54 protein-coding genes, 1 tRNA gene and 1 pseudogene are annotated in these 56,071 nt (G+C 75.4%); 41 read left to right on the top strand and 15 right to left on the bottom strand.

Annotation, left to right across the window (positions count from 1 at the left end):
- Positions 1-537 precede the first annotated feature (537 nt).
- The 3 genes from AC069X_RS13790 to AC069X_RS13780 form a co-directional block, all read right to left on the bottom strand.
- Positions 538-1,053, bottom strand: coding sequence for a universal stress protein (locus tag AC069X_RS13790; RefSeq protein WP_478728299.1), 516 nt, complete (start codon positions 1,051-1,053; stop codon positions 538-540).
- Positions 1,054-1,161: 108 nt separating this feature from the next.
- Positions 1,162-2,538, bottom strand: a complete 1,377-nt coding sequence (locus tag AC069X_RS13785; RefSeq protein ID WP_478728768.1) for a sensor histidine kinase — start codon at positions 2,536-2,538, stop codon at positions 1,162-1,164.
- 55 nt (positions 2,539-2,593) lie between these two features.
- Positions 2,594-3,271, bottom strand: a complete 678-nt coding sequence (locus AC069X_RS13780; protein ID WP_478728297.1) for a response regulator transcription factor — start codon at positions 3,269-3,271, stop codon at positions 2,594-2,596.
- Positions 3,272-3,406: 135 nt separating this feature from the next.
- Between AC069X_RS13780 and AC069X_RS13775 the strand changes: the two genes are divergently transcribed.
- The 4 genes from AC069X_RS13775 (at position 3,407) to AC069X_RS13760 (ending at position 7,540) form a co-directional block, all read left to right on the top strand.
- On the top strand, positions 3,407-3,997 hold the full coding sequence (locus tag AC069X_RS13775) for a hypothetical protein (protein ID WP_478728295.1): 591 nt from the start codon (positions 3,407-3,409) through the stop codon (positions 3,995-3,997).
- A gap of 424 nt (positions 3,998-4,421) precedes the next feature.
- Entirely contained in the window at positions 4,422-4,970 is a 549-nt protein-coding gene (locus tag AC069X_RS13770; protein WP_478728766.1) for a hypothetical protein, read from the top strand.
- Positions 4,967-5,431, top strand: a complete 465-nt coding sequence (locus AC069X_RS13765) for a hypothetical protein (RefSeq protein ID WP_478728293.1) — start codon at positions 4,967-4,969, stop codon at positions 5,429-5,431. Before AC069X_RS13770 ends, AC069X_RS13765 begins: the two co-directional genes overlap by 4 nt.
- Positions 5,432-5,467: 36 nt before the next feature.
- On the top strand, positions 5,468-7,540 hold the full coding sequence (locus tag AC069X_RS13760; protein WP_478728291.1) for a SpoIIE family protein phosphatase: 2,073 nt from the start codon (positions 5,468-5,470) through the stop codon (positions 7,538-7,540).
- A 30-nt stretch (positions 7,541-7,570) separates the two neighbouring features.
- Here the strand turns inward: AC069X_RS13760 and AC069X_RS13755 are convergent, their stop codons facing one another.
- Positions 7,571-9,211: an AMP-binding protein gene (locus AC069X_RS13755; protein ID WP_478728289.1), complete on the bottom strand. Its 1,641-nt coding sequence runs from the start codon at positions 9,209-9,211 to the stop codon at positions 7,571-7,573.
- A gap of 124 nt (positions 9,212-9,335) precedes the next feature.
- Between AC069X_RS13755 and AC069X_RS13750 the strand changes: the two genes are divergently transcribed.
- From AC069X_RS13750 to AC069X_RS13730, 5 genes are all read left to right on the top strand, one after another.
- Positions 9,336-9,962 carry an alpha-ketoglutarate-dependent dioxygenase AlkB gene (locus AC069X_RS13750; protein WP_478728287.1) on the top strand — a complete coding sequence of 209 codons (627 nt, stop codon included), beginning with the start codon at positions 9,336-9,338 and terminating at the stop codon, positions 9,960-9,962.
- A 4-nt stretch (positions 9,963-9,966) separates the two neighbouring features.
- Positions 9,967-10,920, top strand: coding sequence for a tellurite resistance/C4-dicarboxylate transporter family protein (locus AC069X_RS13745; RefSeq protein ID WP_478728285.1), 954 nt, complete (start codon positions 9,967-9,969; stop codon positions 10,918-10,920).
- Positions 10,921-10,968: 48 nt separating this feature from the next.
- Positions 10,969-11,403: a VOC family protein gene (locus tag AC069X_RS13740; RefSeq protein WP_478728283.1), complete on the top strand. Its 435-nt coding sequence runs from the start codon at positions 10,969-10,971 to the stop codon at positions 11,401-11,403.
- Positions 11,404-11,545: 142 nt separating this feature from the next.
- Entirely contained in the window at positions 11,546-12,763 is a 1,218-nt protein-coding gene (locus tag AC069X_RS13735) for an RNA ligase (protein ID WP_478728281.1), read from the top strand.
- A gap of 2 nt (positions 12,764-12,765) precedes the next feature.
- Complete coding sequence (locus AC069X_RS13730; RefSeq protein ID WP_478728279.1) at positions 12,766-13,698, top strand: phosphatase domain-containing protein; 933 nt, start codon at positions 12,766-12,768, stop codon at positions 13,696-13,698.
- A 58-nt stretch (positions 13,699-13,756) separates the two neighbouring features.
- Here AC069X_RS13730 and AC069X_RS13725 read toward each other — a convergent pair whose 3' ends face one another.
- Positions 13,757-14,269 (bottom strand): SH3 domain-containing protein, encoded by a 513-nt coding sequence (locus tag AC069X_RS13725; protein WP_478728277.1) that lies wholly within the window; start codon positions 14,267-14,269, stop codon positions 13,757-13,759.
- A gap of 268 nt (positions 14,270-14,537) precedes the next feature.
- On the opposite strand from AC069X_RS13725, the gene AC069X_RS13720 reads away from it, so the two are divergent.
- The 5 genes from AC069X_RS13720 to AC069X_RS13700 all read left to right on the top strand — a co-directional run bounded on the left by AC069X_RS13720 (position 14,538) and on the right by AC069X_RS13700 (position 18,321).
- A complete protein-coding gene (locus AC069X_RS13720) occupies positions 14,538-14,912 on the top strand; it encodes a YbjQ family protein (RefSeq protein WP_478728275.1) in 375 nt (124 codons plus the stop codon).
- Between the two features lie 583 nt (positions 14,913-15,495).
- Positions 15,496-16,407: a nitroreductase/quinone reductase family protein gene (locus tag AC069X_RS13715; RefSeq protein ID WP_478728273.1), complete on the top strand. Its 912-nt coding sequence runs from the start codon at positions 15,496-15,498 to the stop codon at positions 16,405-16,407.
- 122 nt (positions 16,408-16,529) lie between these two features.
- Positions 16,530-17,015 (top strand): LAETG motif-containing sortase-dependent surface protein, encoded by a 486-nt coding sequence (locus tag AC069X_RS13710; RefSeq protein WP_478728271.1) that lies wholly within the window; start codon positions 16,530-16,532, stop codon positions 17,013-17,015.
- A gap of 8 nt (positions 17,016-17,023) precedes the next feature.
- Positions 17,024-17,767, top strand: a complete 744-nt coding sequence (locus AC069X_RS13705; RefSeq protein WP_478728269.1) for an RNA polymerase sigma factor — start codon at positions 17,024-17,026, stop codon at positions 17,765-17,767.
- On the top strand, positions 17,764-18,321 hold the full coding sequence (locus AC069X_RS13700) for a hypothetical protein (RefSeq protein ID WP_478728268.1): 558 nt from the start codon (positions 17,764-17,766) through the stop codon (positions 18,319-18,321). Before AC069X_RS13705 ends, AC069X_RS13700 begins: the two co-directional genes overlap by 4 nt.
- Before the next feature lie 30 nt (positions 18,322-18,351).
- Here the strand turns inward: AC069X_RS13700 and AC069X_RS13695 are convergent, their stop codons facing one another.
- The gene (locus AC069X_RS13695) at positions 18,352-18,804 is read right to left on the bottom strand and encodes a MarR family winged helix-turn-helix transcriptional regulator (RefSeq protein WP_478728266.1); all 453 of its coding nucleotides are present in this window, start codon (positions 18,802-18,804) and stop codon (positions 18,352-18,354) included.
- Positions 18,805-19,046: 242 nt separating this feature from the next.
- Here AC069X_RS13695 and AC069X_RS13690 point away from each other — a divergent pair, with 242 nt between their 5' ends.
- The 3 genes from AC069X_RS13690 (at position 19,047) to AC069X_RS13680 (ending at position 22,518) form a co-directional block, all read left to right on the top strand.
- Positions 19,047-20,270 carry an MFS transporter gene (locus AC069X_RS13690; RefSeq protein ID WP_478728264.1) on the top strand — a complete coding sequence of 408 codons (1,224 nt, stop codon included), beginning with the start codon at positions 19,047-19,049 and terminating at the stop codon, positions 20,268-20,270.
- 57 nt (positions 20,271-20,327) lie between these two features.
- Positions 20,328-20,804: a GlcG/HbpS family heme-binding protein gene (locus tag AC069X_RS13685; protein WP_478728262.1), complete on the top strand. Its 477-nt coding sequence runs from the start codon at positions 20,328-20,330 to the stop codon at positions 20,802-20,804.
- A gap of 76 nt (positions 20,805-20,880) precedes the next feature.
- The gene (locus tag AC069X_RS13680) at positions 20,881-22,518 is read left to right on the top strand and encodes a beta-N-acetylhexosaminidase (RefSeq protein WP_478728260.1); all 1,638 of its coding nucleotides are present in this window, start codon (positions 20,881-20,883) and stop codon (positions 22,516-22,518) included.
- Between the two features lie 61 nt (positions 22,519-22,579).
- Here AC069X_RS13680 and AC069X_RS13675 read toward each other — a convergent pair whose 3' ends face one another.
- Entirely contained in the window at positions 22,580-23,404 is an 825-nt protein-coding gene (locus AC069X_RS13675) for an endonuclease I family protein (RefSeq protein ID WP_478728259.1), read from the bottom strand.
- Between the two features lie 215 nt (positions 23,405-23,619).
- Here AC069X_RS13675 and AC069X_RS13670 point away from each other — a divergent pair, with 215 nt between their 5' ends.
- Entirely contained in the window at positions 23,620-24,186 is a 567-nt protein-coding gene (locus AC069X_RS13670) for a DJ-1/PfpI family protein (RefSeq protein WP_478728257.1), read from the top strand.
- A gap of 43 nt (positions 24,187-24,229) precedes the next feature.
- On the opposite strand, the gene AC069X_RS13665 is transcribed toward AC069X_RS13670, so the two are convergent.
- Positions 24,230-25,042, bottom strand: a complete 813-nt coding sequence (locus AC069X_RS13665) for a glutamate ABC transporter substrate-binding protein (protein WP_478728255.1) — start codon at positions 25,040-25,042, stop codon at positions 24,230-24,232.
- A gap of 237 nt (positions 25,043-25,279) precedes the next feature.
- Here AC069X_RS13665 and AC069X_RS13660 point away from each other — a divergent pair, with 237 nt between their 5' ends.
- From AC069X_RS13660 to AC069X_RS13630, 7 genes and pseudogenes are all read left to right on the top strand, one after another.
- Complete coding sequence (locus AC069X_RS13660; RefSeq protein ID WP_478728765.1) at positions 25,280-26,368, top strand: hypothetical protein; 1,089 nt, start codon at positions 25,280-25,282, stop codon at positions 26,366-26,368.
- A gap of 70 nt (positions 26,369-26,438) precedes the next feature.
- Positions 26,439-26,511, top strand: a tRNA-Arg gene (locus AC069X_RS13655).
- 117 nt (positions 26,512-26,628) lie between these two features.
- Positions 26,629-27,780, top strand: coding sequence for a leucine-rich repeat domain-containing protein (locus AC069X_RS13650; RefSeq protein ID WP_478728763.1), 1,152 nt, complete (start codon positions 26,629-26,631; stop codon positions 27,778-27,780).
- Complete coding sequence (locus tag AC069X_RS13645; RefSeq protein ID WP_478728253.1) at positions 27,777-29,657, top strand: ankyrin repeat domain-containing protein; 1,881 nt, start codon at positions 27,777-27,779, stop codon at positions 29,655-29,657. Before AC069X_RS13650 ends, AC069X_RS13645 begins: the two co-directional genes overlap by 4 nt.
- Positions 29,654-30,844: pseudogene (locus AC069X_RS13640) on the top strand (AAA family ATPase). Before AC069X_RS13645 ends, AC069X_RS13640 begins: the two are co-directional and overlap by 4 nt.
- 16 nt (positions 30,845-30,860) lie before the next feature.
- Positions 30,861-32,072, top strand: a complete 1,212-nt coding sequence (locus AC069X_RS13635; protein ID WP_478728251.1) for a vWA domain-containing protein — start codon at positions 30,861-30,863, stop codon at positions 32,070-32,072.
- A 116-nt stretch (positions 32,073-32,188) separates the two neighbouring features.
- Positions 32,189-32,734, top strand: coding sequence for a TerD family protein (locus AC069X_RS13630; protein ID WP_478728249.1), 546 nt, complete (start codon positions 32,189-32,191; stop codon positions 32,732-32,734).
- A gap of 274 nt (positions 32,735-33,008) precedes the next feature.
- On the opposite strand, the gene AC069X_RS13625 is transcribed toward AC069X_RS13630, so the two are convergent.
- Entirely contained in the window at positions 33,009-33,629 is a 621-nt protein-coding gene (locus AC069X_RS13625) for a TetR/AcrR family transcriptional regulator (RefSeq protein ID WP_478728247.1), read from the bottom strand.
- 151 nt (positions 33,630-33,780) lie between these two features.
- Between AC069X_RS13625 and AC069X_RS13620 the strand changes: the two genes are divergently transcribed.
- From AC069X_RS13620 to AC069X_RS13590, 7 genes are all read left to right on the top strand, one after another.
- Positions 33,781-34,734, top strand: a complete 954-nt coding sequence (locus tag AC069X_RS13620; protein ID WP_478728245.1) for a phosphatase PAP2 family protein — start codon at positions 33,781-33,783, stop codon at positions 34,732-34,734.
- Complete coding sequence (locus AC069X_RS13615; RefSeq protein WP_478728243.1) at positions 34,731-35,600, top strand: hypothetical protein; 870 nt, start codon at positions 34,731-34,733, stop codon at positions 35,598-35,600. The genes AC069X_RS13620 and AC069X_RS13615 overlap by 4 nt, the downstream gene beginning before the upstream one ends.
- Positions 35,601-35,688: 88 nt before the next feature.
- A complete protein-coding gene (locus tag AC069X_RS13610) occupies positions 35,689-35,955 on the top strand; it encodes a GlsB/YeaQ/YmgE family stress response membrane protein (RefSeq protein ID WP_478728241.1) in 267 nt (88 codons plus the stop codon).
- A gap of 101 nt (positions 35,956-36,056) precedes the next feature.
- Positions 36,057-36,542 (top strand): ribonuclease E activity regulator RraA, encoded by a 486-nt coding sequence (rraA, locus tag AC069X_RS13605; protein ID WP_478728240.1) that lies wholly within the window; start codon positions 36,057-36,059, stop codon positions 36,540-36,542.
- Between the two features lie 75 nt (positions 36,543-36,617).
- Entirely contained in the window at positions 36,618-38,336 is a 1,719-nt protein-coding gene (locus AC069X_RS13600) for a peptide-N4-asparagine amidase (protein WP_478728238.1), read from the top strand.
- Positions 38,337-38,363: 27 nt separating this feature from the next.
- Positions 38,364-40,073, top strand: coding sequence for a serine/threonine-protein kinase (locus AC069X_RS13595; protein WP_478728237.1), 1,710 nt, complete (start codon positions 38,364-38,366; stop codon positions 40,071-40,073).
- Positions 40,074-40,172: 99 nt separating this feature from the next.
- Positions 40,173-41,096, top strand: a complete 924-nt coding sequence (locus AC069X_RS13590; protein WP_478728235.1) for a squalene/phytoene synthase family protein — start codon at positions 40,173-40,175, stop codon at positions 41,094-41,096.
- Here AC069X_RS13590 and AC069X_RS13585 read toward each other — a convergent pair.
- Entirely contained in the window at positions 41,080-41,841 is a 762-nt protein-coding gene (locus AC069X_RS13585; protein ID WP_478728233.1) for a transglycosylase SLT domain-containing protein, read from the bottom strand. The two genes, AC069X_RS13590 and AC069X_RS13585, sit on opposite strands and share 17 nt — an antisense overlap.
- Positions 41,842-42,243: 402 nt before the next feature.
- Positions 42,244-43,164 carry a dihydrodipicolinate synthase family protein gene (locus AC069X_RS13580; RefSeq protein WP_478728231.1) on the bottom strand — a complete coding sequence of 307 codons (921 nt, stop codon included), beginning with the start codon at positions 43,162-43,164 and terminating at the stop codon, positions 42,244-42,246.
- 71 nt (positions 43,165-43,235) lie between these two features.
- Here AC069X_RS13580 and AC069X_RS13575 point away from each other — a divergent pair, with 71 nt between their 5' ends.
- From AC069X_RS13575 to AC069X_RS13550, 6 genes are all read left to right on the top strand, one after another.
- Positions 43,236-44,213, top strand: a complete 978-nt coding sequence (locus AC069X_RS13575; protein ID WP_478728229.1) for a LysR substrate-binding domain-containing protein — start codon at positions 43,236-43,238, stop codon at positions 44,211-44,213.
- Positions 44,214-44,298: 85 nt separating this feature from the next.
- Positions 44,299-45,384, top strand: coding sequence for an S-(hydroxymethyl)mycothiol dehydrogenase (locus AC069X_RS13570; protein WP_478728228.1), 1,086 nt, complete (start codon positions 44,299-44,301; stop codon positions 45,382-45,384).
- Between the two features lie 180 nt (positions 45,385-45,564).
- Entirely contained in the window at positions 45,565-46,875 is a 1,311-nt protein-coding gene (locus tag AC069X_RS13565; RefSeq protein WP_478728226.1) for an alpha/beta fold hydrolase, read from the top strand.
- Positions 46,876-47,014: 139 nt separating this feature from the next.
- The gene (locus AC069X_RS13560) at positions 47,015-47,482 is read left to right on the top strand and encodes a MarR family transcriptional regulator (RefSeq protein WP_478728224.1); all 468 of its coding nucleotides are present in this window, start codon (positions 47,015-47,017) and stop codon (positions 47,480-47,482) included.
- 41 nt (positions 47,483-47,523) lie between these two features.
- Positions 47,524-48,288 carry a PIG-L deacetylase family protein gene (locus AC069X_RS13555; protein ID WP_478728223.1) on the top strand — a complete coding sequence of 255 codons (765 nt, stop codon included), beginning with the start codon at positions 47,524-47,526 and terminating at the stop codon, positions 48,286-48,288.
- 51 nt (positions 48,289-48,339) lie between these two features.
- Positions 48,340-49,173, top strand: a complete 834-nt coding sequence (locus AC069X_RS13550; RefSeq protein ID WP_478728221.1) for an enoyl-CoA hydratase/isomerase family protein — start codon at positions 48,340-48,342, stop codon at positions 49,171-49,173.
- Here the strand turns inward: AC069X_RS13550 and AC069X_RS13545 are convergent.
- From AC069X_RS13545 to AC069X_RS13530, 4 genes are read right to left on the bottom strand one after another with little or no spacing between them, the layout of a single operon-like run.
- Positions 49,160-49,957, bottom strand: coding sequence for a hypothetical protein (locus AC069X_RS13545; protein WP_478728219.1), 798 nt, complete (start codon positions 49,955-49,957; stop codon positions 49,160-49,162). The genes AC069X_RS13550 and AC069X_RS13545 overlap by 14 nt on opposite strands.
- The gene (locus tag AC069X_RS13540) at positions 49,954-50,256 is read right to left on the bottom strand and encodes a hypothetical protein (protein WP_478728217.1); all 303 of its coding nucleotides are present in this window, start codon (positions 50,254-50,256) and stop codon (positions 49,954-49,956) included. The genes AC069X_RS13545 and AC069X_RS13540 overlap by 4 nt, the downstream gene beginning before the upstream one ends.
- 31 nt (positions 50,257-50,287) lie before the next feature.
- Positions 50,288-51,187: an SDR family oxidoreductase gene (locus tag AC069X_RS13535; protein WP_478728215.1), complete on the bottom strand. Its 900-nt coding sequence runs from the start codon at positions 51,185-51,187 to the stop codon at positions 50,288-50,290.
- Positions 51,188-51,240: 53 nt separating this feature from the next.
- Positions 51,241-52,362 carry a hypothetical protein gene (locus AC069X_RS13530; protein WP_478728213.1) on the bottom strand — a complete coding sequence of 374 codons (1,122 nt, stop codon included), beginning with the start codon at positions 52,360-52,362 and terminating at the stop codon, positions 51,241-51,243.
- Between the two features lie 301 nt (positions 52,363-52,663).
- Between AC069X_RS13530 and AC069X_RS13525 the strand changes: the two genes are divergently transcribed.
- The 3 genes from AC069X_RS13525 to AC069X_RS13515 are packed head-to-tail and all read left to right on the top strand — an operon-like array spanning position 52,664 to position 55,982.
- On the top strand, positions 52,664-53,641 hold the full coding sequence (locus AC069X_RS13525) for an NADPH:quinone oxidoreductase family protein (RefSeq protein WP_478728211.1): 978 nt from the start codon (positions 52,664-52,666) through the stop codon (positions 53,639-53,641).
- A complete protein-coding gene (locus AC069X_RS13520; RefSeq protein ID WP_478728209.1) occupies positions 53,638-54,828 on the top strand; it encodes an acyl-CoA dehydrogenase family protein in 1,191 nt (396 codons plus the stop codon). The genes AC069X_RS13525 and AC069X_RS13520 overlap by 4 nt, the downstream gene beginning before the upstream one ends.
- Positions 54,825-55,982 carry an acyl-CoA dehydrogenase family protein gene (locus AC069X_RS13515; RefSeq protein WP_478728207.1) on the top strand — a complete coding sequence of 386 codons (1,158 nt, stop codon included), beginning with the start codon at positions 54,825-54,827 and terminating at the stop codon, positions 55,980-55,982. The genes AC069X_RS13520 and AC069X_RS13515 overlap by 4 nt, the downstream gene beginning before the upstream one ends.
- The last annotated feature ends 89 nt before the right edge of the window (positions 55,983-56,071 follow it).

Below are 56,071 nucleotides of genomic sequence, written 5' to 3'. Positions count from 1 at the left end.
CCGTGTCCGGGTGGGCGGCACGGGCGGGGCGGGAGAGGGCGGCCGCCGGAGGGGCCGGTACGTCCGCCGGGGTGCCTGCCCGCGGGGGCAGGGGTGCGCAGTCGTGGACCGGGTGGGACGGGTCGTGGCGGTCGGCGGGGGCCGCCGAGGCCGGGGCCGCGATGGCGGGGGCGGCCGTCGGGGAGGCCGCCGCCGGGGTGGCGGCGTGGGCGGCGCCGTGCGAACCGGCGCCGTGCGCGCAGAGCAGGCCGAGCAGCAGCAGGGTCAGCCCGAGCAGGTGCAGCAGGCCCGCTGAGGAGCGGGCCCGCGGCATGCGGGAGGACCTGGCTGTGACCACGCCGTGATCGTAACTTGTCCCCTGCGTGATGTACGGCCGTGAACCGGACAATCACCGCCCGCGTCGTGGCCGAGCCCATGCCCTCCGGCCACCACCGCCCCGCGCCGGAAGGCGGGGACCGGGCCCGCGCGCAGCCGGCTCACGGCGCGAAGGCGCCGGTCCGGCGGGCCCGGCCGTGACCCCGCCGGCACGCGGGCGGGTCACCCCGCCAGCTCCCGCGCGTCCAGCCGCAGGTGCCACGCGTTGCGGCGCCGGACGGCGTGCAGCTGGGCCTCCAGCGGGTTCGGCGGGACGGTGAGCACGGGGCACGGGGCGTGCGCCAGGCAGTGGCGGGCCACCGAGGGCCGCAGCGCCCCCAGCAGCCGGCCGCGCCGGCCGGCGCCGACCACCAGGAGGTCGTCGGCCTCCCGCGCGGCGTCGACCAGGGCGGCCCCGGGCGCCCCCCGTACGATCCGTGCCGTCAGGGGGACCCCCGGGCCGGCCGGCCCGAATGCGGCGTCGAGGGCCTCCAGCAGCCTCCTGGCCGCCGCCGCCCGGTGCTCGGGGTAGGGCGCGCAGGCGCAGGGGCCGCGCCGGCCCCGGCCGCCGCCCGGCACCTGCCAGGCCAGCACGGCCCACAGCCCCGCCCCGCGCAACCGTGCCTCGTCGGCGGCCCGGTGCAGGGTCGCCGCACTCCCGGCACCGCCACTCACGCCCGCCACCACCCGTAGCCCCACCGCCGGCCCCTCCCGCCGCTCCGTGCTCCGGCTTCCATTGAACGCCCGCCGGGGCTGCCCGTACGTCAGCGGTCCGTATGGACCCGGTCGGCCGGCGTCAAGTTCCCGTCAGGCGGGGGTGGGGTCGGGTGCCGTCGGGAGGACGGCCCGGAGGCGGGCGCCCCGGGGGGCGGGTTCGGCGGTCAGGGTGCCTCCGTGACGGGCGGTCAGGTCACGGGCTATGGCCAGGCCCAGCCCGGCGCCGCCGTGGTCGCGGCTGCGGGAGTCGTCGAGCCGGGTGAACCGTTCGAAGACCCGTTCCCGGTCGGCCGGCGGGATGCCCGGACCGTCGTCGAGGACCTCCAGTACGGCGTTGCGCGCGCCGGGGCCGCCGGTGGTGCGCAGGACCAGCTCCACCCGGCCGTCGGCGAACCGCTGGGCGTTGTCGAGGAGGTTGGTCACCACCCGGGTCAGCCACAGCTCGCTGCCCTCCACCTCGACACCGGCCTCCAGTTCGGCGCGTACGGGGACCCGGTCGCCGAGCCGCGACTCCACGGCCGCCCGGGCCACGGCGCCCAGGTCCAGCCGGACCGCCGCGAGGGGCTGGGAGGCGTCGATCCGGGCCAGCAGGAGCAGGTCGGAGGCGAGCCGCTGGAGCCGCTCGGTGTCCTCCAGTGCCCCGCCGATCAGTTCCGGCCACAGCTCCGGGTCCCGTACGGCCAGCGCCACCTCCAGCTGGGTGCGCAGCACGGTGATCGGGCTGCGCAGCTCGTGCGAGGCGTCGGCGATGAACTGGCGCTGGCGGTTGCCGGAGGACTCCAGCCGGTCCAGCGTGGAGTTCATCGTCTCGGCCAGCCGGGCCACCTCGTCGCGGGTGGGCGGTACCGGGACCCGGCGGTGGAGGTCCCGGTCGGTGATCTCGGCGACCTCCGCGCGGATCGCCTCGACGGGCCGCAGGGCGCGGCCGGTCACCCGCCAGGTGACCAGGGCCACCGTGCCGAGGAGCAGCGGGCCGCCCACGGCGAGCGCGGCCGTGGTGGTGTCGTCGGCGGCGTCGACGTCGCGGAGCGAGGTGCCCACGTACACCGTGACCAGCCCCTGCGGGGTGTCCGTGGTGACCTGTACGACCCGCACCCGGTGCGCGCCGCCGAGCGGCCGGAGGCGCCAGGTGTGGAAGGCGGTCCCGGGGCCCGACGGCCTCCCGGGGTCCAGGGCCGGCGCGCCGGCCAGGTTCGGGGTGGCCCGCAGCACCCGGCCGCGCGCGTTGACCACCTGGACGAAGTCGGCGCCGGGCAGCGGGGCGCGCATCCGGTCCAGGCCGCCGGTGGCGGCGAGCCGCGCGATGGTCACGGCCTGCTGCTCGGCGTCCCGTTCGGCGTTGCGCAGCAGGTTGGCCTCCAGCAGCCCGAGCAGGGCGAACGAAGCCAGGGAGAGGGCGGCCGCCACCACGAGGACGGCGCCGGCGGTGGCCCGCCCGCGGACGGTGGTGGGGGTGATCCGCCGCAGCGCGCGGCGTGCGCGGCGGAGCGGGCGGCGTGCCGCGCGGGGTGCGGCTCCGTTCTCAGCCACCGTCTGCCGCCAGCCGGTACCCGGCGCCGCGCACGGTCTCCACGGCGGACCGCCCGAACGGGGCGTCGATCTTCCGGCGCAGGGCGCTGACGTGTACCTCGACCACGTTCGGATCGCCGTCGAAGGCGGTGTCCCACACCTGTTCCAGGATCTCCCGCTTGGGCACCACCTCGCCGGCCCGCCGGGCCAGGTACTCCAGCACGGCGAACTCCCGCGCGGTCAGCCGTATCTCCGTCCCGCCCCGGGAGCACGAGTGGCGCGCCGGGTCCACCAGCAGGTCGCCGAACTCCAGCGTCAGCGGGCCCCGGCGGCCGGTGCGCCGGGCCAGCGCGCGGAGGCGGGCGACGAGGACGAGGTAGGAGAAGGGCTTGGAGAGGAAGTCGTCGGCGCCGGTGTCGAGGGCCTCCGCCTCGTCGTGCTCGCCGTCCTTCGCCGTGAGCATCAGGATCCCCGCCTCGTTGCCGGCGGCGCGCAGCCGGGAGCAGACCCGGTAGCCGTTGAGGCCGGGCAGCATGATGTCGAGCACGATCAGGTCGTAGTCGTGCTCGCAGGCCATCCACAGGCCCTGCTGCCCGTCGTGGGCCACGTCCACGGAGAAGCCCTCGGACTGGAGCCCCCGCTGGAGGGCCAGGGCCAGCCGTCGTTCGTCCTCCACCACCAGTACGCGCATCCGCACAGGGTCTCAGGTGCGGTCACGGCTTTGCTGAAGGGGTCTTCAGGCGGCTTCAGGTGGGCTTCAGCATCGCCTCGGCATGCTCGGCCGCGAGCCGGGTGCGGTGCCCGGTTGTGCATGAGGAGTGCCCGTATGTCTGAGTCTTTCCCGCAGCCCGAACAGCCCGAACAGCCCGAACAGCCCCGGCAGGCCGAGCAGGCCACGCCGTCCGAACGTGCCGCCGGGCAGGCGCGGCAGCCGGAGCAGCCGGCGAAGGCCCTGGGCAAGGGCCGCGGTATGGCCGTCCGCTGGGCGGTGGCCGCCGGCGCGGCCGCGGTCATCGTGGGCGGCGGGGTGGCCGCCGTGGCCGTGGCCGGGCACGGCCACGGCCACGACCGTGCGGACCGGGCCCGGCACTTCCTCCCGCCGGAGCCCGGCCGCGAGCACGCCGCCAAGGGCGGGCCGAAGGTACGGGACGGCGCCGGCCCGGCACGCGGGGGCTTCGCACAGCACGCCCCGGCGGCGCCCGTGCCCCTGCCCGCCCTGCCCATCGGGCAGGCGGCGGAGAAGGCGGCCGCGGCGGTGGAGGGAGGCAAGGTCGAGAGCCTGCGCGCGGTCGCCCAGCAGGGCGGCGGCAGCGCCTGGCTGGCGGTGGTCCTCGGCCCGGACGGCGTCCGCCACGCGGTGACGGTATCCGGCTCGGACGGCACGATCACCTCGAACGTCCCCCGCATCCGCCGCTAGGCGGTGTCCGGCCCGGCTGCCGCGCGGGTCGGCCGGGGGAGCCCGGCCCGGAACCCGGGCCCGGCCCCGCTTGCGGGGTGCGTGTGGGCCCGGTGGTGGTCGGGGCCCGTTCCTGCCCGGGTGGTGCGTGGGGCGGCCCGGGGGAGGCGGGCCCGTCCTCGGGCCGGGGGGCCGGCCCCCGGCGGGCCGGCCGGTGTGCTGCCCCGCGCCCCGTCGGCGGCCCCGCCGGTCCGGCTGCGGGGCGGGGCGTCCCCGCCGCGCCGACGGGCCCGTGCCGGTCGGTTGGGCCGCTGAGCGGCGCGCGGGTCCCGCCGGCCCGCTCCCGGCGCCCGTCGTGCGCCCCCCGGGTGGTGCGGGCGCCCCCGGGGGCGGGGTGTCGCCCGGGGTGGGCGCGGGGTTTGCTGGGCGGGTGGATTCCGACGACATGCCCTGCGAGGTGCTGCTCATCGGCGGCCGGTCCGGCGTCGGCAAGACGACCGTCGGCTGGGAGGTCTCCGTACGGCTGCGCACCGCCCGGGTCGCCCACTGCCTCGTCGAGGGCGACAACCTCGACCAGGCGCACCCCGCCCCGCCCGGCGATCCCGACCGCGCGAAGCTGACCGAGGCCAACCTGGCCGCCCTCTGGCGCAACTACGCGGCGCTCGGCCAGCGCAGGCTGATCTACACCAACACCGTCTCCGTCCTCGACCCCGGCCTCATCACCCGTGCCATGGGCGGTGCGCCCCGCGTCATCGGGGTCCTGCTCACCGCCGGTGACGCCACCGCCCGCGCCCGCCTGGCCGTCCGCGAGACCGGGAGCCAGTTCGAGGCCCACGTGGCGCGCAGCGGCGTCATGGCCCGCCGGCTGGAGGCCGCCGCACCGCCCTGGGTGCACCGCGTCCCCACCGACGGCCGCTCCGTCGCCGACATCGCCCTCGACGTCGTCGCCACGACGGGCTGGGCGGCGTCCCCCGCACGAGAGGACGGGGCATGACCGTCTTCCGGTGCGCCGACTGCGGCACGGCGGTGTCCGCCGAGGTCGACGAGGTGCCCCTGCCGGAGCGGGACGGCCCGCTGCCCTACGAGGGCGCCGACGGCGCATGGCCCCCACGCCTCCCGCCCGGGAGCTTCGCCCGCGATCCCCGGCCCTCCGCCTTCTCCTGGGTGCCCCACCCCTCCCAGCAGTCGCAGCGCGCGCCGGCGGGCCCGCGCGGCGCCATCGTTCTCAGCCCCGGCGACGGCCGCGGCATGTCCCCGACCACCGACGCGGGGACCCGGGGCGGCTGTTGCGGCCCCGACGGCCTGGCCGGCGCCAACCTGCTGTGCGGCGGTTGCTCGGCCCCGCTGGCGATCGAGAGCGCCGACTGCTGGACCGTCCAGCAGATCGTCCTGGACCCGCGCCGCGTGACGGCCGCCGCCCCGGAGGCAGGCCGGCCCGGGGGGCGCGCAGAATGAAGGGGAGCGGCCGCCCCCAGGCAGAGGAGGCTTCCGGTGCCGTCGGAGCAGGCGGGGGGCGCGGGGGGCGCGGGGGCTGCCGGTCCGATCCGGTCGGAGCCCGGGTCGCTGCTGGAGCACGTGGCGGTGGCCGTCTTCGGCATGGACGCGGACGGCCGGATCCGCTTCTGGGGTCCCGGAGCGCAGGGCCTCTTCGGGCACGAGGCCGCCGGGGCGCTGTCCCGGCCCGCCGCCGTCCTGTTCCCCGAGCCGCCCGAAGGCACCGCCCCCTCGGCCGAGCGGCTGGCGGAACGCGCCCTGACCCTGGGCTACTGGCGGGTCCGGCTGCCCGCCCTGCACCGGGACGGCTCCGTCTTCGACTGCGGCTTCCGGGTCTTCCCGGTGGCCGGAAGCGCCGGCGAGTCCGTGATCATGGGGCTGGCCAGCCGGGGCGACGAACTCGACCGGGTGAAGACGAACCTCGCCTTCCTCGACGCCCTCTTCGAGACCTGCCCGATCGGCCTGGTCATGCTCGACCAGGACCTGCGCTACATCCACCTCAACCAGGCGCTCGCCGACATGGACGGGCTCCCGGTCGCCGAGCACCTCGGCCGCTCCGTCCACGAGATCATGCTCGCCTCCGACGGCGGCGAGTTCCAGCGGATGCTCCGCGCCGTCGCCGACGAGGGCCGCCCCCTCGTCGGGGCCCTCGTGGGGCTGCGCACACCGGGCCGCCCGGACCGCGACCAGGTCCGCTCGGTCAGCCTGTTCCCGCTCAGCCGGGCCGGTGAGACCCGCCCCGGGGTGGGCGGCCTGCTGGTGGACGTGACCGACCGGGAACAGGCTCTGCTGGAGGCCACCGAGGCCCGCCAGCGCCTGGCCCTGCTGGACCGGGCCGCCGCCCGCGTCGGCACCACCCTCGACGTGGGCACCACCGCCGGGGAACTGGTGGGCGTGGCCGTACCGGACTTCTGCGACGGCTGCGTCGTCGAGCTCGTGGAATGGAAGAACCCCGCCGAGGCATTCGACCCGGACCTGCCCCTGTCCACCCGCCGCATCGCCTCCGGAACGGTCCTGCCGCCGCCCGCGCCCGAGCTCGTGACCGGCCGGGAGCGGGTGACGTACCCGCCCGGCTCCGCCATCCACCGGATGCTCGCCACCGGCCGCCCGCTCTGCTTCGCGGTCGACGAGGGGTTCGCGGCCCGGATCGCCTCCAGCCAGGAGAGGGCCCGGCTGCTCCTCGACAGCGGCCTGGCCCGGATCGTCATCGCCCCGCTCGTCGCCCGGGGCACCGTCCAGGGCATCGCCATGTTCGGCCGCTCGTCCGCCCGTCCCGACTTCACCGCGCAGGACCTCAGCCTCGCCGGGGAACTCGCCTCCCGCGCCGCCCTGTGCCTGGACAACGCCCGCCTCTACAGCCGGGTCCAGGACATCGCCCTCACCCTCCAGCGCGCCCTGCTGCCCAGCGCCCTGGCCCGCAGCGAGCACGTCGCCATCGCCCACCGCTACCTGCCGGGCAGCCGGGCCACCGAGGTCGGCGGCGACTGGTACGACGTGATCGACCTGCCCGGGGACCGCGTCGCCCTCGTCGTCGGGGACGTCATGGGCCACGGGGTGCCCGCCGCCGCCTCCATGGGCCGGCTGCGCATCACCGCCAAGGCCCTCGCCCGCCACGGCCCGGAGCCCGAGCGGCTGCTCGGCGAACTCGACGCGTGCGCCCGCGAGTCCGGCATCGAGCTGGCCACCTGCCTCTACGTGGAGTACGACCCCCGCACCGGCCTCGCCCGCATCGCGAACGCCGGCCACCCCCCGCCCCTCCTGCGCCACCCCGACGGCACCGTCGAGACCCTCGGCGGCGGCCTCGGGGTCCCGCTCGGGGTCGGCGGCGTCCCCTTTCGCTCGGCGGGGGCCCACCTCCCCGACCGGGCCGTCCTGGCCCTGTACACGGACGGCCTCGTCGAGGCGCGCGGCCAGGACATCGAGACGGGCCTGGACGCGCTGCGCGGGCAGCTCGCCCGCGTCGAGGGCCCGTTGGAGGCCGAGGTGGACCGCGTCCTGTCGGCCCTGCTCCCCGACGCGGCGACCGACGACACGGTCCTCGTCCTCGCCCGGCTCCGGCACGCCCGGTGACGTCGGAGGGAGGCCGCACGCGTCCCGCGCCTACTCCAGCAGCCGGGCCGCCATCTCGCGCATCTCGACCTTGCGGATCTTCCCGGTGACCGTCATCGGGAACTCGTCCACCACGTGCACGTAGCGCGGGATCTTGAAGTGGGCCAGGCGGCCCGCGCAGTACGTGCGGACGGCGTCCGCCGTCAGCGGCTCCGCGCCCTCCCGCATCCGCACCCAGGCCATCAGCTCCTCCCCGTACTTGGCGTCGGGGACGCCGATGACCTGGACGTCCAGCACGTCCGGGTGGCCGTGCAGGAACTCCTCGATCTCGCGCGGGTAGAGGTTCTCGCCGCCCCGGATCACCATGTCCTTGATCCGGCCCGTGATGCTCAGGTAGCCGTCCGCGTCCATGACCGCCAGGTCGCCGGTGTGCATCCAGCCCTCCGGGTCCACGGCCTCGGCGGTCTTCTCCGGCTCGCCCCAGTAGCCGAGCATCACCGAGTACCCCCGGGTGCACAGCTCGCCCGGGGTGCCGCGCGGGACCGTGCCGCCGGTCTCCGGGTCGGTCACCTTCACCTCCAGGTGCGGGCCGACGCGGCCCACCGTGGAGACCCGCCGCTCGACCGTGTCGTCCACCCGGGTCTGCGTCGACACCGGGGAGGTCTCGGTCATGCCGTAGCAGATGGAGACCTCGGTCATCCCCATCCGCTCGATCACCTCGTTCATCACCTCCACCGGGCAGGGAGAGCCCGCCATGATCCCGGTCCGCAGGCTCGACAGGTCGTACCCGTCGAAGCCGGGGGCGGCCAGTTCCGCGATGAACATGGTCGGGACCCCGTACAGGGAGGTGCACGCCTCCGCCTCCACCGCCGCCAGGGTGGCCGCCGGGTCGAAGGCCGGCGCCGGGATCACCATCGCGGCGCCGTGGCTGGTGCAGGCGAGGGCGCCCATGACCATCCCGAAGCAGTGGTAGAACGGCACCGGCACGCACACCCGGTCCCGCTCGGTGTAGCCGCACAGCTCCCCGACGAAGAAGCCGTTGTTGAGGATGTTGCGGTGCGAGAGGGTGGCCCCCTTGGGGAAGCCGGTGGTGCCGGAGGTGTACTGGATGTTGATCGGGTCGCCCGGGTCCAGCGCGGCCCCCGCCCGCTCCAGGTCCGCCGGGTCGCCCTGGGCGCCGCGCTCCAGCAGGGAACGCCACAGCGGCCCGCCGAGCAGGGCGGTGAACTCCAGGTCCGGGCAGCGTGGCCGGACCTCCTCGATCATCCCCGCGTAGTCGGAGGTCCTGAAGCTCTCCGCCGCGACCAGCAGCCTGATCCCGGACTGGTTCAGGACGTACTCCAGCTCGTGCGAGCGGTACGCCGGGTTGACGGTGACCAGCACCGCGCCGATCTTCGCGGTGGCGTACTGCACCAGGGTCCACTCGGCGCGGTTGGGTGCCCAGATGCCGACCCGGTCGCCCTTCGCGATGCCGAGGTCCAGCAGCCCCAGAGCGAGGACGTCGACGTCGGCGGTCAGCTCCGCGTACGTCCACCGGCGCCCGGCGGCCACGTCGACGAGGGCGTCCCGGCCGGGGAAGCGGGAGGCGGTGCGGTCGAGGTTGGCCCCGATCGTCTCCTCCAGCAGCGGGACCGCCCGGCTTCCTGACGCGTGACTGGACGGGACGGGCGCGACGGACACGTGTACCTCCACGACTCTGTGGCCCGGCGGGTGTGCCGGCGTGCGGCCATGATCCTCTTCCGCCCGCCGCCGGGCCACCCCCCGGAGCACCCCACTCCATCGAGCAGGCGTTCGAATATGGGGTTAGGCTGACCGTATGCACGCGCTCCAGGGCTCCCTCTTCGACCAGACCGACGAGATCCGTCTCGGCCCGCTCTCACCGGTACGGAGGACCGTGCTCGGAGCCGGAGCCTGGGCCGACCACCTGCCCGGGTGGCTCACCGGGGCCGACGCCCTGTTCGAACGGCTCGCCGCCGAGGTCCCCTGGCACGCCGAGCGGCGCCGGATGTACGACCGCGAGGTGGAGGTGCCCCGGCTGCTGGCCTCCTACCGGGAGGGCGACGAGCTCCCGCACCCCGTGCTCACCGAGGCCCGCGACGCCCTCGGCCGGCACTACGCCGCCGAACTGGGCGAACCCTTCGCCACCGCCGGACTCTGCCTCTACCGCGACGGCCGCGACAGCGTCGCCTGGCACGGCGACCGCACCGGCCGCTCCGCCACCGAGGACACCATGGTCGCGATCCTCTCGGTCGGCGACCCCCGGGACCTCGTCCTGCGCCCCCGCGACGGCGGCCCCACCCTGCTGCGGCTGCCGCTGGGCCACGGCGACCTCGTGGTCATGGGCGGCTCCTGCCAGCGCACCATGGAACACGCCGTGCCCAAGACGACGCGGGCCGTCGGACCCCGGATCAGCATCCAGTTCCGCACCCGCGGCGTAATGTGAGGCCATGCGCAGCGGGAGCCGCCTCCGCGCCTGGTGCTCCGCCCTGCCGCCCGCCGCGGGCGGCGCGGTCATGGCCGCCGGCATCCTGTCCATCGGCCTGGGGCTGACCGGCCACGCCCCGCTCTCCCTCGCCGCGCTTGCCCTCGCCGGCGGGCTCTGGCTCGTGCTCGCCGCGGACTTCACCGCCCGCCTCGTCGGCGACCGGCGCCGCTTCCGCGCCGAGGCGGACACCCCCGCCGCCCTGACCGCCGTCGCCGCCACCACCGTGCTCGGTACCCGCCTCGCCCAGCTCGGCCGGCCGCGCGAGGCCGCCGCCCTGCTGGTCCTGGCCGCCCTGCTGTGGCCCGGGCTCCTCGTCGCCGTCCTGCGGCACTGGCGGCGCCGCATGCCCGGCGCCGCCTTCCTCGTCTGCGTCGCCACCCAGGGCCTCGCCGTCCTCGCCGCCTCCCTGGCCGCCGCCCGCGGCCCCGGCCCGCTCGCCCCCGCCGCCCTCGCCTGGTTCTGCCTGGGCCTGCTGCTGTACGGCGTCGCCCTGGCCCGGTTCGACTTCCGCGAGGTCCTCAGCGGGGCGGGCGACCACTGGATCGCGGGTGGGGCGCTGTCCATCACCGCCCTCGCCGGAGCCAAGCTCACCGCCCTGCCGCAGTGGACCGGCCCGGGTCACACGGCCCTGCGCACCGTCACCCTCGCGGCCCTCGGAGCCTCCCTGGTCTGGTACGCCGTCCTCCTCGCCGCCGAACTCCGCAGCCCGCGCCCGGGCTACGACATCCGCCGCTGGTCCACGGTCTTCCCGCTCGGCATGACCGCCACGGCCTGTCTCACCGCCGCCCCCGCCACCGGTACCCCGTGGCTGCGCCCCCTCGGCGAGGTCCTGCTGTGGATCGCGGCGGCCGCCTGGCTCCTCACCTTCCTCGCGTTCACCGTCAGCTGCTGCCGCACGGACCGGCGGCCGGCCTGACGGCGTTTCCACCGGGGGCGGGCCGGGGCGGCTCGCTACAGTCCCGCCATGGCCTACACGTTCCAGGTGACCGTCGACTCCGCCGATCCCCACCCGCTCGCCGACTGGTGGGCCGACGCGCTCGGCTGGGAAGTGGAGCCCACGGACGAGAAGTTCATCCGCGGCATGATCGAGGCGGGCCACGCCACCGAGGCGGACACCACCACCCACCGGGGCACGCTCGTCTGGAAGGCCGGAGCCGCGGTCCGCCACCCCGGCGGCCTCGAACGGGCGCCCCGCCTGCTCTTCCAGTTCGTCCTGGAGCCCAAGACGGTCAAGAACCGCGTCCACCTGGACATCCGCACCGGCGAGGACGACCCCCGGGCCCTGGTCGACCGCCTCCTCGCCAGGGGCGCCACCCATCTCCACGACGGCCGCCAGGGCCCCCACACCTGGACCACCCTCACCGACCCCGAGGGCAACGAACTCTGCGTCTCCCACTGACGGACACGGCGGCGCGGCGCACGAACGCCCGCGCCCCGCCCCCCCCGGACGTCCGCCGCCCCGGCCGGTGACCAGTAGTAATTGATTACCGGGCCGCTCCTCCCGCACGCGAGAATGAGCCATCTCGAACCGGGAGGAACCCATGAGCCAGGCCCACCTGACTCTGCACGGCCTGCTGCCCGCGCAGGAACTGGCGGACGCCATCGAAGCCGGGCACGTGACCCGCAAACAGCACCCCGAACTGCCGCTGTCCATCTACACGTACACGCGGACGGCCCAGTACGAGCAGGTCTGGAACCAGGTCACCATCCGCTGCCGCGGTCTCGTCGCCGACGACGAGACCGGAGCCGTCGTCGCCCTGCCCCTGCCGAAGTTCTTCAACGTCGGCGAGCACACCTCCGGCCGCCCCTACGCGCCGGCCCTGCCCGACGAGGCCTTCGAGGTGTACGACAAGGTCGACGGCAGCCTCGCCGTGGTCTTCCACTACGCGGACCACTGGCGGGTCGCCTCCAAGGGTTCCTTCATCAGCGGCCAGGCCACCTGGGCACAGCGGCACCTCGACACCCGCGACACCTCGGCCCTCGTGCCCGGTACGACCTACCTCGCGGAGATCCTCTACCCGCAGAACCGGATCGTCGTGAACTACGGCGACCGCCGGGACCTCGTCCTGCTCGCCGCCTTCGGCCGGGACGGCACCGAGGTGCCGCTCGCCGAGGCCGCCGGCCACTGGCAGGGCATCGGCTCCGTCGTCAAGGTGTGGCCCGCCATGCCGCTCGCCGACATCCTCGCGCTCGCCGAGTCCAACACCCTGCCCGGCGGCGGGTCCGCGACCGGCACGGACGCCGAGGGCTTCGTCCTGCGCTTCGCCTCCGGTGTGCGCGCCAAGGCCAAGCTCTCGGAGTACGTACGCCTGCACAAGCTGCTGACCGGCGTGACCGAGCGGGACATCTGGCGCGCCCACGGCATCCAGCGCTTCGCCGGGACGTCCGTCAAGATCCTGGCGCAGGGCCTGGGCTGCTCGGTCGCCGAGCTCGGGGGCGTGCGCTCCAAGGGCGGGCGCCCGCTGGACGAACTGCTGGAACACGTGCCGGACGAGTTCGACGCCTGGGTGCGCAAGGTGACCGAGGGCCTGGAGGAGGCGTTCGCGCAGCACGAGCGGGCCATCGACGAGGCCTTCGACTCGCTCGCGCACCTGGCGGACGACCGGGCCGCCTTCGCCCGGGCCGCGCGGCAGATGCCCGCCGGCCAGGTCCGCTCCGCCATGTTCACCCGCCTGGACGGCCGCTCGACCGAGCTGGTCAGCTGGCGGGCCGTACGGCCGGAGGCGGCCGACCCCTACACCACCGACGAGGAGAACTGAACGTGTCCGAAGAGCCCGAACTCCCCGTGGTCCACGTCATGACGGGGTTGCCGGCCTCGGGCAAGACCACCGCCGCGCGCGCCCTCCAGGCCGAGGCCGGGGGCAGGATGCGCCGGGTCAACCTCGACGACCTGCGGGCCATGCTCGACGTGCCCGACCCCGAGCGGGGCCGCTCGTACCGGCACGAGCAGACCGTGCTCGCCGTCCAGGACGCCGCGGTCCGCGCGGCCGTCGAGGGCGGCTTCGACGTGGTCGTCGACAACACCCACCTGACCTCGAACATCCCCAAGAGGCTCAAGGCCGCGGTGGGCGGCCGCGCGACCTTCGTCGTGCACGACTTCACCGACGTGCCCGTCGAGGAGTGCCTGCGCCGCGACGCCGCCCGGGAGCGGCCGGTCGGCGAGGAGATCATCCGGATACTCGCCGACAAGCACGCCAAGGCGAAGAAGGGCGGCTGGCGGCTCACCGCGGAGTGGCTGAACGACCAGCCGGCCGTGCGGCCCTACGTCGCGGACCCGGCCCTGCCGCCCGCCGTGATGTGCGACATCGACGGCACTCTCGCCCTCACCGGCGACCGGGGTCCGTACGACTTCTCGCGCTGCGAACTCGACCTGCTGAACGAACCGGTGCGGTACGCGCTGAACGCCTTCCGGCGCGCGGACGGCGACACGATCGTGCTGCTGTCGGGGCGGAGCGAGGAGCACCGGCAGCAGACGGAGTCCTGGCTGCGGCGCCACGAGGTGCCGTACGACGAGCTGTGGATGCGGGCGGCGGGGGACACCCGGCGCGACGACGTCGTCAAGGCCGAGCTCTTCGACGCGCACGTGCGCGACCGCTACGCCGTGCGGGTGTCGCTCGACGACCGGGACCGGGTGGTCGCGGTCTGGCGCCGGATGGGCCTGCCGACCTGGCAGGTCAACTACGGGGACTTCTGACACGCCGGCGGGCGTACGGGGCGAGGGCTCCGTACGCCCGCCGGCGGGACCCGCAGGGTCAGCGGCACCACTTGACCGGGGTGATGTCCTTGACCCAGCGGGCGGAGACCCAGGCGCGCTCGTGGTCGTACATCCGGCCGGCCGCGCGGTCGTCGCCGTTCTTGCGCTGCACCAGGTACCAGACGCTGTTGCCGTCGACCCGCTCACCGCGCTTCTTGCACACGATCGACAGCTTCTGGCGCGGGTGCACCTTGCCCAGGACCTCGGAGTGGGTGTTGGGCTTGGCGCGGAGCTTCAGGGGGCCCTGGGAGACGACCCGGCCCCAGGCGTAGTCGGGCTTGGGGTAGGTGACGGGCTCGTCCCGGCCCTGGTCCCCGTCGTTGTCGTCGTACTCGGACCCGTCGTCGTACTCGGAGTACTCGTCGTACCCGTCGTCGTCGCCGCGGACCTGCGCCGCGCCGGGTCCCTTGTCCACCGGACCGTCGGCCGCGACGGCGACGCCCGAACCGAACAGGCCGAGCACCATGCTGCCGGCGGCAAGAGCGAGGATGGTCCGGGTGGGCTTCAGCATGAGCCGCTCCTCCACGAAGGCTTCCGCCCGGCCGCGGGGCGCGGCGGGGGGTGGCGGCCCCGGGGGCTGCCACCGACGACTATGACGAGGAGTCCCGGGCAGCGGCCGCCGACGCTCCGCCGATTAGCCCGATATGCGCAATATCTTCAATGCCGCCCGGTCGCCCCGGAAGCCCGCCGGCCGGAAGCCCGCCGGCCGGGATCCCGCGAGCCCGCGGGCAGCGGCCCCTGCGGATGCGCGCGGCCGCCCCCGGCAGCAGAGTGGGCCCATGGGTATCGAAGACTACGGCGGCGGCCCCGGCGCCCATCAGACCGGCGTCCTGGTCGTGACCACCAACGACGTCCCCGGCTACCGGGTCGAGCAGGTCATCGGGGAGGTCTTCGGCCTCACCGTGCGCTCCCGCCACCTCGGCAGCCAGATCGGGGCCGGCCTGAAGTCCATGATCGGAGGCGAGCTCAAGGGGCTCACCAAGACCCTCGTGGAGACCCGCAACCAGGCCATGGAACGGCTGATCGAGCAGGCCAAGGCGCGCGGCGCGAACGCCGTGCTGATGATGCGCTTCGACGTCACCGACGCCGCGGACGTCGGCACCGAGGTGTGCGCCTACGGCACGGCCGTGGTGCTGGTGCCCGCCGGCACCTGATCGGCAGGCCCGGGCCGGCGCGGGCGTCCGTCCACGGCCCTGACGCCCCCCGGGACCGGCGTCGACCACGCGCCGGCCTTCTCCGGAGTGACCGTCAGGTCCCGGACCTCCCTGTCCCGCCACGGGTCCGAGGCCGGGGCCGCCGGGCCTGGTCCTCGGGTACGCGGCCGGGCCGGCGGGCGAGATCGAGGAGGGCGTGGCCGTCCTGGGCCGGGCCCTGCGGAAGTGCGCGCGAGATCAACGGCGTTGACAACCCCCGGGCATCCCGCGTCTAATGGCGGACGGTGTCGCGTGACTCCGGCCAAAGAGCAGTGGGCCGGCCGGTGATCGGGCGAACACCCTTCACTCAGGGACACGCCATGAGTCAGTACTCCGCGACCCGCAGCTGACGCGCAGCAGCCGTACCTACGGCTCCCGCGTCGCGGGCCGGCCTCCGAGCCGCGCCCGCCCCCCTTTTCCTTCACCACGCGCGTACGTCCGTACGCCCGGTTCCGCATGCCCCGCCCCGGCCGGCCCCGCTCCACGGCGGCCCGCCGGGGGACCGGCGGCGTGCGGGACCGGCCTGCGCAGAGAGAGAACACACGTGCCCACGCCCGCCCAGGATTTCAACCGTTCCGTCATCGAGGAGTTCCGCGCCAACCGAGGCAAGGTCGGCGGCTACTTCGAGGGCGAGGACCTGCTCCTGCTCACCACCACCGGCGCCAGGTCGGGAGCCGAGCTCACCACCCCGCTCGGCTTCGTCCGCCACGACGGAGTCCTCCTCGTCGTCGGCTCCAACCTCGGCGCCCCCCGCCACCCGGCCTGGTACCACAACCTCCTGGCCCACCCGCAGGTCCGGGTGGAGCTCGGGGCCGACACCTTCGAGGCCCTCGCCATCCCGGCGGACGGCGCCCTGCGCGACGAACTCTTCGAGGCCGTCGTGCGCACCGCCCCCGGCTACGCCGACTACCAGGCCCGCACCACCCGCCGGCTCCCCGTCGTCCGCCTGGAGTCCGCCGACCCCGACGGCCGGGAACCCGCCGAGGTCCGCACCCTCGCCGGGAAGCTCCTGGAGGTCCACACCTGGCTACGGGCCCAACTGCGCCACGTCCACGCCGAGACGGAGGCCCACTTCGCCGCCCGTGCCGCCCACACCGGTCCGGGCGCTCCGCCGGCACCCGGCCTCGGACTCCAGATCCGCCAGCGCTGCCTGGCCTTCTGCCAGGGCCTGGAGTTCCACCACACCAGCGAGGACGCCCACCTGTTCCCCGGGATCGCCCTGCACCACCCGCACCTGGCGCCCGTCTTCGCGCGGCTTCGCGAGGAACACCGCACCCTCGCCCGCGTCCAGGGCGAACTCGTGACCCTGCTGGGCGACGTGGCCATCGCCGAACCCGACCGGTTCCGCACCGAACTGGCGCGGATGACCGAGGAGCTGACGGCCCACCTCGACCACGAGGAGGAGGTGCTGCTGCCGCTGCTGGAGGAGGTCCCCTGGCCGCCGCCGCGCCCGTGAACCGGGGAGGCCGCAAACCCGCGGAAAGTTTTTCGGGAACGGCGGCAACCGATCGGGGACTCGCGCGTCGTGCGGGGGTGAAGGGCGGAGTTCCCGCCCCCGACCGACCGTGGAGAGCCACTGTGAAGAACCTGAAGCGCGTCGCCCCCGTCACCGCCCGCAAGGCGGCCGTCGCCGCTGCCGCCGCCGGGGCGGTCCTCGCCCTCGCCGGGCCGGTGTCGGCGGCGCCGGGAGCGGCCGCCGCTCCGGTCCCCACCAGCAGCGCGGCGCCGAGCCCCGTCCCGACGGTGCCGGCGAGCGCCACGCCGAGCCCGGCCCCGACCTCCCCGGCCGGCGGCCTGCCGAGCGCGGTGCCGTCGGCTCCGGGCACGGCGAAGCCCACCCCGGTCCCCTCCGTGCCGGCCGGCGCCAAGCCCAGCCCGACCTCGCCGGCCGGCAGTGCCCAGCCCTCCGCCGTGCCCGCCCCGGCCGCCGGTTCCGGTGACGGGTCCGAGCTGGCGCATACTGGCTCCTCGGCGACCACCGTCGCCCTCGGAGCCGGAGCGGCCGCGCTCGTCGCCGCCGGCGGCGGCGCCCTGTTCGCCGTGCGGCGCCGCGCCGGCAACTGAGGACACCCGTGCTCGAACTCGCACCGACCGCCAGCCCCCTCACGCCCGGCCTCGCCCGGGCGTGGCGGGGCTTGTGGTGGTGGCTCTCGCGCCGCGAGCGCCCCGCGCCGGCGGCGGCCCGCCCCGGCGGACCCGCGGCGGGCGCGCACGCGCACCCATACCCGTACCCGTACACCTACGCGTCCTCGTCCTCGTCCTCGTACGACGGCGTGTACGGCGACGGGCACGGCACCGGCGGCCGCGGACCGGGGGGATCCCCCGCGCGCCCGCCGACCGTCAGCGAGCTGTACCACGCCCACCGGCTGGGCATGGTCCGTCTCGCCGTGCTCCTCGTCGACGACCTGGGCACCGCCGAGGACGTGGTGCAGGACGCCTTCACCGCCCTCTACCGCCGGTACGGGGAGGAGATCGCGGAGGTGGACAACGCCCTGGGCTACCTGCGCACCGCCGTGGTGAACACCGCGCGGTCCGTGCTGCGCCGCCGGCGCACCGCCCGCGCCTGGATCCCGCCCGTCACCGCCGACGTCCCCTCCGCCGAGGCGTCCGTGGTCCTGGGCGAGGCGCACCGCGAGGTGCTGGCCGCGCTGGGCGGGCTGACCCCGCGCCGCCGCCAGGTGCTCGTGCTGCGCTACTGGGCCGACATGAGCGAGGCGGAGATCGCCGAGACCCTGGGCATCAGCCGGGGCGCGGTGAAGTCGAACGCCAGCCGCGCCCTGGACGCGCTGGAGAGGATTCTGGAGGGACGGGTATGACCGGTTCTACGGGTCACGCGCCCGACGGCGAACGCCCCGTGGAGCGGCGGCTGCGCCAGGCCCTGGAAGCCCGGGCCGAGGAGGTGACGGTCCGCTCGCTGCGGCCCGCCGATCCGCCCGGGCCGCACCTGCGGCGGCTCTCGCCGCGCTCGCTGTGGCTGCGGCGCGGGGCGTGGACCCTCGCGGGTCTGTCCGGCCTGGCCGCGGCGGTCCTGGCCGGCCACCTCGTACTCGGCGGGCCCGCTCAGCGGCCGGTCCGCCCGGAGCCGCCCGCCGCGCCGCCGGAGCTCGGTCCGGCGTCCCCGGCGTCCCCGACGGGCGCGCCACGGCCGAGCGTGTCGCCGTCGGCCTCCTCCGCGACGCCGCCGCCGGCGACGGCTCCGGCGGGGGCCGGCACCGGGCAGGCGACGCCCACCCCGGTTCCGTCGGGGCCGGGGAGGCCGTCCCGGACCACGCCGCCGGTCTCGCAGCTGCCGCCTTCGGCGACCCCGGTCCCGGGGACCGGCGCGGGCCTGCCGGAGAGCTCTCCGACCCCCTCGAAGCCGCGGGGCTGACCCCGCCGGCCCCGGCCGGCGGGGGTGTTCTCAGCGCGGGGTGTTCTCCACCGCCGCCACCAGCGGGGCCAGCTCCGGGTCGAGCGCGGCCTCGTCGAGGGCCTCGCGCAGCGCGGCGGCGTTCGTCGGGCGGGCCCGGGCCAGGAGGTCCAGGCCCGCTTCGCTGACGTCGGTGTAGATGCCCCGGCGGTCGGTGTCGCAGATGTAGCGGCTCAGCAGCCCGCGGTCCTCCAGCCGGCTGACCAGCCGGGTCGTCGCGCTCTGGCTGAGCACCACGGAGTCCGCCACCTGGTGCATCCGCAGGTGTCCGCCCGGGCCGTCGTGCTGGCGGCTGAGGACGTCCAGCAGCGAGTACTCGCGCACGCTCAGCCCGTGGCCCGCCTGGAGGGCGCGCTCGATGTGGGCCTCGATGCGGCCGTGAAGGAGGGAGAGGGCGCACCAGCCCTGGGCGAGGCGGGTCAGTGCGCTGTCCGTGGCCGTCATGGGGCTCCTCCGTCGTCGTTCCGTACGGGTGTCGTGGGCACCGGGGTCCCCGGGTGGCGCGGGCGGCGGGGGAGTACGGGGTCCCGCCGCGTGTACCGCCAAGGATAGGCCACGGCGCAAAAGCCCGCGCTTGCAAATATCCCGCGTCTGCAATTAATGTGGACGAGCGTAATCGGCGAGCGCAAAAACTCGTCGGACGCTCCTCCACCCCACCCCCTCGACCCCTGAAGGGCAGCTTCGTCATGCCTCTCGCGCTCCTCGCCCTCGCCATCGGAGCCTTCGGGATCGGCACCACCGAGTTCGTGATCATGGGCCTCCTCCCCGAGGTCGCGGCCGGCTACGGCGTCTCGATCCCGACCGCCGGCCTGCTCGTCACCGGCTACGCCCTCGGCGTGGTCCTCGGTGCCCCGGTGATGACCGTCCTCGGCACCCGCGTCCCCCGCAAACGCATGCTGATGCTGCTCATGGGCCTCTTCATCGCGGGCAACCTGCTCTCCGCGCTCGCCCCCGCCTTCGGCGTGATGCTCGCCGGGCGCGTCGTCGCCTCCCTCGCCCACGGCGCCTTCTTCGGCATCGGCTCGGTGGTCGCCGCCGGACTCGTGGCACCCGAGAAGAAGGCCGGCGCCATCGCCATGATGTTCACCGGCCTGACCGTGGCCAACGTGGTCGGCGTCCCGCTCGGGACCCTCGTCGGCCAGCACCTCGGCTGGCGCGTCACCTTCCTGATCGTCGCCGCCCTCGGCGTCCTCGGCCTGCTCGGCATCGCCCGGCTGGTCCCCGACCTGCCCCGCCCCGAGGGCGTGCGGGTCCGCCACGAGCTGGCCGCGTTCCGCAACGTCCAGGTGCTGCTCGCCATGGCGATGACCGTCCTCGGCTTCGGCGGGGTCTTCGCCGCGATCACCTACATCACCCCGATGCTGACCAACGCCGCCGGCTTCGCCGACACCTCCGTCACCTGGCTGCTCGTCCTCTTCGGGCTCGGCATGGTCAGCGGCAACCTCGTCGGGGGCCGCTACGCCGACCGCGCCCTCATGCCGATGCTCTACGTGTCCCTGGGCGCGCTGGCCGTCGTCCTGGCCGCCTTCACCCTGACCGCCCACGACAAGGCGGGCGCGGCCGTCACCGTCTTCCTCATCGGCGCCCTCGGCTTCGCGACCGTGCCGCCGCTGCAGAAGCGGGTCCTCGACCAGGCCGCCGGAGCCCCGACGCTGGCCTCCGCCGTCAACATCGGCGCCTTCAACCTCGGCAACGCCCTCGCGGCCTGGCTCGGCGGGCTCGTCATCTCCGCCGGTCTCGGCTGGACCGCCCCGAACTGGGTCGGTGCCGCCCTCGCCGCCTCCGCCCTCGTCCTCGCCCTCGTCTCCGGCGCGCTGGAGCGCCGTACGGGCCGCCGCGCGGCGGACGGCGCGAGCCGGGTCGTCGCCGCCGGAACCCCGGCGTCCGGGCCCGCCCCGGTGCACCACTGATCCCCTCGCCCGATCCCCCTCGCCACCCGAACACCCCCCCCGCAACAGGAGCACCCCATGTCCCGCACCGCCCCCGCCACCCGCACCGCCCTCTCCCCGCTGACCACCGAGGACGCCGAGCTGCTGGTCACGGCCGCCCGTACCGCCGCCGAGGCGGCCGGGGTCGCGGTCAGCGTCACGGTCCTCGACGCGGGCGGCCACCCGCTGGCCTTCCGCCGCGACGACCGGGCCGTCCTGATCTCCGGCGAGACCAGCACCCGCAAGGCCTTCACCGCCCTCCAGCTGAACGCCCCCACGGCCGGCCTCACCGAGGCCGTCCTGCCCGGCGGCCCCTTCCACACCCTGCCCACCGCCCTCGACCGGCCGCTGCTGTTCATCGCGGGCGGGCTACCCGTCCACCGCGACGGCCACCTGATCGGTGCCCTCGGCATCGGCGGCGGGGCCCCCGCGCAGGACCACGGCTTCGGCACGGCCGCCCTGGAGGCCCTGGCGGCCCTGGACCACGCGGAGTCAGCCGCGCGGGAAGCCGCGTAGCACCGGGCGGGCCGGCGCCCCGGGTCGCGCGAACGGGTCCCCCGTGCCAGGTTGGTACGGGGGACACGGGAGCATCATGAGGCAGACGACCGGGCGGTTCCGCAGGGTCCGGACCATCGCGGCGGCAGCGGCCGCCACGCTGGCCGTCCTCGCCGTACCCGCCTGCTCCGCAGGGGCCGAGGACGGCCGTGCCGCCCCGGGCGCGGCGCCCCCCACCCCCGTGCCGGCGCCCGGCACCTCCGAGGCGCCCGCCCCGCAGCCGCCCCCCTCCTCGTACCCCCTCTCCAGCGCCCCGCGCACCGTGCCGGCCGTGCGCGAGCACGTGCCCGCCCGGGGCCCCGGCTGGAAACCCGCCCCCGGCGCGCGGGTCCTCGTCGCCCCCGCGGACAGCGCGGCCCTCGCCGACGAGGGGAAGCTCCTGGCCGGCGAACTGCGCCTCGGGTACGCAGAGTCCGACCAGCCGCGGGCGGGCGACGTCCAGCTCGCCCTGGCCGCGAAGGGCTCCGGCCCGGCCGAGTCGTACACCCTCACCGTCCAGGGCGGCCGGGCCCACATCACGGGGCCCGACGAGGCGGGCGTCTTCTACGGCACCCGCACCCTCAAACAGGCGATACGCGGGGCCGGCACGGCCCCCGAGGGCACGGTGAAGGACGCCCCGGCCAAGCCGCAGCGCGGCCTCAACCTCGACATCGCCCGCAAGAACTTCACCCCGGAGTGGATAGAGGGCCGGCTCCGCGAGATGGCCGACCTCAAGCTCAACCAGCTCGGCCTGCACTTCTCCGACGACCAGGCCTTCCGGATCGAGTCCGACACCCACCCCGAGATCGTCTCGACCCCGCACCTCACCAAGGCCGAGGTGCGCCGGATCAACGCCCTGGCCGCCCGGCTGCACATCGCGGTCGTCCCCGAGATCGACTCGCCCGGCCACCTCGGCGCCGTGCTCCGCGTCCACCCCGAGCTGCAACTGCGCGACGCGGCGGGCCGGGCCGTGAAGGGCGCCGTGGACATAGCCAACCCGGCCTCGGCCCGGCTCGTGGACGAGCTGCTGCGCGAGTACCTGCCCCTCTTCCCCGCGGGCGCCTGGCACCTGGGCGCCGACGAGTACCAGGCCCTGGTGGTCCGCGACCCCGAGGCCTCCTTCCCCGGCCTCGCGAGCGCCGCGCGGGCCCGCTACGGGCCCACCGCCCGGGTGCAGGACCTGGCGACGGGCTGGCTGAACGACCGGGCGGCCGTGGTCCGGCCGTCGGGCAAGGCCCTCAAGGCATGGAACGACGGCTTCTTCCGGGGCGGAACGGCCAAGGCCGCCCCGGACATCCAGGCCGAGTACTGGACGGGCAAGGAGATCGGCGCCCGGCCGCCGCTGGAGTACCTGGACGAGGGCCGCAAGGTGGTCAACCTCAACGACGAGTACCTGTACTACGTGCTCGGCGAGCCCAACCAGTTCACCTACCCCACCGGCAGGCGGATCTACGAGGAGTGGACCCCGCGGGTCCTGCGCGGCAGCACCGCCGTCCCGGCCCGCTACGACGCGCAGATCCTCGGGGCCCGCCTCGCCGTCTGGTGCGACCTGGCCGGCGCCCAGACCCAGGACCAGGTCGCCGCGGGCATCCGGCTGCCACTGGCCGCACTGTCCCAGAAGGTCTGGGACCCGCGTCCGCCGCAGGCCCCCTGGACCGACTTCCAGGCCCTGGCCGGCCGGCTCGGCGGGCCCTGACCTTCCGGGACACCCCCGGCGGGGCCCGCACCGCGCGGGACCTCCGGGGTGAAGCCGGCTGCTACCAGATGGAGTTGACCCACTCCGGGTGGTCGATGAACGGGTTGCGGTTGCGCTGGTAGGTGTCGTAGATGACCTGGTTGCGGCGCTTCTCGAAGGCGTCCGGCGGGTCCATCTGGTTCCACTGCTTCAGCAGGCTGATCCGGCCGAAGAGCGGGGCGCTGCCGTTGTTGACCCGGTCGTTCATCTCCAGGTCGGCGAAGCCGTCACCGCCGTCGTAGCGCACCGCCATGTACAGCAGCATGCGCGCGACATCGCCCTTGACCGCGTCCCGCGGCTCGAAGGAGTCGGCGTCGGTGAAGCTGCCGGGGGCCTCGGACACCGGGCTGCCGCCCTTGTCGAAGTCCTTGTTGCCGCGCGTGCTGTTGACCGTGACGTCCTCGGGGCGCAGGTGGTGCAGGTCGGTGCCCGGGCCGGTGGCGGTGCCGAAGTCGCCGTGGCTCTTGGCCCAGACGTGCTCCCGGTTCCAGTCGTTGACGCCGCCGCCGTTGGTGGACTTGGACTGGGAGCGGCCCGAGTAGAGCAGGATGACGTTGTTGGGGTTGGCGGGGTCCTGGTCGGTGACCTTCAGCGCGTTCCACACGCCGTCGTAGCTCACCTTGGACTGGTTCCTGACGATGCCGTGCAGCGCGGTCTTCAGCGCGGCGCCGGTCTTGCCCTCGGCGGCCGCGTAGTACGCGTCCACGCCCGTCGCGGCGGCCTGGGGAGCGGCCTGCGCGGCTTCGGGTGCGGTGCGCTGCTGGCCGGCGGTGGCGCTGGCCGGTATGAGGAACAGCGCGGCCGCGGCGAGGCCGGCGGCCCAGGGGGCGGTTCGGGAGATTCTCATGACGTGGGGGATCCCTCTCACAAACACCGTCCCCGCCATGGCAGTTGGCGAGGTGTCAGGTGGCAGGGCGAGAATCGTATTGTCATGTGCCCTACAGGTGAAAACCACATGTCGGCGGTGTGCACCTTGGTGTTTGTCCGCCCGCGCGCGCGGGCACGGTAGCCGGTGCCCAAGACGGTCCGAGCGGCCGTCGACAGCTCACGGCGGAGTGGCCCATGGCAGTGAAGATCCTCATCGTGACCGGTGACGCGGCGGAGTCCCTGGAGGTGCTCTACCCCTACCAGCGCCTGCGGGAGGAGGGGTACGAGGTGCACATCGCGGCGCCCGCGCGCAAGAAACTGCGCTTCGTGGTCCACGACTTCGAGGAGGGCTTCGACACCTACACGGAGAAGCCCGGCTACACCTGGCCCGCCGACATCGCCTTCGCGGACGTGGACCCCGCCGAGTACGCGGCCGTCGTCGTCCCGGGCGGGCGCGCGCCGGAGTACCTGCGCAACGACCCGGAGGTGCGGCGGATCCTGGCCGCCTTCGCCGGGGACGACAAGCCGATCGCGCAGATCTGCCACGGCCCGCTGATCACCGCGGCGAGCGGCGCCCTGGACGGGCGGCAGGTCACGGCCTATCCGGCGCTGGAGCCGGACATGAAGGCGGCCGGGGCCGGCTTCCGGGACTCCGAGGCGGTGGTCGACGGCACGCTCGTCTCGGCCCGGGCCTGGCCCGACCACCCCGCCTGGATGCGCGAATTCCTGACCGTGCTGCGCGGCAAGGCGCCCCTCGCGTAGGGGCCGGGGCGGGGGCCGGACGGGGCCCCCGCCCCGGGGTCCGTCAGTGGCCGGTCGTGACCTGGGGCGCCGGCTCGTACTTGTAGTTGGCAGGGCCGAAGTGCTTCTTCACGGCGGCTTCCCAGGAGCCGTCCGAGACCATCTTGGTGATCGCGGTGTTGATCTTCCGCTGAAGGTCGTTGTCGCCCTTCTTGAGGCCGATACCGTAGTTCTCGTTGCTCAGGTTCAGCCCGAGCAGCTTGAACTTGCCCGTGTTGCCCTTCCGCGCCGCGTACCCGGCGAGGATGGAGTTGTCGGTGGTCATCGCGTCGGCGGTGCCCTCCTTGAGGGCGACGAGGCACTCCGAGTAGCCGCCGAGCTCCAGGACGCTCGTCTTCGGCGCCAGGTTCTTGCGGATGTTCTCGGCGGAGGTGGAGCCGCTCACGGTGCACAGCCGCTTGTTGTTCAGGTCCTCCGGCTTGGTGATCGAGTTGTCGTCGGCCCGGATCATCACGTCCTGGTGGGCGACGAAGTAGGGACCGGCGAACTCGACCTTCTCGCGGCGCTTGTCGTTGATCGTGTAGCTCGCGGCGACGAACTTGACCTCGTTGTACTGGATCAGCAGTTCCCGGTCGGAGCTGTAGACCTGCTTGAACTCGATCTCGTCCGCCTTGTAGCCGAGCTCCTTGGCGATGTACGTGGCCACGTCGACGTCGAAACCGGTGAAGGTGCCGTCGCTCTCGCGCATCCCGATGCCGGGCTGGTCGAACTTGATGCCGATGGAGATGGGCTCCTTGGGGGCTTCACCACCACAGCCGGAGGCGGTGGCGGCGAGGGCGATCACCGTGGCGACCGCGCCGGCCTTGGGAACCTTCATGCTGAACTCTTTTCCTCGGGAACGCGGAATCCCGGGGGACGTCGCGGGAACGGGGGCAGGCGTGCGGAACCGCGGGGGCGCGGGGGCACGTGTATGAGGAAGCTAGGAAGGTGACGGCCGCACCGTCACTACATCTGAGGAAAACTTGAGGATAACAATCCGGTTCTGCCGTGGATCTTGCGGCGGGTTCCGGCGGACGGCGCAAGAAGGGGGCTTTCCGCGGTGGCGAACGAGGCGATGGGCGCGGCGAGGGTCGAGGGCAACACGCTCCTGTTGGGGGAAAGCGTACGGATCCGGTTCATCCGGACATTGCGCCTGCCCGAGTCGGGTACGCACGCACTCCCCCCGGGCCTGGGGGAGTTCCCGCTGCGGCGGGTCGAGGACTACCCGGACACCGTGCCGCCGGAATGGCGGGTAAAGGGCGGCGTGATGCTGCCGGTGTACCTGCGCGAGGCCATGTGGCTCAGCTTCGGCGGGACGCGCGAGCCCGCCGCGCTCCAGGTCGGCGTCGGCAAGGTGTGCGCCGTCTCGGGCAAGCGGTGGACCGGCCGGCTGGAGCGCGGGCCGCAGAACTACGTGGTGCTGCCCCGTCAGCCCTGGCTCGACGGGATCAACTCCGGCGACGGGACGGTGCGCCAGTTCGTCGCCGTACCGCTCGGCCTCGGTGCCACGGTCGAGGGGCAGGTCACCGGTGAGGAGGTCACCGGCGGGGTGCAGCTCCAGGCCTTCCCGCTCGGCCCGGAGGCCCTCGCGGCCTGGCGGGAGGAGGAGCGCGAGCGCCTGGCGCGGGCCCGTCCGGCCGGCGGCTACGGCGCCCCGCCGGCGATGCCCGCCCCGCCGGGAATGCCCGCCATGCCGATGGCCGCCGCCGCCCCGGGCTCCGTGCCCGCCGCCCCGGGCTCCGTCCCCGCGCCCCCGGCCGCTCGCCGGGCGCCCGCCCCGGCCATGGGGCTCGGCGTGGGCGGCGCGATGCGCCAGGAGGTCTACCGCGACGACCGTGAGCCCTCCGCCTGGGCCGGCCGGCCGGCCGCGCGGGTCTTCGTCCACCTGGTGACCCCGCCCGAGTGGCGGCGCATCACCGGGGAGGAGGCACCGCCCTCGCCCGTGGACCGCGCCGCCTACACCCGGGCCGGGCTGCCCTGGTACGACTACTACGACGAGACCGGCACCGACCTCCCGGCGGCCGGCCCCCTCGGCGGGGTCAAGCCCGTCGGCGACTGGCTCGGCGACGACCACACCCCCTGGACGCCCCCGGCACCCGGCCAGGTCCTGCCGCTCGGCAACGCCCCGCGCCCGGGCAAGCCGGTGGACGACGGGAACTGGTAGGCCCGGCATCCACAACGAGTCAAACTGGTGATCGAATTCCGGCCGCCGGGCCGCTATGATCACCGTCGGCAAGGCCGTAGCGCAGAGGTCGTCGCGCCCAAGCATCGAGCTGGAGGACGTCGGTTCGAATCCGACCGGTCTTGCCTTCTCTTCCGTCATGCCGGAAACGCGGCATCGCGGCGCGAAGACGTGCCCGCACACCGCGTTTCCGTCAACTCGCAGGGTCGCCGGGCGCCGGCGAAGGAACCGGTGGAATGGTGATGACACGGCCGACGCCCGTACGGTGCCCCGCAATCGAGCACCCGGACCTGCCGCTCGCCGACCCGGCGGGCCTCGCCCCGCTGCTCGCCCGCCTCGCGCAGGACCGCCCCGTCGAGACGGACGAGACCTTCCCCCTCGGCACCCTGCGCGCGGACGGCCGCGTCGACCTCTGCAAGCAGGGCCTCGGCCCGGCCGGAGCCGCCCGCCTGCTGCCCGTCGCCCTCGGCTCCCCGCACGCCGCGCACCTGCTCCTCGGCACCAACTCCCTGGCCGACGAGGGCGCCCGCACCCTCGCGGCGGCCCTCACCGCCGCCGGCGGCCACCACGGAATCCGCACCCTCTACCTCGGCTGCAACCGGATCGGCCCCGACGGCACGCTCGCCCTCGCCGACGCCCTCGCCGGGGACACCGCCGTCCGCGCCCTCTGGCTCAAGCGCAACCCCCTCCACGAGGACGGCGCCCGCACCGTCGCCGCACTGCTGCGCCGCAACACCGCCCTGCGCACCCTCGACCTCGTCAACACCGGCATCGGCGCCGGGGGCGTACGCCTCCTCCTGGACGCCCTGCGCACCCGCGAGGCACCCCTGGAGCGGATCCACCTCGGCGGCAACGGCCTCACCGCCGAAGACGCCCCCCTGCTGGCCGCCCTCATCCGGGAGGCCGGGGTCCGCGAACTGTACGTACCCGCCAACCACCTCGGCGACGAGGGCGCCGCCGTCATCGCCGCCGCCGCGGCCGACGCCGGCCCCGACCGCCCCGTCCGCCTCGGCCTCGGCGGCAACGGCATCGGCGTACCCGGAGCACGCGCCCTCGCCGACGCCCTCGGCGGCATCGAGGCCCTGGACCTCGGCCGGACCATGTCCGAGCGCAGCCTCGGATCCGCGGGCAACACGACCGGCGACGAAGGCGCGTACGCACTGGCCGCCGCCCTCCCCGGCAGCCCGCTCCGACGCCTGGAACTGCGCCACACCGGCATCACCGGACGCGGAGCCAAGAGCCTGCTCGCCGCCCTCCCCGACGACGCCCCGCTGGAACACGTCGGCCTCGGCCCCGGCACCCCCCGCCGCATCAAGCGCTCCTTCGCCGAACGGCTGCGCCCCGCCCGCGCCTCCCACCCGGACCTGAGGGCCATCGGGAGCGTGTACCGGTGAGCGCGCGCACCGCCCTGCCCGGCGGGATCCCGCCCGAGGACGCGGCGGCCTGGCAGCGGGCCCGCCGCTACGCCGTGCCCGCCGCCATGATCGAGCGGGCCACCACGCACCGCCTGGCCGGGAACTGGCGCGCCGCCTGCACCGCCGCCGGCGTCGAGGCCGCCGTCGACCTGCCCGCCCTCGCCGCCCGCTCCGGGACCGCCCTCGCCGGGGCGGTGGCAGAGGACCTGCGCCACTTCGCCCCCGACCTGCTGCGCTGGCACCTGCCCCGGGTCCTCGGCGGCCGCAGCGTCCTCGCCCCGAACCGCCGTGCCGTGCTGGCCCGTTACGGCTCCGGCCCCGACGCGCCCGTCCTGTACGTCACCACCCGCGCCATGGTGGACGGCCCGCAGCGGCTCCGGCTGCACTGCGCCCCCGTCGACCCGGAGATGCGACGCCACTCCTACGCCTCCTGGGTCACCGAGGACTGGACCCGCAGCCGCTGGTTCTGGGACGCCCGGCACGCCGCCGAACTGCGCTCCCACGCCGGACCCGCCGACCGGATGCCCTTCTTCCGCGCCGACGGCACCCCGCTGGGCGAGGACGAGCTGCCCACCGCCGATCCCGGCCCCGCCGACGCCGCCGGGCGGGCGGAGTGGGCCGCCCTGCTCCAGTGGCGCGGGGAGACCGTCGAGGCCTTCGCCGCCGCCGGGATCGCACTGGACCTCACGCCCCCGCCGAACGCCTACCGCTGGAACGACGCCGCGGCCGCGCTGCAGGCCGCCGTGGCGGACCCGGCCCGGCTCGCCGCCGGGGTGCGCCGCCTCACCGGCGCGGGCGCGGGCGACCGGTTCCGGCTCACCCCGCACTGGCGCTGCCTGCTCCTGGTGGAGACCGGCGGCCCGGACGGCGCCCTCCGGGCCCGGCTCGTCGACCCGTCCGAGATGCGCGACGTACCCCGGCTGCCCGACCACGCCTGGCAGCCCCTGCCCGACCCGTACCTCGTGCGCACCGGCCGCACCCCCGCGCACGAGCTGCACCCGCTCGTCGCCGCAGCCCTCTTCCCCGCCGCCGGCCCGGCCGCGGGACCGCCGCCCGGCCCCGCCGCGCCGCGGCCCGTCCGGGTCCGCTGCCTCGGCGAGTGGCACGAGGTCCGCTCCCGGGGCGGCGTACTCGAACTCCCGCACAGCGCCGAGGAGCAGCAGCGGGAGCGGGCCCTGCGGGCCTTCGGCGGCGCCGTCGCCGGCTGCTTCGCCGTGCGGGAGGCCTGGACCTCCGGCAAGGGCCGGCTGCCGCGCGCCCTGCGCGCCGAGCGGCGGGAGCTGTTCGAGCGCGTCCAGCACGGCGACACCGCCGGGGTGCTCGCCCTGCTCGACGCGGGGCTCGACCCCCGTGTGCGCAACGGCAGGGGACAGGGGCTGCTGCACCTGCTGCCCTTCGTACGGTACGAGGAGCTGCTGCCCCGGCTGCTGGAGGCCGGACTCGGCCTGGAGGACCGGGACGACTGCGACCGCACCCCCCTCCAGTGCGCCGTCCAGAACGGAGGGACCGCCTCCCTGGTACGGGCGCTGCTCGCGGCCGGCGCCCGCACCGACGTGGTCGACGACATGGATCTGTCACTGGGCCAGGTCGTGCGGCGCTACAAGCGGACCGACCTGGACTTCCTGAAGGAGCTCGTGGAGGAGCGCCACCCCGGGATCAACTCCGAGGCGTACGACGAGTTCATGGACGAGCGCGTGGAGTGGGGCGACTTCGACGAGGAGTACGAGGAGGACGGCTACGCGGCCCTCGGCGACCCCGACGACGGGGTGCAGCCGGGCGGCGCGCAGCCGGGCGGCGCGCAGCCGGGCGGCGCGCAGCCGGGCGGCGCGCTGACGGACGGGGGTGGCGCGGCATGAGCACCGCACCCCCGCCCGCCCTGGCCGCCGCCGACGCGCTGGGCGCCCGGCTCGCCGTCACCCGTACCGAGCCCGCCGCGAACCATCAACTGGAGGCCCTCGCGCTGGCAGTGACGGCCAATCAGCCCGTCCTGCTGTGGGGCGAGCCCGGCATCGGCAAGTCCGCCGGCATGGAGCGGCTCGCCGCCTCCCTCGGTGTCTCCCTGGAGACCGTCGTCGCCAGCGTCCACGAGCCCTCCGACTTCGCCGGCCTGCCCATCGTCGGCGACGACCCCGCCACCACCGGCGTCCCGATGGCCCCGCCCGACTGGGCGGTGCGCCTGGCCCGCACCGGACACGGCCTGCTCTTCTTCGACGAGCTGTCCTCCGCCCCGCCCGCCGTACAGGCCGCCCTCCTGCGCGTGGTCCTCGAACGCCGGGTCGGCAGCCTGCGGCTCCCCGCGTCCGTACGGATCGTCGCGGCGGCCAACCCGCCCGCCAGCGCGGCCGACGGCTGGCACCTCAGCGCGCCCCTCGCCAACCGCTTCGTCCACCTGGACTGGACGCACGACCCGCGCACCGTCGCCCGCGGCCTGGCCGGCACCTGGCCCGCGACCGTCCTCCCCGTGGTCGACCCCGCCCGCTCCGCCGGCGCCGTCGCCCGGGCCCGGGGCGCGGTGTCCGGCTTCCTCACGGCCCGGCCCGGCCTGGTCCACCACATGCCGAACGACGCCGAGGCGCGCGGCCGGGCCTGGCCCTCCCCGCGCACCTGGGAGATGGCGCTGCGGCTGCTGGCCACCGGATACGCGGCCGGCGCGGGCCGCGAGGCGCTGTCCGCCGCGCTCACCGGGGCCGTCGGCGACGGGGCGGGCCTGGAGCTGCTGACCTACCTGGAGAACCTGGACCTCCCCGACCCGGAACGGGTCCTGGCCGACCCCGGCGCCTTCGCCCTGCCCGAGCGCGGAGACCGCCAGCTGGCCTTCCTCATCGCGGTCGTCGCCGCCGTGCAGGCGGACCCCACCCGCTCCCGCTGGGAGGCCGGCTGGTAGGTCCTCGCCAAGGCCGTCGACGCGGGCGTGCCGGACGTGGCCGCGCGGGCCGCCGCCGACCTCGCCGCGATGCGCGACCTGTCCTGGCCGGTCCCCGCGGGGATCGACGCCTTCGTGGAACTGCTCCGGCTGGCCGGGTCCCTGCCCGGCGCCCGCTGACGCGCGGGCCGCGCCGGTGGACGTCCCGCTCGACCGGGCCAAGCTGCTCGCCGCCCGCTACGCGGCCGCCGAGGCCAGGCCCTACCTCGCCTCCGCCCTGTACGCGCTGACCGTCGTCCCCTCCCCGGGCCCGACCGGGGTCCGGACGATGGGCGTCGACCGGCACTGGCGCTGCTACGTCTCCCCGGAGTTCGTCCGGCGCACCCCCGTCCCGGAGCTGTCCGGGGTGTGGATCCACGAGGTGGCCCACCTGCTGCGCGACCACCACGGCCGCGCCGGCCGGCTGCCGGCGGCCGACCAGCGCGATCCGGTCCGGATCAACATCGCCCAGGACTGCGAGATCAACGACGACCTCCTCGCCGACGGGCTGGAGCTGCCGCCGGGCCGCATGGAGCCGGGCCTCTTCGGCCTCCCGGCGGGCGGCCTGTTCGAGGGCTACCTGCCGGGCGTCCCGCCCACGCCCCCGAACGGGGTGGACTGCGGCTCCGGCGCGCACGGCACCCCCGCACCCTGGGAGCTCGGCGACGCGGCCGGCGCCGCCCGGATCGGCCCGGTGGAGGCCGAGGCGCTGCGCCGCCAGACCGCCCAGGCCGTACGCGTCCACCGGCGCTCCCGGGGCCGGGGGAGCGTGCCGGCGGGCTGGGAGCGGTGGGCGGAACAGGTGCTGGAGCCGGCCGTGGACTGGCGGCGCGCGCTGTCGGGGGCGGTCCGGGAGGCCGCGGCCTGGGCCGGCGGGGCGGTGGACTACACGTACCGGCGGCCCTCGCGCCGCACCCCGGCGCTGGGCGGCCGGGTGGTGCTGCCGAGCCTGCACCGGCCGCTGCCCCGGGTCGCGGTGGTCATCGACACCTCGGGGTCCATGGGCGACGCGGAACTCGCCGCCGCCCTCGCCGAGGTCACCGGGGTGCTGCGCGAGGTGGGCGTGCGCGGCAACCGGGTCACCGTCCTGGCCTGCGACGCCGACGTGCACGCCGTGACCCGGGTGACCGGTGCGGGGGACGTGGTCCTGGCCGGGGGCGGCGGCACCGACATGCGCGTGGGCATCGCGGCCGCGCTGGCCCGGCCCGACCGGCCGTCGATCGTCGTCGTGCTGACCGACGGCCACACCCCGTGGCCGGGGGAGCCCCAGTCCTGCCGGCTGATCGCCGCACTGATCGGGGCGGACGCGCCGCGGCCGCCCGGCTGGGTGGAAACCGTACGCGTGGATCCGGCCGGCCCGGGCCGCTGACCGGCCGGGTGCGGAACTGGCTTGTTGTGTACGGTCGTTCGTACGATGATCACCGGCGCGTGGCAGCATGGCGCCCGTACGTCGGGGCCGATGCGGCCAAGCGGAGGGGGAGTTCGGTGAGCGGAGTGCGCAAGGGCCTGGCCAAGGTGGAGATAGCGCTGCGCTGGGACCCCAGCCCGGCGGGCACGCCCGCGAACGACCTGGACATCGTCGCCGCCGTGTACGCCGCCTCCGACCCGTACGGCGAGCCCGTCCACCTCGTCCACTTCGGCAGCCGCGCCCCCGACGGCACCATCACCCTCGGCAGGGACAGCCGCACCGGCCAGGGCTTCGGCTTCGACGAGGTGATGACCCTCGAACTGGACCGGATGGCACCGGAGCTGGGCCGGGTGGTGGTCGGCGTGGTGATCCAGGACGCGGGACCCGGCGGGGCGCCGGACCGCAGGACCTTCGCCGCCGTCGGCGGGAAGGGGCTGCGGATCCGCGAGGGGTACACCGACCTCGCCACCACCGACTTCGCGGAGCTCGCCGGGGCCACGGCGGCCACCGTCGCCGAGTTCGTCCGGGACGCCTCGGGCGGCTGGACGCTGGACACGACCACCCGCGGCTTCGACGCGGACCCGCAGGAGTACGCCCGGGTCATGGGCGCGGCGCGCGGCTGAAGCCCGCGCGGGGAGGTCAGTACGGGCGGGGTCCGCGCGGTGGGGTCCGTACCGGCGGGGTCCGCGCGGTGGGGTCCGTACCGGCGGGGTCCGCGCGGTGGGGTCCGTACCGGCGGGGTCCGCGCGGTGGGGTCCGTACCGGACCGGGCGGCGGTCACTCTGCTCGGGAGTGGCCGCCGCCCCGTCCGGGTGGCGCGCTGCCGCCGTCCCCACGAGGCAGCGCGAGCGGGTCGCCGTCCGGTCATCGTGAACGGTGGCCCGCCGGTTCAGGGGGTCATGAGTCCTGCGGGCCGATGCCCAGGGCGGGCAGCAGCGCCGCGTCCACGAACCTGACCAGGTAGTCGGAGTCCGCGTACCGCCCCTCCAGCACGGGCCGGATCCGCAGGACGCCCATCAGCTGCGCGGGCAGGAACTCCACGGCCGGATGGTCCGCGGCGATCTCGCCCCGCGCCACGGCCCGCTCGACGACGGCGTCGAAGGCCGCAAGCTCCGGCTCCACCAGCGCCTCGCGCAGGGCCGCCTGGAGCTCCTCGTCGCTCAGCACGGCGACGCCCAGGGCCTGGGTGAGCCGGGTGTCGCGGCCCGAGGTGGCGGCCGCGATCCGGGCGGCCTCGCGGAGGTCTCCCGCCAGGGTCCCGGTGTCCACGTCCGCCAGGGTCCGCTCGCTCCGCCGGGCCCGGCTCGCGCGCAGGGCGGCCACGACGAGCTGGGGCTTCGTCTTCCACTGCCGGTAGAGCGTGGACTTCCCGCAGGAGGCCCGGGCGGCGACGCCCTCCATGGTGAGGGCCTCGTACCCGTGCTCGCGCAGCTGGTCGAGGACGACGTCGTAGAACTCCTGCTCGCGCTCCGGGCTGATCTTGGAGCGGCGCGCGGTGACCTGCGGCGTCGACGTCATGGGAAGGGCTTCTCCTCGCGGGATCCGGCGGTGGGGCCGTGTTCCGAGTGTACGGCCATCCCGAGCTTATCGGGACACCACCGTATCGATACGCCCATGTATCGATACACTGGCGTGTCGATAGGAAACCCGAAAGAAGCGAGACCGGGGGATGACCTCCCACACCACCGCGGACCGGCCACGAGCCGGCCGCCGCGACGCGCGCCGCCGGCTCATACGCGAGCTGCTGCTCGTCGCGGGGCTGTTCGCCGTCTACAAGGCCGGCCGGACGTTCTCGACCGGCCGCACCGACGAGGCCTTCCGGAACGCCGCCCGGGTCTGGGACGCCGAACGCGCCCTGCACCTGCCCGGCGAGGGCGCCGTACAGCGGCTGCTCCTCCACTCGGACGCCCTCGTCCACACCGCGAACACCTACTACGCCGCCGTCCACTTCCCGGCGACCGCCCTCTTCCTCGTCTGGCTGTACCTGCGCCGGCCCCGCCACTACCTGTGGACCCGGCGGGTGCTCGCCGCCCTCACCGGCGCCGCCCTGGTCCTGCACCTCTCCTTCCCGCTCGCGCCGCCCCGGATGCTGGACGCCGCACGGCTGGTGGACACCGCGCAGGTGTACGGGCCGAGCGTCTACGGAGCCGCCCCCGAGGCCGACACCATGGCCAACCAGTTCGCCGCGATGCCCTCGCTGCACTTCGGCTGGGCGCTGATGCTGGGCCTCGGGATGATCGCCGCGACCCGGTCCCGGTGGCGCGCCCTGTGGCTGCTGCACCCGCTGGTGACCCTGCTCGTCGTCGTCGGCACGGCCAACCACTACTGGGCCGACGCCCTCGTGGCCACCCTGCTGCTGGGCGCCGCCCTCCTCCTGGTCCCGCGCCCGCGCCCGGCCGCCGCGGCCCCGGTGGTACGGAGCCTGCCGCGCCCGCGTCCGGCGGCGGCCCCCGCCGCGCCGGGCCGGGCCGCGCCGGACCGCAGTGCTCGGGTGCCCGCCGCGCCGGAGCCCGCCGCGCCGGGCCGGGCCGCGCCGGACTCCGCCGCGCCGGGCCGGGCCGCGCCGGACTCCGCCGCGCCGGGCCGCGGTGCCCCGGCCGTCACGACGGGGGCCCGGCCGTGAACGCCACCGCCCTCGCCGTCGCCCTCTGCCTCGCCTCCGCCGTCACCTACGCGGCCGCCGCCGTCGCCCAGGAACGCCTCGCCCGCCGCGCCGTCGCCCGCACCGCCCGGGCCCTGCTCGGCAACGGAGCCTGGTGGTGGTCGGCCGGGCTGAACGCCGCCGCCGCGCTGCTGCACGCCGCCGCGCTCCGCTACGGCCCGCTGACCCTCGTCCAGCCCCTCGGCGCCCTCACCCTGGTCGCCGCCGTCCCGCTGGGGGCGCGCGGTGCCGGGCGGCGGGTCGCCGCCACCGAGTGGCGGGGCACCCTGGCCACCGTCGCCGGGCTCGGACTGCTGCTGCTCCCCGCCTCCGGACCGGCCCCCGACGACACCCTCTCCCTGGCCGAGGCCCTCGCCGTGTCCGGCGCCACCGTCGCCGCGATCGTCCTGCTCACCGCCCGCAGGGACCCCGGCCCGGGCCTGCGCCACGCCACCGCCTCCGGGCTGGCCTCCGCCGTCGCCTCCGCCCTGACCCAGACCGTGGCCGTGGCGGGCGGCCGGGGCGGGGCCCTGCTCAGCGGCCGGGTGGTCACCGTGGCCCTGCTCGTGGTGGTCTTCGCCGTCGGCGGCATGCTGCTCTCGCAGCGCGCCTACCGGGGCGGGCTCGGCGCCCCGCTCGCCGTCGTGAACCTGGCCAACCCGCTCGCCGCCGCCGCCATCGGCATGATCCTCCTCGGCGAGCGCATCCAGCACGGGGCGCTCGGCGTCCTGCTCGCCGCGGCCGGAGCGCTCGCCGCCACCCGGGGCGTGCTGCTGCTCACCCGCACCGCGCCGGACGGCCGGCCCGCCGAACCCCGCCCCCTGCCGGCCGGCCACCTCGCCGCCTGAGCCGCCGCCGGGGAGAACCGTTCCGCCATCCGTGTGCGTCCTCCCGTGCGGAAGACGCACACGGAGAACGAAGAGCGGAGTGGACGGCATGGGCATCATCGGCTGGATCATCCTGGGCCTGCTGGCCGGAGGCATCGCCAAGATCCTGCTCCCCGGCCGGGACCCGGGCGGCATCATCGTCACCACCCTCATCGGCGTGGCCGGCGCCTTCACCGGAGGCTGGCTCTCCGCCACGTTGCTCGACCGCCCGATCCAGGCCCAGTTCTTCGACCTCGCCACCTGGGGCTCCGCCATCGCGGGCTCCCTCGTCCTGCTCATCGCCTACCGCATCGTCTTCGGCAACTCCCGGCGCTGAGGCCGTGCCCGGGCCGCGCCGGGGACACCCCGGGGACACTCCCGGGACACCGCCTAGGCTGGGCCCGCGCGACGTACGAGATGCGAGGAGCCCGGAACCACATGAGCGTCACCCCCGTACCCACCGCCGACCTGTACGACGAGCACGGCGAAGACCTCGGCATCTGCGCCACGCAGTTCCGCCGGATCGGCGGCCGGCGGCTGTACGCCGGGCCCGTGCGCACCGTCCGCTGCCACGAGGACAACGCGCTGCTGCGCGAACTCCTCCACACCCCCGGCGAAGGGGCCGTCCTCGTCGTCGACGGCGGCGGATCCCTGCGCACCGCCCTGGTCGGCGACCTCATCGCCGGTGCGGCACAGCGCTCCGGCTGGGCCGGGCTGATCGTCAACGGCGCCGTCCGTGACAGCGCCGCCCTCGGCGGCCTGGACCTCGGTGTCCAGGCGCTCGGCACCTGCCCCCGCAAGAGCGGCAAGACCGGCGAAGGCGCCGTCGACGAGCCCGTCACCATCGGCGGGGTCACCTTCCGCCCCGGCGACACCGTCCACGTGGACGACGACGGCGTCGTGGTGCTGCCCGCCGGGCACTGACACCGCCGGTTTCCCGCCACCCCGGGGCGGCGGGCCCTGGCGGCGGCGGGCCCGTACGGGTTTCACTGCGGGCCCATGAGACGACACAGGATCACGGGCCTGCTCGGCGCGCTCACCCTCGCCGCCGGGGCCCTGGCCGGACCCGCGGCCGCCGCGTCCGCCCCGGAGCCCGCCGCGCCACCCGCCGCCGGACCGGCCGCCGGACCGGCCGCCGGACCGGAGTCCGCGGCTCCGGGCGCCGCTGCCGCCCGGGCGGCCGCCGGCGGCCCCGTCCCGCCCGCCGAGTTCGGCACCGACTGGCACGACCCCCTCACCGCCGCCCCGCCCGTCGAGCGCCCGAGGACCCGCTCCTGCCGGGTGACCCTCGCCGAGGCCCGGTTCCGCGACTTCACCCCCTACCGGGGGAGCTACACCCCGCCCGCCGGCTGCGGGCGCTCCGGCTGGGCCAAAGCGGTCCTGCGCCTCGACGGCAAGGTCAAGGGCCGCCAGTACGACCGCCTCGGCAACCTCACCCTCGGCGGCGTCGAGATCCTGCGCACCTCCACCCCGCAGCCCTCGCCCGACGGCATCGAGTGGTCCGTCGAGAAGGACGTCACCCGCTACCACGACGTCCTCAGCCGCCCGCAGCCCGTCGAGATGCTGATCGGCAACGTCGTCAACGACACCTACACCGGCGTCATCGACGTCAAGGTGACCCTGACCCTCTACGCCGCCGACCGGCACACCCCGGCCCCCGACACCCCCGACCGGGTCCTGCCCCTCACCACCCCGGGTGTCACCACCCCGCGCAACACCGAGCGGCTCCTCGCGGAGGTGTACGCCACCGGCTCCGGCGGCGGCTGCGAGGAGTACTGGTACCTCACCGTCCCCGACGCGGCGCCCTACTCCTGCAAGGCCGCCGACGGCCCCCACCGCGAGGTGCGGATCTCCGTCGACGGACAGCTCGCCGGACTTGCCGCGCCCTTCCCGACCGTATGGACCGGCGGCTGGTCCAACCCCTTCCTCTGGTACGTCACCCCCGCCCCGCGCGCCTTCGACGTCAAGCCTGTCGTCTACGACCTCACCCCCTACGCCGCCCTCCTCAACGACGGGCGCGAGCACCGCGTCGAGGTCTCCGTGGCCGGCGTGCCGGCCGGTCAGACCGGCTGGAGCACCCCCGTCAACCTGCTGCTCTGGCAGGACCACGGCCGCCAGGTCGTCACCGGCGCCCTGACCCGCCACGAGGAGGGTGCCCCCACCGGCTCCTCCCGGTGGACCCCCGCCGCCCCCGGCGGCGAACACCGCCTGGACACCGACGGCGGCCACCGCCTCACCGTCGCCGGGTACCTCGACACCTCCCACGGCCGCGTCACCACCACCGTCACCCGGGCCGTGTCCCACACCTCCGCGCACCGCTGGACCGACGGCGAGGCCCGGGACGCCCTCACCGCGTCCTGGAACGACGAGGAGAGCGTCACCCGGGGCGCCACCACCACCCGCACGGCCCGCACCCACACCATGGACGGCGAGACCACCCTCGGTGCCGGGGACCGGCTGCGCACCGTCCTGTCCCTCGGCGACCGGGCCGACACCGTCACCCTCCGCGGCGGCCGTCAGACCGGTCGCTCCGTCCTCGACGACCGGTACACGGGCGACGCCTCGTACACGGCGAACGTCCCGCGCGACCAGCGGCACGCGGTCGGCACCTCCACCGAGCGCTACCGGCTGTACGGGACGGGAACCGGCGCCGGCTGTTACGACCGTACGGTCTCCACCGCGCAGGGCACCGTGATGGAGGACCGCCTCCGCTGCTGACGGTGGCGGGGCCTACGATGACCGCCCATGGAGAACAGTGAGGCCGGCAGACGGCTGATCGACGGCCGTTTCGAACTCATCGGCCCCCTGGGCGCCGGAGGCATGGGCACGGTGTGGCGCGCCCGCGACATCGCACTGCACCGCGAGGTCGCCCTGAAGGAGGTGCGCCCGCCGGACCCCGCCACCGCCGCGGCGCAGCCGGACCTCGCCGTCCAGCTGCGCGAGCGGGCGATCCGCGAGGCACGGGCCCTGGCCCGCCTCGCCCACCCGAACGTGGTGACGATCCACCACATCGTGGAGCCCGACCCCGGTACCGACGGCCACCCGTGGATCGTGATGGAGCTGCTCAAGGGCGGCTCCCTGCACGACCGGCTGGCGGCCGGGCCGATGCCCCTCGCGGACGTGGTGCGGCTCGGGCTCGACGTCCTCTCGGCGCTGCGGGCCGCGCACGAGGAGGGCATCCTCCACCGCGACGTGAAGCCGGCCAACGTCCTGCTGCGGCCCGACGGGTCGGCCGTGCTGACCGACTTCGGCATCGCCGCCCTGCACGGGGCGACCGCTCTCACCTCCACCGGGGTGCTGATCGGCTCGCCCGAGTACATCGCCCCCGAACGGTGCCGGGGCGAGGAGGGCCTGGCGGCCTCCGACCTGTGGTCGCTCGGCATGATGCTGTACGTGGCCGCCGAGGGGACGCACCCGCTGCGCCGGGCCACCAGCCTGGCCACCGTGGTCGCCGTCCTCGACGAGCCGATCCCGGCGCCGGTGCGCTCCGGGCCGCTGGGACCCGTCCTGGAACGGCTGCTCGTACGGGACCCCTCGGCGCGGCCCGACGGCGCGGCGCTGGAAGCACTGCTCCGGGCAGCGAGCACCGCTCTCCTGACGGGGGCCGCAGGAGCAACCCCGGCGGTGGCGGCCGCCCCGGGCCACTACGGCCCGCCGCCCTCGACGGCGCACACCCGCCCCTTCCACCCCGGCGGCGGCTCGCCGTACGGGCCGGCCGCCGCCGTCACCGCGCCGGGCACCGTGCCCGGCACCGCTCCCGTGCCCGGGGCCCGGCCCGCCCGGCACCGCGGCCGCGCAGCGCTGATCTGCGGGGTCCTCGTGCTGGCCGTCGCCGGATCCGTCGCCGGGCTCGTCCAGGCCCTGCCCGACGGCACGTCCTCCGACGGCGGGTCCAAGGGCTCCACCGCCGCCCGCCCGACCGCCTCCGGCGCGGCCACCACCGTCGCCCAGGCACCCGCCACCCCCAAGACGGCCGCCTCCCGGCCGCAGGGCTCCACCCCCGCCGCGGCCCACGGCAGCCTGCTGACCCCCGACCGGATCCGCACCGCCCTCGACGCGTTCAAGCAGCAGACCGGCACCACCACCTTCGTGGAGATGACCGTCTACGAGGAGTACGTGCTGGCCTCCGTCCCCACCGCCGCCGGCGCGGACACCTTCGACCGGTGGCAGTACCGCGACGGCCGGGTCAAGCGCGACGGACCCGGCGGCACGGTCAAGCAGGGCGAGCCGCTGATCGACATGGCGGCCGTCAAGTGGGACGCCCTGCCCGGCCTCCTGGACCGGTCCCGGCAGGAACTCGGCGTCACCAAGCCGACCTCCCGCTACGTCATCGTCGAACCCTGGCTCTTCGACGGCACCCCCTCCATGCGGCCCTACCTCACCGACGAGTACGGGCGGGGCGGTTACGTGTACGCCGACACCGAGGGCAACGTGAAGAAGGTCTACCGCTCCTGACATCGTGTACGGGCACACTCGTTCACACGTCCGTACGCGCGCCGGTGCGCCGGTACCCGCGCGCGTGCGGCGGACACGGTCCAAGGAGCACGGCCCACCATGCCCAGCTGGCGCACCACCCTCACCCAGGCCGGGATCACCGACCCCCGGCTGCGGGCCGACCACACCCACGCCGCCCGCCGGGTGCTGCGCCGCGAACCGGCTCCGTACGTCGCGCTGCGGCTGCTCGCCGCCCCGGCCCTGGTGCCCTGGCTCTCGTCCGGCCTGGCCTTCATGAACCTCGTCGACGACGTGGCCGAGACCGGTACCCCCCGGCAGCGGGCCGCCGGGCTCGCCGCGCTGGCCGGCCGCGTCGGCTCCGCCCTGGAGACCGGCGACAGCCCCGACCCGCTGCTCCGCGCGTACGCCCACGCCGTCCGCACCCGGGGCCTGCCCGGCCACTGGGTCACCCGCTTCCTCGACGGCGCCGCCACCGCCGAGGCGGGCTTCGACGGGTTCGCCGCCGAGGAGGACTTCCAGGCCTACCTGGACGCCTACGCCTGGCCCGGGATCCTGGTGTTCACGGGCCTCCAGTACCAGGGCGGGCCCGACACCGCGCAGGCCGCCGGCTGGCGCGCCTTCGTGGACGCCGCCCAACGGGTCGACTTCCTCGCGGACCTCGCCGGGGACCTCGCCGAGGGACGGCTCTGCATCCCGCGTTCCCGCCTCGACGAGCACTCCGTCACCCGCGCCGACCTCGAACAGGCCCGCGACACCCCGGCCGTACGCGCCCTCCTCGCCGCCGAGTGCGGCCGCGCGCGTACCTCCCTGGCCGCCGCCGGGGGCATCGTCGACCTCACCGAACCCGGACTGCGCCCGGTGGTGGCCGCGATGACGGAGCTGATGGGACACCAGCTGGCGGCCGTCGAGAAGGCCGGAACGGGAGCCCTGCGCAAGGACGTCGGCTACGGACTGGCGGGCCCCCTGGGCACCCTGGTCCGAGCGCTCCGGCGCCGGCGGAGAACGCCTAGTACGGGCCGTTGACGTTGTCGATCGAGCCGTAGCGGGCGGCGGCGTAGTTGCAGGCCGCCGTGATGTTCGCGACCGGGTCGTACGAGTCCAGGGACGTGCCGGGCACGTGGTAGGCGCGGAAGGTCGGGTCGATGACCTGGAGCAGACCCTTGGAGGGGATGCCGTTCCGGGCGTTGATGTCCCAGTTGTTGATGGCGCGGGGGTTGCCGGAGGACTCCCGCATGATGTTGCGGTGGATTCCGTTGTAGCTGCCGGGAATTCCGTGCTTGGCCATGACGGCCAGCGACTGCCGGATCCAGCCGTCGAGGTTGTTCGCGTAGGCGGGGGTGGCCGGTTTGGCGGCGGGCTTCGCCGCGGCCGCGCGGGCCGCCGCGCCGATGCTCAGTTTGAGGCCGGGGCGGATCACCGAGGGGTCGGATCCGATGGCGTTGCGGTTGGCCTCGTAGAGCGCCTGCCAGCCGCCGCTCACGGAATGCTGCGAAGCGATCTTCGAGAGGGTGTCGCCGCCGATCACCGAATAGGTCAGGGAGGCCGCTGCCTTTTCCACGGCCGCCTTTTCCACGAGGGTCTTCTCCGCCGCGGTCTTCTCCACGGCGGCCTTGACCAGCGACGCCGGAGCCGGCTGCGTGCCGACCGCGCCGGCCGTGGTCGCGCTGATCAGCGGGAGGGCGATGGCCGCTCCGCCCGTGCCGGCGACGGCCAGCCGACGGGAGATCCAGTGCTGCTTGGGGCGGCGGTGCTTACCCTGTCGGGGCATGGCGCATTTCCTCACGTGGGGGTACGGGAGAGCCCCCGGCGGAGCCCGGATTCGGCAGTCGGCCGCGGGGAGTGAGGTGACCGTAGGCGAGTGCGCGGGGCGGGAACAAGACGGGAATTGCCCCGGTAGATCGACTTCTCGTATTCGGGTCGATAAATGACCATGGGGGATGGATCACGAAAAGGCCGATTTCCTTTCCAGGGAAAGGGAACCGGCCGTTCCGGGTTATGTGATGTTGGTTGTGCGCGCGTGACTCACATCACGGGTCCGGGAGGTTTGAGGCCGCCTTGCGCAATACGGCCAATTCGCGGCCCGATGCCGCCGATTGGGGCGACCGGCGCGAGAGTTGCGAATGGTGTCGAATCGGGCATTCGGTTCCTCTGTACGGGCCGTCCGGCGGCCTCAGAGTGCGGCCAGCTCCTTCAGCGTGGCGTCCACGGCCCCCCGGGACGCGGGCAGCAGGGGGAGGCGTACGTCGGGGGTGGGGATCCGGCCCTGCGCGTGCAGCACGCCCTTGACCACCCCCGGGTTCGGCTCCGCGAAAAGCGCCGCCGACACCCGGGCCAGCGCGTGCCCCAGTGCCCGGCCGTGGTCGGCGTCGCCCGCCCGCCAGGCCGCCGCCAGCTCCACGAACCGCGCCGTCGCCAGGTGGGCCGAGGCCAGTACCGCGCCCGGCGCGCCGAGGGCGAGCATCGGCGACAGGAACGCGTCGTCGCCGGCGAGCACCGAGAAGCCGTCCGGAAGCCGGCCCAGCAGCGCCACCGTCTCCGAGTCGATCCCGCCCGCCGCGTACTTCACCCCGGCCACCCCGGGCAGCGAACCCAGGGCGCGCAGCGCGTCCGCGTCCAGCGGCTGCCCCGTCCGGTACGGGACGTGATAGACGATCAGCGGCACCGGGCTCACCTCCGTCAGCCGCGTGAAGTGCGCCAGCACCCCCGCCGCCGAGGGCCGTACGAACGGCGGTACGGTCACCAGCGCCGCCCGGGCCTGCGGCCACCGTGCCAGCCGGGCCAGGGCCGCCTCGCTCGCCCGCGTCCCGCTCGCCCCCGCCCCCACCGTGAGCGGCACCCCCCGCTCCCCGCAGACCCGGGCGCAGATCCCGGTGACCAGGTCGCGCTCCTCCTCGTCCAGGGCGGCCGGCTCGCCCGTCGTGCCCAGGGCCACGATCCCGGCGGCCCCCGCGTCGAGCACCTCGTGGGCCAGGGCCTCCAGCGCTCCGGCGGCGACCTCCCCGCCGGGCGCGAAGGGGGTCACGAGCGGGACGTGGATCCCCTCGAAGTCGAAATCTGCTGTTTGTCCGTGCTGTGGGGTTTCCTGTCGCATGGAGAAGAGCTTCGCCCGGAGCGAGCGCCGAATCCAGTTCGCTTTTCTTACCCGATCCGTAAGCTGGCCCGATGCTCGACGTACGCCGCCTGCGCCTGCTGCGGGAACTCGCCCGCCGGGGCACCATCGCCGCCGTGGCCGAGGCCCTCGCCTTCAGCCCCTCCGCCGTCTCCCAGCAGCTCGCCGTCCTGGAACGCGAGGCCGGCCTGCCCCTGCTGGAACGCACCGGCCGCCGGGTCCGCCTCACCCCGGCCGCCCAGAACCTCGTCCGGCACGCCGAAGCCGTCCTGGAGCGGCTGGAGCAGGCCGACGCCGATCTCGCGGAGGCCCGAAACGGCCTCGCCGGCGTCCTGCGCGTCGGTTCCTTCCCCACCGCCACCCGGGCCATCGTCCCGGCCGCCCTGGTCCACCTGGCCCGGCGCCACCCGGGGCTGGAGCCGAGGGTCCTGGAGACCGACCCGGCGGCGGTAGCGCACGCGCTGCGGGCCGGGGACCTGGACGTGGCCCTGGTCCACGAGTACGACTTCGTCCCGGCTCCGGCGGAGCCGGGACTGGCCACCGCGCCGCTGTTCGGGGAGGCCATGTACCTGGCCGCCCCCGCCGCCGCCCAGGCCCCGGCCCCGGCCCCGGGCCCGGCCGCGCCCGTGCCCGACGCGCCGCCCGGAAGCGGTGGCACCGACCAGGGCGCGGTCCTGCGCACCCACCAGGACGCGCCCTGGATCACCGCCACCCCCGGCACCCTCTGCCACGCCATGACCGTACGGGCCTGCCAGGCGGCCGGGTTCACGCCCCGGATCCGGCACCAGGTCGACGGGTTCGACACCGTCCTCGCCCTGGTCGCCGCCGGGCAGGGGGTCGCCGTCGTCCCCCAGCTGGGGGTGACCGGGCCGCCGGACCCCGCCGTCACCCTCACCCGCCTGCACATGGAACGCCGCACCAAATCCGCCTTCCGCAGCGGGGCCGCCGCCCACCCCGCCGTGGCGGCCTTCACCGCGGCGCTGCGCGCGGCCGTACCACCGGATCTGGCCGGAACCGGTGGCGGCGGGTGACGCGAAGTCCCGCGCAACTCCCTTGGCGGGCCCGGTCCGTGTACGTTCGATGATCCAGACCGATCCGAACAGAACGGGGTACGACGTGACACATCGCGTACGAGGGGTCATCGCGCGGAGCAAGGGCGCACCGGTGGAGACGACCACGATCCTCGTGCCCGACCCGGGGCCCGGAGAAGCCCTCGTCAAGGTCCAGGCCTGCGGCGTCTGTCATACCGACCTGCACTACCGCGAGGGCGGCATCAACGACGAGTTCCCCTTCCTCCTCGGCCACGAGGCCGCCGGGATCGTCGAGTCCGTCGGCCCGGGCGTCACCTCCGTCGCCCCCGGCGACTTCGTGGTCCTCAACTGGCGTGCGGTGTGCGGCACCTGCCGGGCCTGCAAGCGCGGGCGGCCCTGGTACTGCTTCGCCACGCACAACGCCACCCAGCCCATGACGCTGGAGGACGGCACCCCGCTCTCCCCGGCCCTGGGCATCGGCGCCTTCGCCGAGAAGACCCTCGTCGCCGCCGGGCAGTGCACCAAGGTGGACCCGGCCGCCTCGCCCGCCGCCGCCGGACTCCTCGGCTGCGGCGTGATGGCGGGCCTGGGCGCCGCCCTGAACACCGGCAACGTCGGGCGCGGCGACTCGGTGGCCGTCATCGGCTGCGGGGGAGTCGGCAACGCCGCCGTCGCCGGCGCCCGGCTGGCGGGCGCGTCGCGGATCATCGCCGTGGACCTGGACGACCGGAAGCTGGAGTGGGCGCGCGGGCTGGGCGCCACCCACACCGTCAACGGGCGCACGGAGGACGTGGTCAAGGCCGTCCAGGAGCTGACCGGCGGGAACGGCGCCGACGTGGTCATCGAGGCCGTCGGCCGGCCCGAGACCTACCGGCAGGCCTTCTACGCCCGCGACCTGGCCGGCACCGTGGTGCTGGTCGGCGTACCGACGCCCGAGATGAAGCTCGAACTCCCGCTGCTGGACGTCTTCGGGCGCGGCGGCGCGCTCAAGTCCTCCTGGTACGGGGACTGCCTGCCGGAGCGCGACTTCCCGCTCCTGATCGACCTGTACCTCCAGGGCCGGCTCGACCTCGACGCCTTCGTCTCCGAGACGATCCCGCTCGACGGGGTCGAGGACGCCTTCGCCCGCATGGAGCGCGGGGAGGTGCTCCGCTCGGTGGTCCGGTTCTGAACCGCCGCCCCTGCGGGCCCGCAGCCCCCGCGGGCCCGCCGCCGGGCGGCACGTCGCGTCGCCCGCCTGCGGGCCCGCGGGCATAGGATCGGCCGGGACGTCAGCCCCGGCCCCCGGCCCCGCCGCGATCCGGCGAAGGCGCGGGGGAGGGGATCCGTACCCACACCCCAGGGGCCGTCCGTGACCCGCCAGCGCAGCTACCGCCAGCCCGGTGCCGTCCTCACCGACCACCACTTCACCGTGCCGCTCGACCACGACCGCCCCGACGGGGAGCGGATCGAGCTCTACGCCCGCGAGGTGGTGGCCGGCGACAAGGACCCGGAGCGGCTGCCGTGGCTGCTGTACCTGGAGGGCGGGCCCGGCTTCGGTGCCCGGCGGTTCACCGGACGCCAGGCCTGGCTGGAGCGGGCCCTCGCCGACCACCGCGTCCTGCTCCTCGACCAGCGCGGCACCGGCCGCTCCACCCCCGCCAACCGGCAGACCCTGCCCACCCGCGGCACCCCTGCCGAGCAGGCCGCCTACCTCACCCACTTCCGCGCCGACTCCATCGTGCGCGACGCCGAGGCCATCCGCCCGGCCCTGACCGGCGGCGCGCCCTGGACGGTGCTCGGCCAGAGCTTCGGCGGCTTCTGCGCCACCCACTACCTCTCCACCGCGCCCGAGGGCCTGCACGCGGCCCTGATCACCGGCGGGCTGCCCTCCCTCGACGCCACCGCGACGGAGGTCTACGGGGCCGCGTACCCCCGCGTCGAGCGCAAGAACCTCGCCCACTACGCCCGCTACCCCATGGACGTCGAGCGCGCCCGCCGCATCGCCGCCCACCTCGCGGAGCGTCCGGCCGAACTCCCCGGCGGCTACCGGCTCACCCCCGAGGCCTTCCAGTCCCTGGGCCTGCTCCTCGGCACCGGCGACGGCAGCCACCAGCTGCACTACCTCCTGGAGGACGCCTTCGTCACCACGCCGGCGGGCCCGGCCCTCTCGGACGCCTTCCTGCACGCCGTCCACACCCACCTCTCCTTCGCCGGCCACCCCCTCTACGCCCTGCTCCACGAGGCGATCTACGCCCAGGACCCGGCGGCGCCCACCGCCTGGGCCGCCGAACGCGTCCGCGCCGCCCACCCGCGCTTCGACGCCGCCAAGACCCTCGCGGGAGACGACCCGCTCCTGTTCACCGGGGAGACCATCCACCCCTGGCACTTCACCGCCGACCCGTCCCTCGCCCCGCTGCGCGCGACCGCCGACCTGCTGGCGGAGCGCACCGGCTGGCAGCCCCTCTACGACCCGGCCCGGCTCGCGGCCAACGAGGTACCGGTCGCGGCCGCCGTCTACCACGACGACATGTACGTGGACACCGCCCACTCCCTGGCCACGGCCCGCGCGATCCGCGGCCTGCGCACCTGGGTGACGGACGAGTTCGAGCACGACGGCGTCCGCGCGGGCGGCCCCCGCGTCCTGGACCGGCTGCTGTCACTGGTCCGCGACGAGGTCTAGGCTTCCGGCCCTCCAGGGGGAGCGCGGCACCCGGTGAATATGCGTTTGACCTCAACAGGGCTTGAGGTCATACGGTCTTCACATGACCCGCACGGGGAGTGCGGGAGCCGCATCCGAAGTACCCAGGAGGGGAACGCCCATGACGGACCAGCAGATCGCCGACGCCGCACTCGCCGGACAGCCCGCCGCCTACGTGACCGGCGTCGCCTACGAGGCGCTCATCGCCTTCACCCGGGCCCGTCAGGCCGAGAAGGGGTACACCCAGCCCCAGTTCTGGCTGCTGCGCAACCTGTCCGCGAACGACATCTCCCCCGACGGCGAGGGGATGACCGTCACCGAGCTGCGGGAGGCCATGGCCTCCTACATCCGCCCCGAGGACGACCTGGCGGCGGAGGCCGAGGTGCTCCTGCGGCGCGGCTGGCTGCGCCGGGACGCGCAGGACCGGCTGTGGCTCACGGAGGAGGGGGAGCGGGCCCGCGTCGACCTGAAGGCCAACGCCCCGGCGATCCGCGCCGCCCTCCACGAGGGCATCGACGACGCCGACTACGTCACCGCGGTGAAGGTGCTCCGGCAGCTGGTCCGCAACGCGGGCGGCACCGCCCTGTGACGCGGCCGCGCCCCGGCGCCGGTTCGCCTATTGTGCGGCGTATGACCGAACAAGCAGAGCAGCAGCCGCCCTTGCAGCCCATGCCCGCCGACTGGCGGCGCGCCCTCGCGGTGGTCGCCCACCCCGACGACCTGGAGTACGGCTGTGCCGCGGCCATCGCCGACTGGACCGACGGCGGCCGCGAGGTCTCCTACCTCCTCGCCACGCGCGGCGAGGCGGGCATCGACGGGGTCGCCCCGGGCGAGTGCGGCCCGCTGCGCGAGGCCGAGCAGCGCGCCAGCGCGGCGGTCGTCGGGGTGACGGCGGTGGAGTTCCTCGACCACCGCGACGGTGTCGTCGAGTACGGCCTCGGCCTGCGCCGGGACATCGCCGCGGCCATCCGGCGGTACCGCCCCGAGCTGGTGATCACCCTCAACCACCGGGACACCTGGGGCGGAGCCGACGGCGGGGGCTACTGGAACACCCCCGACCACAAGGCCGTCGGCCGGGCCGTGCTGGACGCCGCCGCCGACGCGGGCAACCGGTGGATCTTCCCCGAACTCGTCTCGGAGCAGGGCCTGGAGCCGTGGGACGGGGTGCGCTGGGTCGCGGTGGCGGGCACCTCCACCCCGACCCACGCCGTCGACGCCGGACCCGGCCTGGAGCGCGCGATCCGGTCCCTGCTGGAGCACAAGGCGTACATCGCCGCGCTGACCGACCAGGACCCGCAGGAGTACGTACGGAACTTCCTGACCGGTAACGTCCAGCAGGCGGCGGCCCGTTTCGGCGGCCGCCCGGCGGTGCCGTTCGAGGTCTTCCCCCGCTGAGCCCGCCACCCTAGGCTGACGCTCCGTCAGACGGCCTCGGGGGTGCGGAACGTGATCGACACGGTCAGCGGGGAGATCGCGGAGGGTGCGGAGCGCATCCGGCTGGACGTCGAGGACGGCATCGCGCTCCTCACCCTCTGCCGCCCGGACAAGCTCAACGGCTGGAGCTGGGAGTCCACCCGCCAGCTGGGCCTGCTGGCCGACCGGATCCGCTTCGATCCCGCCGTCCGCGCGGTCCTGCTGCGCGCGGAGGGCCGGGCCTTCTGCGCGGGCATCGACGTGACCGCCCCCGGCGGAGCCATCACGGGCGGCTCCGCCGCCGAACGGACCCGGAACTACTACGAGGGCATCCGCTGGGTCCACGAGCGCTTCTCCGTCCTCGCCCGCCTGCCCCAGCCCGTCGTCGCCGCCGTCCAGGGCCACTGCCTGGGCTTCGGCTTCGAACTGGCCCTGATGGCCGACATCCGCGTCGCCGCCGACGACGCCGTCTTCGCCCTCCCGGAAGCCCGCCTGGGCGTGGCCGTGGACGCCGGCGGCGACCTGCGGATCGCCCGCGAGGCCGGTGCGGGCTGGGCCAAGTTCCTCGCCCTGACCGGCCGCAGCATCGACGCGGCCACCGCAGAGCGCCTGGGACTCGTCCAACTGGTCGTCCCCCCGGACGAGCTGGACCCCGCAGCCCGCGCGCTGACGGCCGAGATCGCCGCGAACGCCCCGCTCGCCGTCCAGGCCATCAAGCGGGCGGTCGACGCCTACGCCGACGCCGCCCTGCCCGCCGCACTGGACCGGGTGGCCATGGCCGCCGCGCTCACCCTCACCTCCGAGGACGCCGCGGAGGGCTACGGCGCCAAGGCGGCCCGCCGGACCCCGCGCTTCAGGGGAGCGTGAGCACCGGCCGCACCGAGAAGCCGTCCCACGCGTCCTCCCCCTCCGGCCCGTACGCGAACTCCGCCGCACCCGGGTTGCGCTGCGCCGTGGCCAGCGGCAGCCACCCCAGCAGCCGGCCGTACCCGCCGCAGACGGCCTCCCCGCCGTCCCCGCCGTGCACGGCCGCCATGCCACCGCTGAGCTCCGTCGTGTAGCTGTCGTAGGCGATGTGCAGCCCGAAGGCGTTCGGCTCGTGCCGGATCCCGCCCGGCCCGTACGCCTCCTCCTCCAGCGGGCAGGCGTCGCCCCACCGGAACAGGGTGCGCGCCCCCGCCCCGCAGGCGTGCTCCCACTCGTCGGCGTCCGGCATCCGCAGCCCCCGCCCGGCGAGTTCGTCCGGGGTGTCCTGCGGCAGCTCCTCCAGTTCCTCGTCCTCCACCGCCATGAGCACGGTGGCCAGCTCCACGGTCCGCACCGGGCTCAGCTGCCCGGCGAGATGGGCCGCGAGGTCCGGTGCGGAGGCGAAGCCCTCCGCCAGGCTCCGCGCGTAGTCGGCCTCCTGCCCGGGCGCCGGGCGCCAGGCCCCGGCGTCGAAGCCGAGGCGCACACGGCCGCCGGGTATCAGCGCGAAGTCCTGGCCGTCCCGCTCGATCCGCACCCGGTGCAGCGGTCCGCCCAGGTGCCCGGCCGTCTCGACCCGGAGCAGCCGCCCGTCCACGCACGCGGCGGCCTCCTCCGCGAACCGGCGGGCGGCGTCGGGTCCGAGGGAGCGCCAGCGCTCGAAGGTCATTCCGGCGAGGCTCATGCGCGCCCCCGCTCCGGAGCCGTGCCGCGCTCCCGGGGCGCGGGCGCCGGCGGTCTCGCGGCGCGCTCCAGCGGGCCCTCGGGGTCGTACGGGCCGTCCGGGGGTGCCGTCAACAGCCCGACGACCCCGCCCTCCGGACCGGTGTACCGCCGGGCTTCGAGCGCGGCGATCCGCTCCGGTGCGGCGGGGGCGAAGCCCGGCCGGCCCAGCGGCGGCTGCTCCGGGGCCAGGGCGCGCATGGCCGTCTCCCGCTCGGCGCTCCAGGTGCGCAGGAAGGGTTCCCAGTCGTCGATCCTCATGCCCCGATGGTGCCGCATCCCACTGACAGCCTCACGGATGGAACGGCCCGCGTCCCAGCTGCTCGCGCACCGGCACCACCTCCGGCTGGACCAGGGCCCGGCGCTGCCAGTTCGCCCCGTCCACCACCAGGGTGTGGCCGGTGACGAAACGGGCGTAGGGCGAGGCCAGGAAGGTGGCGGCCCAGCCGAGTTCGCGCGGGGCGCCCACCCGCAGGGCGGGCTGGCGGCCGTCCTTGGAGTCCGGGGCGGCGCGCTCCAGTCCGTCCCGGACGTCCTCGGTCATGTCGGCGTGCGGGAACAGCCCGGGCACGAGCCCGTTGACGCGGATCCCGTACGGGCCCCACTCCACCGCGAGGGTCTCCACCAGGTTCTTCACCCCGGCCTTGGCGGCGGCGCTGTGGGCGAAGCCGGGCCCGCCGGTCCAGGCGTACGAGGCGCCGACGCTGACGATGGCCCCCGGGGTGCCGGCCGCGAGGTGGCGCCGGCCGAACTCGCGGGTCATGAACCAGGTGCCCGTCAGGGTGGTGTCGACCACCGCCCGCCAGGCGTTGGGGGACAGGTCCTCGGCGGGGCTGGGGAAGTTCGCCGCCGCGTTGTTGACCAGCACGTCGGGCGGCCCCAGCGCGGCCCCGGCGGCCTCGAAGACCTCCGCGACCCGCTCGGGGTCCCGGATGTCGCAGACGGCGGCCGCCACCCGGCCGGCTCCGGGTACGGCCGCCAGCTCCTCCCGCGCCGCCTCCAGCGGCCCGGCGCGGCGCCCCGCGATCAGCAGGTCGGCGCCGAGCCGGGCGAACTCGGCGGCGATGGCCTTGCCCAGCCCGGTGCCGCCGCCGGTCACGAGGACCACCTGCCCCGCGTACGTGCCCGGGGGCAGGGCGGCGGCGCCGAGCGGAGGGGGTGCGGGCAGGCCGCGCCTGATCTCGTCCGTCATGGGCCATCGATAGCGCGCGGACGCGCAGATCGCCATGCCCGTGACGGCGGCGCCTACTCCGGCAGGTACGCCTGCTTCGTCGCGCAGGTCCAGATCACCGGCTTCAGGGTGCCGCCCGCGTTGACGGCGGCACCGCCGACCCGGCCGTCGTCGGAGACCGACTGTGCGGCGCTCGCCTGGTTCGCGGCGAGCCGGGGCAGGGCGAGCAGCGGTCCCGTGCCCGTCCACAGCTGTGCCTGGTCGGGGAGGGTCTGCTCGTCCGGGTGGAACGCGGCGGTCCCGACGGAGACGTTCGTCGTCGGGCTGATCGCCTCGATGGTGCCGTACGGGTGGGTGTTCAGCACCCCGGGGGCGGTGACGGGCCCGGTGTACGGCGGGGTCCAGGTCACCGGCCGGTACTGGTGGCCCATGCCGTTCCAGTCGTAGCCGACGACGCGGCCGCTCTCGTCGAGGTCCTGCACCCAGCTGTCGTTCGCGGTGCGGGCGAGGGCCCGGGCCGGTCCGCCGTCCGCGGGCCAGAGCACGGGGTAGCTGTCCTCCAGGCGCTGGCCGGTCTCCGGGACCTCGTAGTCCTCGCGGGCGATGCCGAGGACGTCGCCCTTGTTGTTGACGCCGGTGACCAGCTCGACCCGGGTGCCGGGCGCGGCGTCCGCCGGCAGCGGCAGGTCACGGACCTTCTGGCCGTCCTTCCACACCGTGCCGAGGCCGGAACGGGTGCGCGAGACCACGTACCCGGCGTCGTTGACGTCGGCGTCGTCGGACAGCCAGTCGCTCCCGGGCAGCCGGGTGACCGCCGCGTCGCCGGCGCGGTAGGTGAAGAGGTAGCCCTCGGCGCCGTGGACGGCGCCCACCATCAGCCCGCTCCTGTTGACGGCGAGCACCGCGCCCGAGAGGCCGGCTGCGGGCACGGGGACCTTGTGCAGCCTGGTGCCGGTCCAGTACACGGGCTTTCCGGCGGAGCGGCCCGCGGACAGGTTGCCGGCGCCGAGGGCGAGGACGCCCTCGGTCTGCTCGTTGCCCGCGTGATAGCCGCCGGACCCGATGGAGCCGAGGACCTGGATCCGGGGCGTGCACGCGGTCGCGGCCACCGCCGGTCCGGCGGCGGTGACGAGGCCGGCCAGGACGAGGGCGGCGGCGGCCGCCGAGCCGGCGCTCCGCACGCGTGTGCTGTTCATCGTTCTTCCCCCTGTGGTGTGTGCTCGTGGCGCAGCCGCGCGCCCGGGGAGCGGTCGGCTCCGGGCGCGCGGGATCCCCTGGTGCGTCATATGCCCTGTGCAAGCGGCCTGTTGATGTTATCCCCGGGCACTGCCGTTCATCCCTCGTTCGCGCGTCCGATTACCGGAGCGGGGCCCGCGCCCGCGCGGACCGGACAGGGACGGGCCGTGCCGGTGGCCGGGCGCAGGGTTCCCAAGGCAGCAAGCGACCGCTTAGTATGCCGCCCGAGCGTGGTCCCTCGACGGCGGCTGGAGGCCCCGGATGCAGGCATGGCGAGTACACACGACCGGTGAACCCCGCGAGGCCATGCGCCTCCAGGAGGTCCCCGAACCGGTGCCCGGCGAGGGCGAGGTGAAACTCCGGGTGCTCGCGGCGAACGTCAACTTCCCCGACGCCCTGCTCGTCCGGGGCCAGTACCAGATCCGCCCGCCGCTGCCCTTCACCCCCGGCGTCGAGATCTGCGGCCTGACCGCCGACGGCCGCCGCGTCATCGCCAACCCGAGCCTGCCCCACGGCGGATTCGCCGAGTACGTCACCGCCCCCGCACGCGCCCTGCTCCCCGCCCCCGACAGCCTTGACGACGCCGAAGCGGCCGCCCTGCACATCGGCTACCAGACCGGCTGGTTCGGCCTCCACCGCAGGGCCCGCCTCCGCCACGGCGAGACCCTCCTCGTGCACGCCGCCGCCGGCGGGGTCGGCAGCGCCGCCGTCCAGCTCGGCAAGGCCGCCGGGGCCACCGTCATCGGGGTCGTCGGCGGCAAGGCCAAGGCCCGCACCGCCGAGGAGCTCGGCTGCGACCTCGTCATCGACCGCACCGCCGAGGACGTCGTCGCCCGCGTCAAGGAGTTCACCGGCGGACACGGCGCCGACGTCGTCTACGACCCGGTCGGCGGAGACTCCTACACCGCCTCCGCCAAATGCGTCGCCTTCGAGGGCCGCATCGTCGTCGTCGGCTTCGCCAGCGGCACCGTCCCCGCCCCCGCCCTCAACCACGCCCTGGTGAAGAACTACGCCGTACTGGGCCTGCACTGGGGCCTGTACGCAGCCAAGGACCCCGCCGCGATCCTCGCCTGCCACACCGAACTCACCCGCCTCGCCGCCGAAGGCGCCGTCAAACCCCTGGTCAGCGAACGCGTCCCGCTCCACGCCGCGGCCGACGCCGTCCAGCGGCTCGCCGACGGCACCACCACCGGCCGGCTGGTCGTCGTACCGGCCCCGGACGCCGGAGCCGGCCGGTGACGCCCGACGCCGAGGACCTCCTCGCCCGCACCCGCGCCCTGCTCGACGCGCACCCGCCCGCCACCACCGCCCCCGCCGACTTCCTGCGCGCCCGCTTCGACGCCGGACTCGCCTGGGTCCACTACCCCGAAGGACTCGGCGGCCTCGGCGCGCCCCGCACCCTCCAGGCCGTCGTCGACGCCGGACTGGAGGCCGCCGGAGCCCCGGACAACGACCCCCGCCGGATCGGCATCGGCCTCGGCATGGCCGCGCCCACGATCCTCGCCCACGGCACCGAGGAGCAGAAGAACCGCTTCCTGCGCCCCCTGTGGCTGGGCGAGGAGGTCTGGTGCCAGCTCTTCAGCGAGCCCGGCGCCGGCTCGGACCTCGCCGCCCTCGGCACCCGCGCCGTCCTCGACGAGACGGCCGGCGCATGGGTCGTCGACGGCCAGAAGGTGTGGACCTCCAGCGCCCACACCGCCCGCTGGGGCATCCTCCTCGCCCGCACCGACCCCACCCTGCCCAAACACCAGGGCATCACCTACTTCCTGTGCGACATGCACGCCCCCGGAGTCGAGGTCCGGCCGCTGCGCCAGATCACCGGAGAGGCCGAGTTCAACGAGGTCTTCCTCACCGGGGTCCGCATCCCCGACACCCACCGCCTCGGCGCCGTCGGCCAGGGCTGGGCCGTCGCCCGCACCACGCTGATGAACGAACGCGTCTCCATCGGCGGCATGCGGATCCCCCGCGAGGGCGGCATGATCGCCCCCGTCGCCGCCGCCTGGCGCGCACGCCCCGCCCTGCGCACCCACGCCCTGCACCAGCGGCTGCTGGAACTGTGGGTGGAGGCCGAGGTGGCCCGCCTCACCGGCGAACGGCTGCGCCAGCAGCTCGCCGCCGGCCGGCCCGGCCCCGAGGGCAGCGGGATGAAGCTCACCTTCGCCCGCCTCAACCAGGAGATCAGCGGCCTGGAAGTGGAACTCCTCGGCGCGGAAGGGCTCCTGTACGAGGACTGGACCATGCGCCGCCCCGGGATCGTCGACTTCACCGGCCGCGACGCCGGCTACCGCTACCTGCGCGCCAAGGGCAACAGCATCGAGGGCGGCACCAGCGAGATCCTCCTCAACATCGTCGCCGAACGCGTCCTCGGACTGCCCGCCGAACCGCGCGACGACAAGGACACCGCCTGGAAGGACCTCGCCCGATGACCGCACAGCCGCACGCCGCACCCGAGCCCGTCGCGGCCGCCCCCAGCACCCCCCATGACCTCCTCTACTCGGAGACCGAGGAGGAACTCCGCACGGCCGTACGGTCCCTGCTCGCCGACCGCTGCGCCCCCTCGGCCGTCCTCGCCCGCGCCGAGACCGGCCACCCCCACGACCCCGGGCTGTGGCACACCCTGGCCGCCGGTATCGGCGCCGCCGGACTGCTCGTCCCCGAGAAGCTCGGCGGAGCGGGCGCGAGCCACCGCGAGGCCGCCGTCGTCCTGGAGGAACTCGGCCGGGCCGTCGCACCCGTGCCGTACCTGACGGGATCCGTCCTGGCGACGGAGATCCTGCTCGCCGTCGCCTGCGACAACGCCGAAGCCGCCGCCCTGGTGTCACAGACCGCGACCGGCGGCCTGATCTGCGTCCCCGCCCTCCCGCTCACCCTCGCACCCGGCGCGCCCCTGCCGGCGCCGGTCCACGACAGCGGCGGCGGCGTGCTCAGCGGCACCGTCACCCCGGTCGCCGACGCGGCCGCAGCCGACGTCCTGCTGGTCCTCGCCGACACCGGCCTGTACGCGGTCCCCGCCGGCCGCACCGCCCTGACCGCCCTCGTCCCGCTGGACCTCACCCGGCCGCTTTCCGGCGTCACCCTCGACGGCGCCGCCGGCACCCTCCTCGCGGACCCCGCGGCCGCCCGGGCGGCCATCGCCGGGGCGCTGCTGTCCGGCGCCGGGCTCCTGGCGTCCGAGCAGCTGGGGCTCGCCGAGTGGTGCCTGTCCGAGACCGTCGCGCACGTCCGGGGCCGGCACCAGTTCAACCGCCCCGTCGGCTCCTTCCAGGCCCTCAAGCACCGCCTCGCCCGGCTGTGGCTGGACGTCGCCTCCGCCCGCGCGGCGGCCCGGGCCGCCGCCGACGCCCTGGCCGCCGGGGCACCGGACGCCCCGCTCACGGTGGCCGTCGCCCAGGCGTACTGCTCCGGGGTCGCCGTCCGAGCGGCCGAGGAGTGCGTCCAGCTCCACGGCGGCATCGGCATGACCTGGGAACACCCCGCCCACCTCTACCTCAAGCGCGCCAAGGCCGACTCCCTCGCCCTCGGCACCGCCGCCCACCACCGCGGCCTGGTCGCCGACTTCGCGGAACTCCCCGCCCCCTAGATGAATGAGTCCGATGTTGGTGCTGGTCGCGACCATGGCGAAGGGCGCCCGTTGGTCAGTGTGTGAAGACAAACCTGGACGCCCTTCTG

This window comes from Streptomyces sp. NPDC043896, from assembly GCF_056435605.1.
Note: the sequence above shows the minus strand (reverse complement) of the source record. Positions and strands in the feature narration are given on the sequence as shown.

Coding starts and splice junctions, on each gene's coding strand:
- AC069X_RS13780 (WP_478728297.1), bottom strand. CDS start 3,271: ATGCGCGTACTGGTGGTGGAGGACGAACGACGGCTGGCCCTGGCCCTC.
- AC069X_RS13775 (WP_478728295.1), top strand. CDS start 3,407: ATGTCTGAGTCTTTCCCGCAGCCCGAACAGCCCGAACAGCCCGAACAG.
- AC069X_RS13770 (WP_478728766.1), top strand. CDS start 4,422: ATGCCCTGCGAGGTGCTGCTCATCGGCGGCCGGTCCGGCGTCGGCAAG.
- AC069X_RS13765 (WP_478728293.1), top strand. CDS start 4,967: ATGACCGTCTTCCGGTGCGCCGACTGCGGCACGGCGGTGTCCGCCGAG.
- AC069X_RS13750 (WP_478728287.1), top strand. CDS start 9,336: ATGCACGCGCTCCAGGGCTCCCTCTTCGACCAGACCGACGAGATCCGT.
- AC069X_RS13745 (WP_478728285.1), top strand. CDS start 9,967: ATGCGCAGCGGGAGCCGCCTCCGCGCCTGGTGCTCCGCCCTGCCGCCC.
- AC069X_RS13740 (WP_478728283.1), top strand. CDS start 10,969: ATGGCCTACACGTTCCAGGTGACCGTCGACTCCGCCGATCCCCACCCG.
- AC069X_RS13735 (WP_478728281.1), top strand. CDS start 11,546: ATGAGCCAGGCCCACCTGACTCTGCACGGCCTGCTGCCCGCGCAGGAA.
- AC069X_RS13725 (WP_478728277.1), bottom strand. CDS start 14,269: ATGCTGAAGCCCACCCGGACCATCCTCGCTCTTGCCGCCGGCAGCATG.
- AC069X_RS13720 (WP_478728275.1), top strand. CDS start 14,538: ATGGGTATCGAAGACTACGGCGGCGGCCCCGGCGCCCATCAGACCGGC.
- AC069X_RS13700 (WP_478728268.1), top strand. CDS start 17,764: ATGACCGGTTCTACGGGTCACGCGCCCGACGGCGAACGCCCCGTGGAG.
- AC069X_RS13695 (WP_478728266.1), bottom strand. CDS start 18,804: ATGACGGCCACGGACAGCGCACTGACCCGCCTCGCCCAGGGCTGGTGC.
- AC069X_RS13690 (WP_478728264.1), top strand. CDS start 19,047: ATGCCTCTCGCGCTCCTCGCCCTCGCCATCGGAGCCTTCGGGATCGGC.
- AC069X_RS13685 (WP_478728262.1), top strand. CDS start 20,328: ATGTCCCGCACCGCCCCCGCCACCCGCACCGCCCTCTCCCCGCTGACC.
- AC069X_RS13680 (WP_478728260.1), top strand. CDS start 20,881: ATGAGGCAGACGACCGGGCGGTTCCGCAGGGTCCGGACCATCGCGGCG.
- AC069X_RS13675 (WP_478728259.1), bottom strand. CDS start 23,404: ATGAGAATCTCCCGAACCGCCCCCTGGGCCGCCGGCCTCGCCGCGGCC.
- AC069X_RS13670 (WP_478728257.1), top strand. CDS start 23,620: ATGGCAGTGAAGATCCTCATCGTGACCGGTGACGCGGCGGAGTCCCTG.
- AC069X_RS13665 (WP_478728255.1), bottom strand. CDS start 25,042: ATGAAGGTTCCCAAGGCCGGCGCGGTCGCCACGGTGATCGCCCTCGCC.
- AC069X_RS13660 (WP_478728765.1), top strand. CDS start 25,280: ATGGGCGCGGCGAGGGTCGAGGGCAACACGCTCCTGTTGGGGGAAAGC.
- AC069X_RS13650 (WP_478728763.1), top strand. CDS start 26,629: ATGACACGGCCGACGCCCGTACGGTGCCCCGCAATCGAGCACCCGGAC.
- AC069X_RS13625 (WP_478728247.1), bottom strand. CDS start 33,629: ATGACGTCGACGCCGCAGGTCACCGCGCGCCGCTCCAAGATCAGCCCG.
- AC069X_RS13620 (WP_478728245.1), top strand. CDS start 33,781: ATGACCTCCCACACCACCGCGGACCGGCCACGAGCCGGCCGCCGCGAC.
- AC069X_RS13610 (WP_478728241.1), top strand. CDS start 35,689: ATGGGCATCATCGGCTGGATCATCCTGGGCCTGCTGGCCGGAGGCATC.
- rraA (WP_478728240.1), top strand. CDS start 36,057: ATGAGCGTCACCCCCGTACCCACCGCCGACCTGTACGACGAGCACGGC.
- AC069X_RS13600 (WP_478728238.1), top strand. CDS start 36,618: ATGAGACGACACAGGATCACGGGCCTGCTCGGCGCGCTCACCCTCGCC.
- AC069X_RS13595 (WP_478728237.1), top strand. CDS start 38,364: ATGGAGAACAGTGAGGCCGGCAGACGGCTGATCGACGGCCGTTTCGAA.
- AC069X_RS13590 (WP_478728235.1), top strand. CDS start 40,173: ATGCCCAGCTGGCGCACCACCCTCACCCAGGCCGGGATCACCGACCCC.
- AC069X_RS13585 (WP_478728233.1), bottom strand. CDS start 41,841: ATGCCCCGACAGGGTAAGCACCGCCGCCCCAAGCAGCACTGGATCTCC.
- AC069X_RS13580 (WP_478728231.1), bottom strand. CDS start 43,164: ATGCGACAGGAAACCCCACAGCACGGACAAACAGCAGATTTCGACTTC.
- AC069X_RS13575 (WP_478728229.1), top strand. CDS start 43,236: ATGCTCGACGTACGCCGCCTGCGCCTGCTGCGGGAACTCGCCCGCCGG.
- AC069X_RS13560 (WP_478728224.1), top strand. CDS start 47,015: ATGACGGACCAGCAGATCGCCGACGCCGCACTCGCCGGACAGCCCGCC.
- AC069X_RS13555 (WP_478728223.1), top strand. CDS start 47,524: ATGACCGAACAAGCAGAGCAGCAGCCGCCCTTGCAGCCCATGCCCGCC.
- AC069X_RS13545 (WP_478728219.1), bottom strand. CDS start 49,957: ATGAGCCTCGCCGGAATGACCTTCGAGCGCTGGCGCTCCCTCGGACCC.
- AC069X_RS13540 (WP_478728217.1), bottom strand. CDS start 50,256: ATGAGGATCGACGACTGGGAACCCTTCCTGCGCACCTGGAGCGCCGAG.
- AC069X_RS13535 (WP_478728215.1), bottom strand. CDS start 51,187: ATGACGGACGAGATCAGGCGCGGCCTGCCCGCACCCCCTCCGCTCGGC.
- AC069X_RS13530 (WP_478728213.1), bottom strand. CDS start 52,362: ATGAACAGCACACGCGTGCGGAGCGCCGGCTCGGCGGCCGCCGCCGCC.
- AC069X_RS13525 (WP_478728211.1), top strand. CDS start 52,664: ATGCAGGCATGGCGAGTACACACGACCGGTGAACCCCGCGAGGCCATG.
- AC069X_RS13515 (WP_478728207.1), top strand. CDS start 54,825: ATGACCGCACAGCCGCACGCCGCACCCGAGCCCGTCGCGGCCGCCCCC.